The organism is Nodosilinea nodulosa PCC 7104 (assembly GCF_000309385.1).
GTDB lineage: Bacteria > Cyanobacteriota > Cyanobacteriia > Phormidesmidales > Phormidesmidaceae > Nodosilinea > Nodosilinea nodulosa.
The window spans coordinates 1,566,298-1,623,116 of record NZ_JH976537.1; the positions used below are offsets into that span (position 1 = coordinate 1,566,298).

A 56,819-nucleotide genomic window follows, 5' to 3' on the forward strand; every position below is an offset into this window, starting at 1 on the left:
GGAGAATCGCCCCTGCACCGCCGTCCGTACGGCCACCCAGACGGTGGAGGCCGATGCGATCGTGCTCTCGGCGGGCCTGGGGACTCTGCCGCTGACCCAAACCCTCGGTCAGCCCACGCTCCTTGGCCCGGTCCTGGGGCAGGCGCTGCGCATTCATCTAGATTCGCCCCTGGGAACACCGGACTTTCAGCCCGTGGTCAACGGTCACGACATTCACCTGGTGCCCCTGGGCGGCGGCGACTACTGGGTGGGGGCCACGGTCGAGTTTCCGCCCGAAACGTCCCTGGAAGCGGCGCTGGCGATGTCGCCCGAAGCGGAAAGACTGGAGGAGGTGCGGGCGGGCGCGATCGCCTACTGTCCGGCCCTGGCCGAGGGCACCATTACCCAGCGCTGGTTTGGGCTGCGGCCCCGGCCCCAGGGGCAGGCCGCTCCGGTGATTCAGCCTGTGGCGGGCTACAGCAACGTATGGCTGGCCACCGGGCACTACCGCAACGGCGTGTTGCTCGCCCCGGCTACGGCCCTGGCGGTAAAAGATAGTTTGCTGGAATGTGGCTTCGGCGATCGCCGGTAGAGCGCTTTCGGGTAGAGCGTTTTACACTAGCAGGGAACCTCTACATCCCAAACACCGCATGACTCTGGCCACTTCTGCCACCGACTGGGATGCCCTGGCCCAGGCCTTTGGCACCCTAGAAACCATCCGCGACCCCAACCAGCGCGAAAAGCTGTCGAAGGACTACTACTACTTCAGCCCGATTCTGCAAGGGCAGCTGGCGGATCGGGTGGCCGATTTGATTGTGCGCCCTACCAGCGAGGCAGAGGTGTTAGCCGCAGCCAGGGTCTGCGTGGCTGCGCGGGTGCCCGTAACGGTGCGGGGGGCAGGCACCGGCAACTACGGCCAGTGCATTCCCCTAGAGGGCGGTGTGGTGCTGGATTTGAGCAAGATGAACGCCGTCAAGCGGGTCGAGCCGGGGACAGTCTGGGTAGAGCCGGGGGCCAAGCTCGCCGCCATCGATAAAGTCACCCGCGAAACGGGGTGGGAGCTGCGCATGTACCCCTCCACCTATCGCACCGCCACCATCGGTGGATTCATCGGTGGCGGCAGCGGCGGCATTGGCTCAATTACCTACGGGCAGCTGCGCGATCGCGGCAACCTCAACGCCGTGCGCGTGGTCACCTTTGAAGACCATCCCCGCGTGATTGAGCTGCGGGGCGACGCGGTGCAAAAGGTCAACCACGCCTACGGCACCAACGGCATCATCACCGAGCTGGAAATTCCCCTCGGTCCGGCCTATCCCTGGGCCGAGCTAATTGTAGCGTTCAACGACTTTATGACCGCCGCCCGCTTTGGCCAGGCCCTGGGCGATGCCGACGGGCTGATCAAAAAGCTAATCAGCATCCACGCCTGGCCCATCCCCAGCTATTTCACCTCGCTTCAGCCCTACCTGCCCGAGGGCAAAGCCGCCGCCCTGGTGATGGTGGCCGAGCCGTCCTTAGAATTGTTTGGCGAGCTGGTGCAAGAGTTCGGCGGCACCATCACCTACAACAAGTCGGCCCAGGAGGCCAGCAAAGGCGCGCCCTTGGCTGAGTTCACCTGGAACCACACCACCCTCCACGCCCGCAGCGTTGACCCCTCGCTCACCTATCTGCAAACCCTGTTTCCCTACGACCCTGAGCTGGAGCGGGTGCAGCATTTCTATGAGCACTTTGGCGACGAGGTAATCATGCACCTGGAGTACCTGCGCATGGGGGGCAACACGGTGCCAGCGGCGCTGCAAATTGTGCGCTACTCAACCCCCGAGCGGCTGGCGGAGATCATTCGCTACCACGAAGCCAACGGCGCGCTGATCGCCAATCCCCACACCTATCTGCTGGAGGACGGCGGCATGAAAAAAGTAGATGTGGCTCAGGTAAACTTTAAGGCCGAAGTTGACCCCCACGGGCTGCTCAACCCCGGCAAAATGCGCGGCTGGCTAGAGCGAGTTGAGGCGTTGAAGTAGGATTTGCCGTGGCGATCGAACGTTTGTTTAGCGATGAAGACCGGGTTGAGTCGCTCAAGGCGGCGGTGCTGGCAGGAATAACCGCTGGCATGATGGCGGCAGTGCTACTCCTGGCGCATCGATTGCCATCCCTGGGGTTTAGGACGGCCCTAGCCTCGATCGCAGCTGGACTCAGCGGCAGCACCTTTTGGGTCAGCGCGGCGATCGCAGGTCTCTCCGGCGGGCTGTTTGGCATTACCTACCGCTACGCCGTGCGCCAGGACGAGAATTTTCAGCTCAAGGCAGGGGTGGTTTTAGCCTTCAGCCTGGTGCGGGGGCTGGCATTGGTAAATGTGGCGGCGGCGGTAAGCCTGCGGGGCTGGCCGTTTGCGGCGGCGATCGCCGAAAGCCTGCTTCTGTTCGCTGCCGCCGCCGCTGTGCTAGAAGTGGCCCAGCACCAGGGCTGGATAAAGGCCGTGAAGTGACACCAAATCCGAATCGCATAACCCCGATTCCAAACAGGCGGATTGCGTGGGGCAAGCGGTGTTTGTCCAGCCCAACCAAGGCTAACCAAACCGGATTCAGTATGAGATCCTTAGCCCGGATTATCCATCCCTAAAACGCGCTGAGCCAGGGCCAGAGCCTTCGGACGGCTGACTTTGCCCTGGGGCGTTCTAGGGATCGCGCTAGCTAGAATCCACCGCTTGGGGAGTTTGTGGGGGGCGACCCGCGATCGCAGCTGTTCGGGTAATGCTTCTAGAGAAGTTTGGGCATCCATGACCACCAGGGCGCAAAGCTGCTGGCCCCAGCGATCGCACGGCAACCCCACCACGCAGGCGTCGGTGACGCCCGCGATCGCCAGCAGCGCCGCCTCGATCTCTTCGGGAAAGACATTCTCGCCGCCTGTGATCAATTTGGTGCTGCTGCGCCCAACGATATGCAGGTAGCCTGCCCCGTCTAAGTAGCCAATGTCGTCGGTAGCGAGATCATCTTCTGCGGCCTGAAATCCAGCCGGCTGTAGGTATCCCCGCGCCAGGGAGGCTGAGCGAATCACCAGTTGTCCAGGCTGTCCGGCAGGCTGTGGTTGATTCTGATTGTTCAAAATAGACAGCTCAGCGTGGGGGAGGGGCCTGCCGCTGCTGCGGTGTCCGGCTAGAAACTCCTCCGGCAACAATGTCGCCACCTGGGCGGCGGTTTCGGTCATGCCGTAGGTGAGGGCAACGGGAATTTGGGCCGCCTGGGCCTGATCGAGCAGCGATCGCCAGGCCGGAGCGCCCCCCAGCAGCACCGCGCGAAAGCTTTGCAGCCAGGGGATGAATTCCTGATCCAATGTCAATAACGTCTGGAGCTGGGTCGGCACCAGCGAGAGAAACCCGCCGGGGGGCAGGGCCAGCCGTTCACCAGTTTTGAGATCGCCGTAGGATTGCAGCGCCAGCTGCCCGCCGGTCGCCAGCACCCGCAAAGCCTGCATTAACCCGCTGACGTGAAACAGCGGCAGCACGCAGCAGGCGTGGGCCTGCCCAACTCCAAAGTGGGCGCAAAACCCTTCCACAGCGGTCATCAGCGTTTCCCAGGTGTGCACTGCAAACTTGACCTGCCCCGACGATCCTCCGGTGGGAATCAGAATTTGCCCCGGCCCGGCGCCCAACCCCTGACAGCGGTACGCCCCTAAGCCTGGACATATTGCCGTCTCCCAGTCGCCGTTGACCATAGCCTGCACCTGCCGCCGCTCCCGCTGGCCCCAGCCTGGGTTAGCCAAAACTGGGGTGCAGCCTTCCGCCCAGGCGGTCAGGCAGGCGGCCAGAAATTGTAGGGGATCGGATTCAGCGATTAAAACGCCAGCCCTACTCGCGCCGCCAGACTCTCGATAGGCCGCAAAGACGGGAGCCAAATGTTGGCAACGGCCCCAAAAATCCGGGCTGCTGGGGCCAATTAACCAGTCGTCACCCCAGCGATCGCATAAAACGTCCCCTAGAGTCTGTCCCATAGGTCGGCGGCGGTGAGGGTGTCCCAGTCGTCGGCAAAATAGCCCAGGGTGCCAAAGCCCAGGGCAGGGGCTGGAGTTGGCGAACAGCGGCGGGCCAGGGCGATCGCCGCCCGCCGCCCGATCCCGGTCTCAAAGGCAGACGAGAACACCAGCCGGGGATGGTGGGTTTGGCAAAAGGTTTGCAGCCGCTGGGGCGATCCGGCGATCGCAGGCTTGACCACCATCACCCCCCGCCAGCCCCGGTTCCAGCAGTCTTCTAGCTGGGCCAGGGTAGCGACCGACTCATCCAGGGCGATCGCCGTTTGGTATCGCCGTCCCAGCGCCGTCATCGACTCAACCTGAACCGGCGGCAGCGGCTGCTCCAGGTATTCGATCGCAGCCCCAGCAGAACTCGCGTTGATGTCGTCGCAGGCCCTTAACCACTGCTCAGCCTGGCCGATATTCAGGCCGCCGTTGGCATCCAGGCGCAGCTGAGTATGCCTGGGACAGTCTTTAACCAACTGCCATAACCAGCGAATTTCGTCAGCGATCGGATGCACCCCCATTTTCCACTTCAGGGTGCGGTATCCCTGGGCCAGTTGCGCTCGGGCGGTTTCCAGGGCCGAGTTGCCAGCGGGCAAAAGGCCGCACAGATCGGCGTTAGCGAAGCCATCCGAAGGAATCGCCGGCTCCATTCCCACCAGCGAATTTTCGATCTCTAGATGTGCTAGTGCGCACTCCAGCCCAAACTGAGTGGCAGGTAGCGTGCTAGGCACCGTTTCAGCCCGCCATTCCCCACCCTGGGCCTGACAAAAAGCCAGGGCATCCTTCACCGTCTCACGGCCAAACCAGGGAATCGGTGCGACCTCGCCATAGCCCACTCGCCCCAGGCTGTTCCGCAGCCGCACCAGCAGTCCCTCTCGCCAGCGCCAAAGGCCGTGGGCAGTGTGCAGGGGCGTCAAAAATTCTCTCTGGTAGGGCCGAACCGCTAACTCAATCCCCACTCCCCTACTCCATCACAGCCCAACTCCCAGTCAGCCAAAACCGCCAATCCAAAATCCAAAATTCTGCACCCGTCCCCCCAGCAGAGGCATCAAACACTCGCCCAGGTGCTCAGCCAAAAGCCCAGGGCCAGCAGCACGCCGCTCCAGAAGTGAAAGCCAATGGCAAAAAACTTGGCGTTGAAGACCCGCTCGGGCTGGTCGTGAAAACGGGTGACGTGGCGACCGAGCCGCCAGGCCGAAGGCAGGCTGAGAAATACCAAGGCCGTCCAGATAGGGAAAATCCCCAGCAAAAGGCCGATCGCCGCGATCGCAAACACAATCCCGCACACCCAGGGAATCAGCGCCGCCCCTCGCCGGGTGCCCAGGCGCACAATCGGCGATCGCTTGCCCGCCGCCAGGTCATCGTCCACCTGGTGAAAGTGCGAGCAAAACAGCACCAGGGTCGTGGTCAGCCCCACTATGACTCCTACCATCTGGCTCCCCCACGACCAGCTCTGGGTTTGGCTGTAGTAGGCGGCCCCCATGGCCAGCGGCCCAAAGGCAAAAAAGCACAGGAACTCGCCCAGGCCCTGGTAGCCGAGGCGAAAGGGGGGTCCCTGATACATGTAGCCCAGGCCGCAGCAGAGCAGTATCAGCAGCAGCACCGTGGGGTCTTGCTGCAGGAGGGCGATCGCCACAATCCCCGCTATGCCCAACCCCAAACACAAATTGGCCAGGGCCAAAACCAGGCCCCGATTGCGAGTTAGGTTGACAACCGAATGCGCTTTATTGATATCAATGCCTGTGTCTGAGTCAAACACATCATTACTGAGGTTTTCCCAGGCCAAAATAAGCACCGCCGCCACCAAAAACAACGCAAAAATACCGCTGTTAAACTGGCCTGTCTCGGCGTAAGCGATCGCGCTACCCACCACCATGGGCATAATGGCAACGCTATACATGGGGGGCTTTATAGCTGCCAGCCAGAGCTTACGGGCAGCGGGGTCTACCGATTGAGTGGTCATGGCACTGCAATTACTCCAGGCCTAGCATATCGCTTAGCCGGGCGAAGATTACGACCAACCTCTCACCCCAGCTCAACCGTTGCTGCGACATATACGTAGATACCAGTCTAAAAAGTTACGTGATTTTCCATAGCGAATTATGAATAAAGCTTGTGCATATTAAAGCCACAGACATCTGTCTCATTGGACGGGGTCTGGTGCATCCACCCTAAGGAAACCCTAGCCATGTCCAGTCGAGGATTAAATCTGTGCACTCTGTCCGGCAATGTCGCGGCCGATCCAGAAATTCGCCACATTGAGCGCAAAACCGGAGGCAACACCAAAGTCGCCGAAATGACTATTTACGTCGATCGCATCCCCGCCCGCAAAGACAGCGACAGCTTTACCGTCGACATCAGCATCTGGGAAGGCTCCCCCGCCTGGCGCAAGCTCACCCACATTAAGAAAGGCTCGCTAATTATCGCCAGCGGTGCGATCGACGCCTCTCCCTATATCAGCAAAACCGACTCCCAGGCGCGGGCAGGCCTCCAGCTCAAAGCCACCGATATTTTTCTCGACTCTTCCCCCAGGGTCGAGGAGTCCAGACCTGAGGCGCCCAAGGTCGAGCACGCATTTTAACTATTCTGCTGGGCCTAGACCATGGACTGGCGACCATCACCACGGGTCATCCATTGTTTAGGACACCGGTAGATCCAGCATCCACGGAGAGAGCGCCGTGGGTTGAGAGCAAGGATGCGGGTTTCCGCATCCTTTTTCTATTGCTCTTTCCATTGCTCAGCCCCCAGAGGCCTGGCGCTTGCGGTAGCTGAGCAGCCAGCTCACCATCGTGGCCCGCCGCGTCAGGCGAGGGATGAGCTGATCGACGGTGTAGCCTTTGAAACCCAACTCTTCCTTTAGCAGCTGCTTATCAGCCGGAGGAATCGCTCGCGTCAGCTGTACCGTGGCCGGACGACTCTCGATGAAATTGGGCGGTTCTGGATACTTCTCCCGCCAGGCGGCATCCACCGTCGAGGCCTCCCACTGGCCGTCAATTTCACGGTAGCCCAGGCCATGCCACACGAGGCGATTCACCGTGTCATCGTCGAGTTCGTCGTTGAGAATGGCCCAGAGGGTGTCGTCGGTCAAGGGGGTCATTGGCTGGCTGACTGATCTCGCTAATCGTAGAAACTAGCATGCCACGTCCTCGAACCAGTTGGGCTGAGTTGGGTGAGCCCACCCCTGCTTTGGGGGACGCCTGGGGCTTTTGGCACTGGTACCAAGCCTCCCGGAGCCACAAAATTAGGCTGAAAGCAGCCTTTTTCGTGCCCAGATTCCCGGTGCCTCAACCCAATTATCTCCCCTGTGACAGGTGTGCTTCAGGGGTTACTGAGTTTAGTGGAGACTGCCATGTAGATCGTCATGTCGTACGCCCAGAGGACCCCCATCATGCAGCGCCCCCGTAGCCAAACCCAACTGCTGGCAATTACCTTTAAGCTCATCAAGTATTTCCTGCTCGGCGTAGCGGGCTGCACCATTGCCTATCTGGTGGCCTCAGTGCTGGACCTGCCGGTGGTCGCCAGCGCGATCGCGTTTTTCCTAGAGCAGGTTTTGGCCCGCTCGCTGGCCCTGCTGGGCTGCCTGTGGGCGATCGCCGTCATCCAGGAGTCGGCCCGCTCCTAAGATCGGCCTGGTTCTGGCTGAAAACTCCCCTTTTCGCTAGGGTTAAGGAGCATACAGCCATTCTGAGTGACCGAGAGGCCCCACCGTGACCACCGCCCTAGCCACCCCCGACGTCAAAACCTGGCCATGGCAGGGGTTCTCAATTCGCTACCAGCAAATTGGCACCACGGGTGCTCCCGTGCTCTGCATCCACGGCTTTGGAGCCTCCAGCGATCACTGGCGCCAGAACCTGCCCGCCTTTGGTGAACAGCACCGGGCCTACGCGATCGACCTGCTGGGCTTTGGCCTTTCCGACAAGCCCGCTCCAAACCAGCCTCTGCCCTATACCTTCGAAACCTGGGGCCAGCAAATCCTCGACTTTTGCCGCGAGGTGATTGGCCAGCCCGCCTACCTGATAGCCAACTCCATCGGCTGCATTGTCGCCCTGCAAGCGGCGGTGGATGGGCCGGAGTGGGTCAAGGGCGTGGTCATGCTCAACTGCTCCATTCGGCTGCTGCACGAGCGCCGCCGCGCCGACATTCCCTGGCACCAGCGGCTCAGCACCCCCATCGTGCAGAACCTGCTGGGCTATGCTCCGGTCGGTCGCTTCTTTTTCTCCCGCATTGCCCGCCGCAGCGTCATTCGCAACCTGCTGGGCCAGGCCTACCACCGCCCTGAAGCCATTACCGATGAGTTAGTCGAGGCTATCCTGGCGCCAGCCCTCACCCCTGGGGCCGCCGACGTGTTTCTAGCCTTTGTGCGCTACTCCCAAGGGCCCCTGGCCGAGGATCTGCTGCCCCAGATTCGGTGCCCCGTGTGGATAATTTGGGGTCAGGACGACCCCTGGGAACCGGTGGCCATGGGCCGAGACCTGGCCAACTACCCAGCAGTCAAAACCATGGAAGAACTTCCCGGCGTCGGCCACTGCCCCCAGGACGAAGCCCCAGAGCTGGTCAATCCGCTAGTGCTAGGGTGGTTGGGCGAGGCCGAAGCCGCCTGAGGCGACAGTTGCCTCTCTCCGTTAAGCGCGGTCAGGGGTGCAGCGGCCCACCGTTCGCTCTCCCATCTCCGTCTCGCCCACAGCTCTCAGCAACCCCTCATTTCTAAAGTGTCTCTAAAGGTTGCCATTAAACTCAGCCAGCCTTCTTACCATGAAGACAGCCCATAGCTAACCATCACCTCAAGGAACTGTCGCCCTCTCTAGCTGCCGCTACCCTGCCCCTACCAAAGGAACCTCTACGATGGCCGACTACCAACCCGCCGATTCAGGCTTTGCCCTCGATCGCGACTGCAAAACCCTCGCCCGCCACGTGCTCGAACAGCTCCACAGCTTTGGCCCCGAGGCCCAAGACCTCAGCGCCCTGATGAACCGCATCGCCCTGGCCGGCAAGCTAATTGCCCGCCACCTCAGCCGCGCCGGGCTGATGGAATCGGCCCTGGGCTTCACGGGCGAGACCAACGTCCAGGGCGAAGCCGTCAAAAAAATGGACATCTACGCCAACGACGTTTTTATCTCGGTGTTTAAGCAGAGCGGCCTGGTCTGCCGCCTCGCCTCCGAGGAAATGGACAAGCCCTACTACATCCCCGAAAACTGCCCCATCGGGCGCTACACCCTGCTCTACGACCCCATCGACGGCTCCTCCAACGTTGACATCAACCTCAATGTCGGCTCCATCTTCTCTATCCGCCGTCAGCAGGGCGACGACCTCGATCACACCGGGGCTGATCTACTCCAGGACGGCCACCAGCAGCTTGCCGCAGGCTACATTCTCTACGGCCCCAGCACCGTGCTGGTCTACTCCATTGGCCGAGGCGTTCACGCCTTTGTGCTCGACCCCAGCCTGGGCGAGTTTATCCTGGCCACCGAAAACATTCGGGTCCCCTCCCACGGCCCTACCTACAGCGTCAACGAGGGCAACTTCTGGCAGTGGGAAGACTCCATTCGCGACTTCACCCGCTACGTCCACCGCCACGATGGCTACTCGGCCCGCTACACCGGAGCGCTGGTGGCCGACTTTCACCGCATTTTGACCCAGGGGGGCGTCTTTCTCTACCCCGGTACCACGAAAAAGCCCGAGGGCAAGCTGCGGCTGCTGTACGAGACGGCTCCCCTAGGCTTCTTAATCGAGCAGGCGGGCGGCCGAGCCAGCACCGGCACCCAGGAGATTATGGCGGTGGTGCCGGGCGAAATTCACCAGCGCACGCCTTTTATTGTGGGCAGCAGCGAAGACGTTGCCCTGGTTGAATCGTTTATTCAAGACCACAGCCGCCGCCAAGATACCCTGCTGGCCCATCAGGAGAAGTAAGGCAGATGAAGCCTCGGCTAAACGAGATTGTCAAGCCTGAAAATGTAGTCTGAGCCACGTCTGTAGCCTAAATTTAGTTGCCTTTAATACTTTTCACCGGCTGGTTAGTTAAGAGGGTCTATAGTCTCACCAGATTTGTAAAATCTGCTGTCAATATAGATTGCGATTTCTGTTATCCATGACTGTACGCCCACGGGTGCGGATCACCTCGGCCTTGACCCTGCATCATTTTTTTGTCAGAGCTTAGCCCCTAACGTTTACTCTTCTTCTCGCTTATGGTGTCCTTGCTCGAAAATCCACTACGCGCCGGTCTTCAACAGGACCGCATTCCCGAACCTCAAATTCTGGTGATCTTTGGCGCTTCGGGCGACCTCACCCAGCGCAAAATTGTGCCCGCTATCTACCAAATGCGGCGTGAGCGACGGCTGCCCCCAGAGCTTACTATCGTCGGGGTTGCCCGGCGTGAATGGAGTCATGACTTCTTTCGCGAGCACCTGCGAGAAGGGGTCGAAGAATTTGGCAACGGTCTGGGGTTTGAGGCCATTTGGAATGACTTTGCCCGTGGCTTGTTTTATTGTCCTGGTGACATTGACGACCCGGAGTTTTACAAGTCCCTCAAGACCTTCCTGGCGGAGCTAGACGAGCAGCGGGGCACCCAGGGCAACCGGGTGTTTTACCTGTCGGTGGCACCGCGCTTTTTTGGCGAAGCCACCGAGCAATTGGGCGCGGCGGGCATGCTGGATGACCCCGACAAGCAGCGGCTGATCATCGAAAAACCCTTTGGCAAAGATCTCTCCTCAGCGCGGGTGCTCAACCGCGTAGTGCAAAACGTGTGCGACGAGCGCCAAATCTACCGCATTGATCACTATTTGGGCAAAGAAACCGTTCAAAACCTGATGGTGTTTCGCTTTGCCAACGCCATTTTTGAACCCCTGTGGAACCGTCAGTTTGTCGACCACGTGCAGATTACCGTGGCCGAAACCGTAGGCCTAGAGGGACGAGCAGGCTACTATGAAACCGCCGGAGCCCTGCGGGATATGGTGCAAAACCACATCATGCAGCTCTTTGCCCTAACCGCCATGGAGCCCCCCAACTCCCTCGATGCCGACAGCATTCGCAACGAAAAAACTAAGGTGCTGCAGGCGACCCATCTCAGCGAGATCACTGATGGCGATAGCTCTATGCCGGCTGCCGTGCGGGGGCAGTACTCGGCGGGGTGGATGAAGGGTGAGGCGGTGCCGGGCTATCGCGAAGAGGAGGGGGCTAGCCCCGAGTCAACCATGCAGACCTTCTGCGCCCTCAAGCTTGAGATCGACAACTGGCGCTGGAAAGGGGTGCCATTCTACATGCGCACCGGCAAGCGCATGCCCAAGAAGGTCAGCGAGATCTCCATTCACTTTAAGGAAGTGCCCTTCCTGATGTTTCAGTCGGCAGCCCAGCAGGTGAACCGCAACGTGCTGGCCTTGCGGATTCAGCCCGACGAGGGTATTTCGATGCGGTTTGAGGTTAAGACCCCCGGCAACTCCCTGCGGACGCGATCGGTGGATATGGACTTCCGCTACGATGCCGCCTTTGGCCAGGCCAATACCGACGCCTACGCCCGGCTGATCGTGGACTGTATGCTGGCCGATCAAACCCTGTTTACCCGTGGTGACGAGGTGGAAGCCTCCTGGCGACTGCTGACTCCCCTGCTCGAAGCCTGGGACCCCCCGGCTGACCCCAAGACAATTCCCATGTATGAGGCGGGTACCTGGGGACCGCTAGAAGCCGAGTTTTTGTTGAACAAAGACGGGCGGCGCTGGCGACGGCTATAGATTGCGATCGCGCCTGACTGAGCCTGGTTTCTAGGTTCTTACACCCTACTGCCCCCTATCTCACCGCACTATGACTACCACCCCTATCGTTGCCCTACAAAAACCCAAAGACATTTCCCTAGACGATATTGAGTCAGAGCTACAGAGTATCTGGCACCAGCAGGACTCTGGGTCTGCAACCCCGATCGCGACGCGAGCCACCACCTTCACCATGGTGGTCTACGAGCCCGAAGAGGTGCAGCAGATTTTGGCCGCCCTGGGCTACTACACCGGCTTTATCGACAGCAACCACGGCAGTATGACCCGCGAGGCGATTCGCCAGGCCCAAATAGCCTACGATCTGCGGGTGACAGGCCGGGTTGACCCCCCTACCCTGGCCCGTATCCGTCAGGAATACGCCCAGCTTTCGCCCAGCCAAAAGGTTTACCCCAACATTGACCAGCGCGGGTTTAGCCTCAGCGAGTCGATTTCAGCCCACAACCCCTGCCGCATCATCAGCCTGTGCCCCACCTTTGGGGAAGATACCGGGGTGACAGCCCAGGTATCGGTGTACTGCCCGGTGCAGAAAAAAAGCAGCGGCAACCTCGTGTGCTGCGAATACATTAACCTGCGGGGCACCAAGGCCGCCCTGGGGCGAGTCAGCGACCTGATTGCCTCGCTGACTCTGCCAGAGCTGCCCAAATTTGTGTGGTGGAAGGCCACCCCCAGCCCCGAGCAGCTGATTTTTCAAAACCTGGCCAAGTCGAGCAACTGCATTATCGTTGACTCCAGCTTTTTTAGCGATGCCGAGGCCGAGCTGCAAAAGATGCAGGATCTGATCGAGGCCGGCACCTACATTGCCGACCTCAACTGGCACCGGCTGGCCCCCTGGCAGGAGCTAACCGCCGCCGCCTTTGACCCCCCCGAGCGGCGGGAGTCGCTGCTAGACGTAGACCGGATTAGCATCGACTACGAGCAGGGCAACGCGGCCCAGGCGCTGCTCTACCTGGGCTGGTTTGCCAGCCGACTGGGGTGGGAGCCCGTTGACTACGTGGGTGAAGGGGGCATTTACAACATCCAAAAATTTCACTTCAAAGGCCCTAACGGCCTGTCCATTGAGGCGGAGCTAGCGGGCATTCCAGTGGCCGATCTGGGGGAGGTCGTCGGTGACTTAACCGGGCTGCGGATACTGTCTACCGATAAGAGCGCCAACTGCTGCACCATTCTGTGCTCGGAGACCACCGGCTGCATGCGCATGGAAGCTGGCGGCGGTGCCCAGGCCTGTCAGGTAGAGCAGGTGACGGCGCTGTCTGACCAACGGGCCGACTTTATGCTGGGGCAGCAGCTCCAGCGCTGGGGCGAAGACATGCTCTACGAAGAAAGCCTGGCCATGGTCGCCAAGATAATGAACCTTCCGAAATAGCCTTGTCTCTCCAAATTAGCGCCATAGAAACGCTTACCGTAGGCCAAACTGAGCTGCTGCTGCTGCCCGAGCGAGCGGTCTATGCTGTAGGGCTGGGGGCAATTCTGGTCTCGGATGTCCACCTAGGCAAGGCCGAAACCTTTCAGCACCACGGGCTACCGGTATCTAGCCACGCCAACCATGCCGCGCTTCAACGGCTGGAGGCACTGTGCGCCCGCCACAGTCCTGAGTCCATCTGGGTGTTGGGCGATCTGTTCCACAGTCAGGACGGAATGACCGATGGGGTAATCGACAGCTGGTTGGCATTTTTAAGCAGGACGCAGGTGAATGTGCGCCTCATTTTGGGAAATCACGATCGCCGCCTGCAAGACACCCTCAGCCAGCTCTCGGTGGATTGTTTTGTGGAGGCCGTGGAGACGGCGGGCCTGCTGCTGAGCCACGAGCCCAGGCTAGACAGCGATCAGGTGAATATCTGCGGCCATATTCACCCCTGCCTGAGCCTGAGCGCAGGGTGCGATCGCCTGCGTCTGCCCTGCTTCCACTGGCAGGCCCAGCAGCGGCGGCTGACGCTGCCCGCCTTTGGCGAGTTTACCGGCGGCTATGCCATTACCCTGGCGCGGGGTGACGTGGCCTACGCGGTGGCCGACGGGGCCATGGTGGCCTTTAAAAAGTAAGAAAATTTGGGGCTGGGGCCTGCGATCGCGCTTCTCCCCCCGGCAAGTGTGTACCAATCTAAACTCTAGAATCCAAAATCTAACCTCCCTTGAGGTCGGGCGCTATGCTATATCTCGGGTTTTTTGTGGGGAGATCGCCATGCCAAAGGCCAACCGACCGATTACTTTGGGGCTTTGTGCTGCCCTCAGCCTGACGGCAGTTGGCTGCTGGGGCCGCCACAAAGCAGCGCCCCCAAACGAAGACCAACAGCCGCAGGTCACAGAGCCGGAGACTCCAGCCCAGACCCCAGCGTCAACGCCTACCGCCACGCCCACCCCCCAGCCCCCCGAACCCGGGGTAGGCGGCACCGGGCAGGCCGTCAACCCGCCCCAGGCCGCCCAGCTCATTGCCGCTGAGCCGGGGTCAAAGATAAATCTGCGATCGCAGCCCACCACCTCCTCTAGCGCCAAAGGCTACGGCCTGGTGGGCGACCCGGTGATGCTGCTGCGATCGGCCGAGGCGAGCGACGGCACCTGGTACTACGTCAAGTTTGAGCAATCTGGAGCCGAGGGCTGGATTCGCGGCGACTTTATCAACACCGAGGGGCGGGCCACCCCCCTCTCGCCCCAGGCCAGCCAGAGCAACACCTGCGACGGCGTCATGGAAGGCATGGCGGTGACGGCCTTTTACGATGGCAGCGGCTTTCACATGGTGCGCTTTGTGAACTTAGAAACCAAAAACACCTTCGACGCCACCCTCAGCCGCCAGGGCAGCAACAACGCAGGAAAACCCCTGTATCAGGGCACCGCCAGCCCCCCCACGGGCGGCAGCTATCCAGTAGCGCTCACCGACCTCTCGGGGGGCAATCCCGGCAGCGGGTCGCAGGTGGCGCTGGACTATGCGGGGATTGAGGGGAGTGTTGCGTGTAAGTAGGGGAGTGGGGGGGAGATGGGGGGATGGGGAGATGGGGAAGTGGGGGAATGGGGCTGAGCGATTTCTGGCGCAGCTGTTCTATTCGCTGGAGTAGTTACTTAGGGGGAGAGGCACACTGATAAGATTGGAGCGTGAAGTTGCTAAGCAGGAGCGCCCCATGGCCGAAGAACTCAGCGCCGAAGAGCAGCAGGAGCTAGAAACCCTGCGGCAGACCATCGAACAGGCGATCGCCGATGGCGTGCTCACCCAGGCCGAGCGCGATGCCATTACCGCCACCATGCGAGCCGACGGCAAGGTCACCTTTGAGGAACTCGCGCTGGTGCGGCAGTTGGTGAACGACAAAGTCGCCGCCGGAGAGCTAAAAACCGAAAATTAGCTCAGATCCGCTGAATGCTTACCGCCTGCCCCCTCCCCTTACCCCCCGCCACCGATCTTGACTGTTCCCGCAGAGTTACCGACTGCCATAGCTGTGGTGCACGAGTGGCTGGTCAGCCGCGCCGGGTCGGAGAAGGTGGTCGAGCAGCTGCTGGCCGTGTGCCCCCAGACCGATATCTTTAGCCTGGTGGAGTTTTTAGAGCCGACGGCGGCGGCGCTAATTCCTCCCGGCACGCGGGTCCAGACCTCTTTCATTCAAAATTTACCCTGGGCGCGGCGGCACTTTCGCCAGTACCTGCCGCTCATGCCCCTGGCGATCGAGCAGTTTGACCTCTCGGCCTACGACCTGGTGATCTCCAGCAACCATGCGGTGGCCAAAGGGGTGCTGACGCGACCGCACCAGCTCCACGTCAGCTATGTGCACACCCCCATTCGCTACGCCTGGGACTTACAGCAGCAGTATCTTCAGCAGGCGGGGCTGACCAGCGGGGCCAAAGGCGCGCTCACCCGGCTAATTCTGCACTATCTGCGGCTGTGGGATTTAGCGGCGGCCTACCGGGTCGACTGCTTTGTTGCCAACTCCCGCTACGTGGCCCGCCGAATTTGGAAAACCTACCGCCGCCCGGCTACGGTCATCTACCCGCCGGTGGCGATCGATCGCTTTCGCTGGCAGCAGCCCCGCGAAGACTTTTATCTGACCGTATCGCGCTGTGTACCCTACAAGCGGGTTGACCTCACCGTAGAGGCCTTTAACCGCCTGGGTCTACCCCTGGTGGTAATCGGCGACGGGCCAGCCCTCGGGTCACTACAAAAACTGGCGAAATCAAATATAACCTTTTTGCGGAACCCGCCCGACGCTGTGGTGTCAGATTACATGGAGCGCTGTCGCGGGTTTATTTTTCCAGCAGAGGAGGACTTTGGCATTACCGTAGTCGAGGCTCAGGCGGCAGGGGCACCCGTAATCGCCTACGGCAAAGGGGGCTGTGCCGAGACGGTCATTCAGGGCAAAACCGGGGTGCTGTTTGGTCAGCAGACCGTGGCTGATCTCGTGCAGGCGGTGCAGTATTTTGACGGCCATCGCCATCAGTTTGTAGCCGAAACGATTCGTCGTCAGGGGGAAATGTTCTCAGAAACCAGGTTTCAGCGGGAAATGGCTGACTATTTGACGCAGAAGTGGCTGAAATTTAAGCGGGGGGATGAATTAGAGTAGTGTCGGTGTTGCAGGAGTATTGGGGAAATTTATGTTTCCTCTAGAGCGCACGGTTCAGCCCGTGATGGTGTCGCTGAGGATGTCAACCCGATCGCTGCCGATGGTTGGCCTACTTGGCGCGTCCGATTTGCTGGCCCTGTTTCTAGCCGGTACCGCAGGTGTTTACCTCAGGCTGGCGTTTGGAGGACAGTACCTACCCAGCCTATATGGGCATCTATGGCCCATTCTGGGAGTGTTTTTGCTGGCCTATGCAGCGGCGGGGCTATACCCAGCGGTGGGGCTCAGCCCGGTCGACGAACTACGGCGCATCTGTCTATCCACCAGCTTTACCCACATGGTGCTGGGGGCAGGGCTGTTTTTGACTGGCCAGAGCGAAACCTACTCTCGGGGCGTCTTTTTAATGGTCTGGGTGCTCTCCCTGATCATGGTGCTGCTGGGGCGATTGTTGGTCAGGCAGGTGTTTGCCCGCTACCCCTGGTGGGGCTACCAGGTGCTGATTTTGGGGGGCGGGCGCACCGGAGAGCTGGTGATTCAAACGCTGAAAAATCAGCCCAGCTTTGGCCTCAAGCCGGTGGCGGTGCTGGATGACGATCGCGATCGCCGCGACAAAATTTGCGGCGTGCCCGTGCTGGGGCCACTGTCGATCGCCCCCCGCCTGGCCCGCAAGCACGACATCCACTACGCCATTGTGGCAATGCCGGGGGTGCAGCGGGAGAAGCTGCTTCGGGTTTTAGAGCGCCATGGGCACACCTTTCCGCACCTGATGATGATTCCTGACTTGTTTGGGGTGGCTAGCCTGTGGGTAAGCTCCAAAGACCTAGGGGGAATTTTGGGTCTGGAAATTCGCCAGCAGCTGCTGCTGCCGGGGCCGCGCCTGATTAAAGCGCTGCTCGATGTTGGCCTGACTCTGCTGGTGGGGAGTCTACTGCTACCTCTGGTGGGTATTATTGCCGTTTTGGTCAAACTTGACTCGCCAGGGCCTGTTTTCTACGGTCAGCCGCGCCTGGGGCAAAATAGCGTCCCCTTTATCGCCTGGAAGTTTCGCTCGATGGTGCCCAATGCTGACTATGTACTGGAGCGCTACTTTGACGCCAATCCGACCCTGCGATCGCAGTGGGAGCGGGATCATAAGCTCCGCTACGACCCCCGCATTACCCGCATTGGGCGCTTTTTGCGGCGCACCAGCCTCGATGAACTGCCCCAGCTGTGGAACGTGCTGCGGGGTGAAATGAGTCTGGTCGGCCCCCGCCCTATTGTCAAAGAAGAAATCTTTCGCTACGCCGACAAGTACAGCCTATACACTAAGGTGCTGCCGGGCCTGACGGGGCTGTGGCAGGTGTCGGGGCGCAACAACGTGTCCTACGAGGAGCGGGTCAACCTCGACGCCTACTACGTTAGGAACTGGTCGGTGTGGCTGGATATCTACATTCTACTTAGAACCGTTTGGGTGGTTGTAATTGGCGATGGAGCCTACTAGGGGAAAGGGACTTGGGGTCAGCAGCTTAGCCCTAGAGCGCTTGGTGCTAGGCAGTTTAGTGGTGTTGCCCTACGTCGTCTACGGGGCGATCGCGACCCTGGGCAGCTTTTTGATCGTCAGCATTCACCACTGGCATCGCCAGATGTGGCGACTGCTTTACAGCCAGGGCTGGGTCTGGCTGGCCCTGGGGCTAGGCATCGGGGTCGTGCTCTCGGAAGCGCCGGGGGAGTCGGCCCTACAGGTGCTCAATTTCGTTCCGTTTTTTGTGTTTTACGCCGCGATCGCCGTCGCCCTGCCCACCTTTAGCCGTCCACTGCAAACCCTCCACCATTGGGGGCTGGCGACATTGATAGCCACCGTTCCCATCAATCTGGCGGCGGGGGTAGAGTTTTACCTGCGATCGCCCAGCAGCATTAGCCGCTGGGGCGGTCTTCCATGGCTCCAGTGGCTGTACCTCAAAACCGACTACGGCCACCGGGCCAGCGCCGTCTTTGGCCACCCCAACGCCCTCGCCAACTATATGGTGATCGTGTTTGGCCTCGGGTTAGGCCTCTGTGCCCACTATCTCAGCCGCCCCGAACTGCGGGCGAAAAGCCCCTGGGTATGCGGTGCCACAGCCCTGGTGCTGGCGGGTATCTTTTGTTCTGGATCGCGCAGCGGTCTGCTGATTGCGGGCCTGCAATTGCTGTTGTTTGGCGGGCTGATGCGGCCCTTTCGCTACATTTTTTGGGCTGGGCTAGGGGCGATCGCCCTGCTCATTGTCAGCGCGCTGATTTGGGGCGTGGGCGGGCGCAGCCTGCCCGAAGCTTTTACCACCGCTGTCCTGCGGCTGAGCGTCTGGCAGCTAGCCCTCGACATGATTCCGCACCACCCTTGGTTCGGCACCGGCCTGGGCACCTTTAAGCTGCTCTACAACCCGGCTAACTTTCCGGTGGCAGGCGACTTTTTGCCCCACGCCCACAACCTTTGGCTCATGCTGGCTGCCGAAACCGGAGTGCCTGTCGCCCTGGGGTTTACGGCTTTGGTGGGGTGGATTCTGGGGCGCAATGTCTATGCCCTGGCCTCCACCCCAATGTCCCCCGCCACCAGAGCGCTGCTCGGTGGCTATCTGGCTGGCTTTGGGGGCACCACAGCCTTCGCTATCTTCGACCTGGCGTTTTACGATGGCCGGATCAATATCCTAGGCTGGCTAGTGTTGGGCAGCCTTCAAGCCATTACAGGTCTAGCACCGAAATTTGGGACTAAATCAGCTTGACGGCGCGCAGGCCAAAGTACAGTCCCACAGCTGTGCCCACCATGATCGACAAAAACAGCACGTAGGCTACTACACCACCCATAGTCTTTCTCCACAACAGCTACGTATTTATTGAACCACGGTAGGGGAGCGTAGGAGTGGGGGAGTGGGGGAGTGGGGGAGTGGGGGAGTGGGGGAGATGGGAGCAAGTTTTTGCCTTCCCCATCCTCCCAACCTTCCCCACCTTCCCCATCCACCTCACCGCCTTGCTCCTTAACCAGCTAAAGTTTTAAAGCAACCTCCCCATCGCCCTGGCTATATCCATGAAATCTGTCATCCCTGTGTCGCTGCCGAGCAACGCCTACCAGGTGGTGGTTGCCCCGTCGGGTATCGACCATCTGGGCGGCTGGCTGGCGGGGGGCGAGAAACCGCTGGTGAAGCCGGGGCAAAAGCTGCTGCTGGTGTCGAACCCGGCGATTTTTAAGCAGTATGGCGATCGCGCCCTCAGTTCCCTCACCCAGGCGGGCTACGTCGTTGAGACCTGCCTGCTGCCCGCCGGAGAGCGCTACAAAACGCTAAAGTCGATCCAAAAAATCTACGATGCGGCCCTGGCGTTTCACCTGGAGCGCAAGTCGGCCATGGTGGCCCTGGGCGGCGGCGTAATTGGCGATATGACCGGCTTTGCCGCCGCCACCTGGCTGCGGGGGGTGAGCGTAGTGCAGGTGCCCACCTCGCTGCTGGCCATGGTCGATGCTTCCATCGGCGGCAAAACCGGCGTCAACCATCCCCAGGGCAAAAACCTGATCGGGGCCTTCCACCAGCCCCGCCTGGTGATGATCGATCCTCTGGTGCTCAAGACCCTGCCAGCACGGGAGTTTCGTGCTGGCATGGCGGAGGTGATTAAGTACGGGGTGATCTGGGACAGGGACCTGTTTGAGACCCTGGAAGCTGCTCCCCGCCTAGACCAGTACCGCTACCTGGGCGACGGGCTGCTGCACACTGTTCTAACGCGATCGTGCCAGGCCAAGGCCGAGGTGGTGTCTCAGGATGAAAAGGAAGCGGGGCTGCGGGCCATTCTCAACTACGGCCACACCATTGGCCACGCCGTCGAAAGCCTGATGCACTACCGGGGAGTTAACCACGGCGAGGCGGTGGCGATCGGCATGGTTGCCGCCGGGAAAATTGCCACCGTCCTCAATTACTGGACGGCAGCAGAGGAAACCCGACAGCTCAGGCTGCTCGAAAAGGCGGCGCTGCCGACCCAAATACCGCCGCAGCTAGGGGCCGGCGACATTCTTGACCTGCTCCAGGGCGACAAAAAAGTAGAAGACGGCCAGGTGCGCTTTGTCATGCCCAAGGGCCTAGGCGCCGCCCTGGTTACGGGGGACATCACCCGCGACGCTATTTTGGCGGCTTTGTAGGAAGGTAAGCCCCAGGGAGGTAAACCTCAGGGAGGTAAGCCCCGGCGCTAAACCCGATCACATTCTCCGGTGGGGAGTGGACTGGCCTGAAATAGCCAGGCCCACGGCAGCGCTCCTGTCACGGGCGGAGGTGCCCTGGCTATTCATTAAGAAAGATTAATGTATCATCCCAAAGCAGCCTCTTATCAACGCCGAAAACCCCTACTACGACGGAGCTTAAAGCCTTTTGAGGCATCTAAACTGGGAGCTTCAAACCTATGTAGGACTATTAACTATGGCCAAAGGTAATTCGGATTTGGGAGAGCAGGCTCTCAGCAGAGCGGTCGAAATGGGTCTCTCTACCCAGCTTGACTCGGCGGAGAGCCTGGACGCCGAAATTCACACGAACCCGGTCGCCCTAGTGCAGGGAGAGCTGGAGTCAGCGGATATCAAAGGGCAAGGCCTGGTGATCAAAGACGACCTGCGTACCGAAGAATTGACGGTGCAAACCGACGGCATGGCGATCGATCCGATCAAGGCGGCGTTTGGCGACATAGAGCTAACCCGCCCCACCAACGCCACCGTTGCGGCCAAGCTAACCGAAGCTGATATTCAGCGGGCCTGTAACTCTGACTATATTCAGCGAAAGCTGCAAGCGCTGAAGGTCACGCTGGACGATCGCCCGGTGCAGGTGAGTTTTCAGCAGGTTCAGGTCAATCTGCCTGGGGAAGGTCGGGTGGCGATCGCGACCGACCTTCAGATGGACTCGGGGGAGCAGCAGCATGTGGCGTTCAGCGCGGCCCCAGCCGTAGACGCCCAGGGGTATCAGCTGATGCTCAACGACGTTCAGATGGAGGCGAACAACACCTCAGAACCCCTCACCCGCAGCCTCCTCGCGGCGGCTAACGACCTGCTCGACCTGCGCCAGTTTAGCCTCAGCGGTATGACCATTCAAGTCGAGCACATCGACATTCAAAAAGAGCACATGAACCTGAAAGCCAGGACCCGTTTCCAGAGGTTTCCGGGCAGCTAGGCGAGCGGCTGTGCCTGGCATAGCCTTTGGTAAGACACAGACTTCGGTAAGATGGAAGACCAACTCGCCAAGCAGCCGCCATGCAAACCCAAGATCGTTCCCTCGCTGCTCCCAGCACCAGCCTGGCTCACCTCAGCCGCCGCGCCAGCGTCAGCCGCACTACGGGCGAAACCGATGTGCAGGTGAGTCTCGACCTGGACGGCACCGGGCAGTGCGAGGCCAGTACAGGCATTCCCTTTCTCGACCACATGCTGCACCAGATTTCGTCCCACGGGCTGATCGATCTGGAGGTGCGGGCCACAGGCGACATTGAAATTGACGACCACCACACCAACGAAGACGTGGGCATCACCCTGGGGATGGCGCTGCACCAGGCTCTGGGCGATCGCAAGGGCATTACCCGCTTTGGCCACTTCGTTGCGCCTTTGGATGAATCGCTGGTGCAGGTGGCGCTCGATTTTTCGGGGCGGCCTCACCTCAGCTACGGCCTGGAGATTCCGACCCAGCGGGTGGGCACCTACGACACCCAGCTGGTGCGGGAGTTCTTTGTCGCGATCGTCAACCACAGCCAGATGACCCTGCACATTCGCCAGCTCGACGGCATCAACTCCCACCACATTATCGAGGCTACCTTTAAGGCCTTTGCCCGAGCCATGCGTATGGCCACTGAAGTAGATCCCCGCCGGGCGCACCTGATTCCCAGCTCTAAGGGCGTGATTTAGGGTCTGGCGCTCACGCCTCTTTAAAACCTAAAAAAGTAAAAAGAGGCAAAAACAACAAGAGGCGCAGCACGCGCTGCGCCTCTTGACAGAGTTAAGCCAGGGTTTTGTGGATCTAAGCCGCTTCCATCCAGTCATAGATTTGCTCTAGTTGCTCCAGGGTAACCAAACCATACTGCCAAAGGATCATGGGCAATGGCCCAGGATCTTGCTCGCTGTGCTTGAGGGCAACCTGGATAGAGGCTGTCGAAATAGCCAACTCATCCTGCAAAAATTGAATCAGATTGGGTTGAACGCTCACCGTCATAAAGTCTCACCTCCTTAAGGGGCGTATAGGGCGCGAAGATATTGCCCACGATTTTACACAAGGATGCCTCAGTGGCAACATTAATTTCGCCTAAGAATTTCGGCTAAGATAGCCGAACCTTTTATCACACCCACACCGACAGTTTCGCCCCGCCAGTCTTTGGGCAGCCTGCCCTCACCCCAGAACAGGCCTGACGGCAGCGGCGGCGATCGCCTCAGTAGTCATCTTCGGTGATTGCAATAAAAGATACCCGGATTCAAGCGCAGATCTCGGGTTTTGCTTCACGTAATGTTGAAACCCGTAATATTTGATCAAGATATTTGATCAAGATTTGGGGCGCAGCCCTCCCTCGGGCCAGCGCTCGGCCAGGGAAATTGGCCAGCGGCGAGACAGGGGAATCTGCCCAGACTTACAGGGCGGGCTTATCTAGCTGTGGCATGGGGCTAACAATATTAAACAGAGCGGCGTAGTCGTCGTCGGCATAGCCTGCCTGCACCGCCTGGGCGACGATCTGCCGCACGCTCTCGGCCGGCAGAGTAGCCAGCCCAGCGGCTTCGGCAGCGGCCACAAACAGGCCCATATCCTTGAGCAGGTGCTTGGTGGGGAAGTTGGGGTCGGCAAACTGGCGGGTTTGCATCCGGCGCAGCTTTTTGTCGAAGGTGGGGGCGTAGAGGGCACTCTGGCGCACCACCGCCATGAAGGTATCCACATCGATACCGGCGGCCTGCACCAGCCCCAGGCTTTCGGCAAAGGCGGCGGTCAGCGAGCCAATGAGCTGATTCATGGCCAGCTTCAGGGTAGCGGCGCTGCCCACTGGCCCCACGTGGTAGAGGGTGGTGCCCAGGCAGGCCAGCAGCGGCTGCCAGCGCTGATAATCTGCGCTTTCGGCCCCGACCATGATGATCAGCTTGCCGTTTTTGGCTTCGGGAATGCTGCCCAGCACCGGCGCCTCTAGATAGGTGGCCCCGGCCTGGATAACAGCTTGCTCAATTAGCTGACTTTCGGCGGGGGCAATGGTGCCCATTTGAATGATGGCACCCTGGGCCAGGGGCGAGGGGCGATTCCCCCCAGAAGACGCAGTGCGATCGCCCACAGCCATGGCATCGAGGAGCGATCGCACCGCCGCCCCATCGGTCACCATAAAGATGACAGCCTCCACCGCCTGAGCCAGCTCCAGGGGAGTAGAACAGACAACCGCCCCGGCTAGATCCAGGGGCTTGAGTCGCTCTGGGGTGCGGTTATAGACCCACACCCGATGCCCCGACGATAGCAACCTGAGGGCCATAGACGACCCCATTAGCCCAGTGCCAACTACCCCAATTTTCACCCGCTGTACCTCCCTAATGTGCTTCTACCCCACGGCGGCGCTAGCCGATTTCGGTCATGGGTGACGAATCCTGGCGATGGGCAATGGTGCTTCCCGGCCCGCTGCGGTGGGAATGGGCTGGGTGATACCGCCCCCACGCCACTTCAGCTTCAGCCGGGGCACCCATCCATCCGGCCAAAAATTGATGCAGCCAGCACTCTACCCCAGGGCTGTAGAGGCGGTGCTGGCTGAGGTGGTAGGCCCGCCCCTGAGCCCCAGGGTAGCTCAGCTGTTCAGCCCCTGCCGTGGTCCAGTGGTTGACCATGGCGGTGGTAATCTCGGGGTGAAACTGAAGCCCGTAGGCCGATCGCCCATAGCGAAAAGCCTGGTGAGGAAACGTGGACCCGGTGGCCAGCAGGTGGCTGCCCACTGGCAGCGTAAAGCCTTCCTGGTGCCACTGATAGACCATCAGCGGACCGGGCAGCAGAGCCAGCCCTGGCGGGGTCGGCAGAATTGGGTAATAGCCAATTTCGCGCTGCCCTGTGGGGTGAGGCACCACCGCTGCGCCCAGGGCGCGGGCCAGCAGCTGCGCCCCCAGACAAATACCCAGGTAGGGTTTTTCTGAGGCCAGCGCCATGGCAATCCAGTCGAGTTCTAGGCGAATAAAGTCCAGGTGATCGTCGTTGGCGCTCATGGGGCCGCCAAATACGACAACCGCGCTGTGGCCCTGCATCGTGGCGGGCAGCGGCTGTCCCTGGGCGGGGCAGCGCACATCGAGATCAAACCCCAGGGCGCGGAGGCTGTCGCCCACCCGGCCTGGGTTAGAGGTGGGCTGGTGGACAACTACTAAAATAGGCAAACTAATACTCACAGAATCTAGAAAGTCTCCTCTAGTGCAGCTTCGCCAGCACCGATAGCCCCCAGTCGCAGGCCCTGCTGCACAATATGTCCTGTTGCACAATACATTGCGCGCCCTATAGTCGCACTCTATATAACTCTATCGTCTCAGCCCGGAAGCGGCACTGGACCACCTAGAGCTGACGCTCAACCTGCACCATGCGGCGGTAGGAGAGCCAGCCAGCCGCCACCATTGCCCCGGCGAAAATGCCCAGAAACCGCACGTGGGAACCCACTTCCGTCAGGGTGCTTCCCTTCACCACGACCCCAGAGAGGGCTTCAATCATGTGGTAGATGGGGTTGAACTGGGTCAGCCGGGCTAGGGAGTCGGGGAAAAACGCCGTGGGCAAAAAGGTACCCCCCAAAATCATCAGCGGAATACCAAAGGCGGCAATCAGCGCGTTGACGTCTTCGGTGCGGCGGGCCAGCTGGGTGCCCAGCACAAACCCCACCCCCACGTAGGCGGCAATGCTGAGCAGCACGATCAGCAGGTTGGCCAACGGATTGCCGCCGAGGCTGGCTCCGTAGAAGAGGGCGATCGCATAGACCAGCCCCGCCTGCACCAGGCCAATCGCCCCGTAGGCTAGGCAAATCCCCAAAAAATACGACACCCCGCTCAGGGGTGACAGAAACAGTCGCTTCAGCGTCTTTTGCTCCCGCTCAGATACCACCGTGGCAACGCTTCCCCCCAAGCCACTAAAAAACAGCGCTGCTCCCACCAGCGTGGAGGGGGCGGCCTGGGTGTAGGCCTCCGCCAGGGAAATTTGCAGCCGCTCCTGCAAAATCAGGCTGTTCAGCACAAGCAGCAGCACCGGAAAAATCGCCCAAAAGATCAGGCTCCGCCGCCGCCGCCACAGCTCCACCAAAATGCGCTGGGCAACCGCCAGGGTTTCTCGCACGTATTTCATCGGGATGAGTAGACTGTGAAGGCAACTTAATACTACAGTCTTTAACAGGTTTAACGCGGGATCCAGTCTTCTCTGGTCGGGAGACCTGGAAGTCCCTTCCCTGGCTGGAAAGCTGTGTTACCGTAAGGCCCAAGTCGCTCCCCACACATCCTTGGGAATATTTCCAAGGCGAGTTCGACCTAAGCAATGCCTAAAACCTCAGATGAGTCAATCCTTAGAGGGGCTATTTGCCCAAACCCTGGCCCGTCGCAATGTCCTCAAGCTCTTTGGCGTAGGAGGAATTGCGGCCTTACTGAGCTATTCTCGCCTCAGCAAACCCCAGCCTACGGTTTTTCAGCAAGATCGGCTAGAGCTGCCCGCCCGAGTGGGGAAGGGCACTACAGCGGTGGTGATTGGCGGCGGGCTGGCGGGGCTGGCGGCGGCCTACGAACTGAGTCAGCGGGGGGTAGCGGTCACGCTGCTGGAGCGATCGCCCCAGCTGGGCGGCAAAATTGCCAGCTGGCCAATTCAGGTGGGCGACGACACCTTTATGATGGAGCACGGCTTCCACGGCTTTTTTCCGCAGTACTACAACCTGTTTGGCCTGGTCGACGAGCTCAACATTCAGCAGAATTTTAAGTCCCTCGACTACTATTCACTGGTGTACAAAGACGGCTACAACCCCGAAGTATTTCGCCCCAGCAGCTCGGCGTTTCCTTGGAATGTGATCGATCTGGCGGTGTCGTCGTCAAACCGGCTGAAGTGGGGCATTAACCTGACACACATCAAGCATCTCCAGGTCTTTCGGGAAATTACGGGCTTTCGCAACCCGCAGACCTACGATCGCCTCGATCATCTGTCGGTGGCCGAGTGGGTGGCCAACGACTTTCCGCGCGGCCTCTACGACCTCTACTTTTTGCCCTTTGCCAAGTCGAGCCTGAACGCCCCCGACCTGCTCAGCGCCGGGGAACTGATGCAGTTCTTCCACTTTTATTTTTTTGGCAACCCCGAGGGGCTGGCCTTTAACGGCACCTGCCAGGACATGGGGCGATCGCTGGTTGACCCCATGGTGGAGGCCATCCAGGCCAACGGCGGCCAGGTGCTGACCGGCGTCACCGTCAGCCAGGTGGCGTGGGATGAGGGCCAAGTCGCTGGGGTCACTTACCAAAAGGGCAGCGTCGCCACCAGCCCGGTGCCCTTCTGGGTGGAGCGCAACCCCCTGCTGAGTTCGGAGACGATGGAGTACTTTGGAGCCGGGGACAGTGTTTACTCCGTAGCAGCGGGGGCCAAAACCGCCCTGTCGCTGACCTGCACCCACCAGGGCTGTAGCGTGCAGCGCCAGGTCGAGGCGAGCGAGGGCACCGCAGGCGGCTACCTCTGCCCCTGCCACGGAGCCGCCTACGCCAGCAACGGCGAGGTGCTGGCCGGACCAGCGCGGGAGAATCTGGCGGCGTTTAAGGTGCTCCAGCGAGCGGGCGATCGCCTCCAGCTCATCACCGCCAGCGCCGCTACCAGCACGGCCCACGATCTCACCGCCAACTACTACGTGATGGCCGCCGATATTCCCGGCACCAAAGCTCTGTTTGCCCTGTCAGTGGGCGAGGTAGACCCTACCCTGGTGGCCCAGGTCGACCAGCTGCGGGTGGCCGATCCCTTTGCCGTGGGCCGGTTCTGGCTCGATCGCGACTTCGACTGGCAGCACAGCTGGTTTACCTCGCTCTCGGGCTACCGACTCACCGACAGCATTACCCTCTACCACCGCATTCAGGACGACTACATAGCCTGGAGCGATCGCACCGGGGGCAGCGTTGTGGAGCTGCACGCCTACTGCTACAAAGAAAAAGACTTTCCCACCCAGGCCGATATTCTCGACACCTTCGAGGCCGAGCTGTACGACATCGTGCCCGAGCTGAAAGGCGCAACCGTGCTGCACCGACAGCTCGTCAACCAGAAGAACTTTGCCGGATTTCCGCCGGGCAGCTTCGCCAACCGGCCCCAAACCACCACCCCCGCCGCCAACCTGCTGTTTGCGGGCGACTGGGTGCGCATGCCCTTTCCCTGCGGCCTGATGGAGCGGGCGGTGAGCAGCGGGCTGCTGGCGGCCAACGCCATTCTTCAGCGCGAGGGAGTGCAGCGCCGCCCGATTCTCTCGGTCAACCCCGAGGGAGTGCTCAAAATCTAGGGGCGTTCCCGGCATAGGCAAATTGTCTTCAGCGATAGCGCAGGTGTGAGATGGACGGATTGGGTAGAGAAGCAGCGGTCACAACCCTCAAGCAGCTAGATCTGAGGAATAGTCAAGATTCCTCTGCATCCGACGAGGCGGCGGCGCCTAAATTGGCGCCTAAATTATCGTTGCGAGAGCTGGGAATCAACCTCAACCACTGGTACGCAGTGGCTCAGAGCGCCGAACTGAGGGACAAACCCCTTGCAGTGACCCTGTGGCACCAGCCGATTGTGCTGTACCGCGATCGCGCCAGCAATCCCATTGCCCTCGAAGACCGCTGCCCCCACCGCCAGGTCAGGCTCAGCGCAGGCACCGTCGCAGGCGATAACCTGATGTGCGCCTACCACGGCTGGCAGTTTGCCCCCGACGGCGCCTGCGTCCATGTGCCCTACCTGGAGCCCCAGCAAAAGCTGCCCACCTGCACCCTGCGCCGCTACCCGGTTCGGGAGCAGGACGGCTTTATCTGGCTGTTTCCCGGTGACGCCGCCCTGGCCGAGCAGGTAGCCCCCCTGGGGGTGCCCGAGTGGGAGCACCTCAACTTCATCGGCTCGCTGACCACCATCGACGTCCAGGCCCACTACTCGTTCTTAATCGAGAACCTGATGGACATGTACCACGGCCACCTGCACGGCGGTGCCCAGGTGTGGGCCAACCCGGTGCTGGCGGAGCTTGAGGCAGGCGAGGCCCGCGTCCACGCCCGCTACGATGCCGAGAGCTACTACCGCATCGACAAAATCTGGTCGGTTAGCCAGCTGCTGATTCCAGCTTTGCGGCGGCTGCACCCGGAGCCGCTGGATGTCTACTATCACTATCCCCACTGGCGATCGACCCTGGGGAATGACTTCGTGATCTACTGCCTGTTTTGCCCGCTCAGCGAGACCCACACCCGCGCCTACCTGCTCCACTTCACCTCCCTGGAGCGGTTTCCGAAGCTGCACAAAACCCCGCTGGCGGTGCGGCGGTTCGTGAAGCGATCGTTTACGAACTCGGCCAGCTTTTTGCTGCGGCGCCTGGTGCGCGAAGATGTGCTGATGCTAGAGCAAGAGCAGCAGGCCTTTGCAGCGAACCCGACCTATCGGGGGCCGGAGCTAAATCGGGCGCTGACGGCGGTGCAGCAGCTGATTCGGCGGCAGGCGGGGATGGGGGATGGGGAGATGGGGGGATGAGGAGATGGGGAGATGAGGGGATGGGGAGATGAATTCAAAGTGCAAAGTTCAAGATTTTGCACTTTGCACTTTGCACTGGCCGCATGAGGGGATAACGGCCTTACGCCAGTGGCATTCCACCCTACAATGGGCCTGCGATCGCAGTTCACCTCTAGAGGCTCTTTCCCAATGGCTGGCCCCGATATTCTGGCGCTCGATTTTGATGGCGTGGTCTGCGACGGGCTGCGGGAGTATTTTCAAACGGCGTGGAGGGCCTACGGTGAGGTGTTTGAACCGGGGGCGGGGGCACCGCCGGAGGGGCTGGCCGAGCGGTTTTACCCGCTGAGGCCGGTGGTTGAAACGGGCTGGGAGATGCCGCTGGTGCTCTACGGGCTGATGGCAGGGGTGCCGGATGGGGAGATTCTCGATCGCTGGTCTGAGCTAGTTCCGCAGCTGCTGGCGCGGGCGGGGGTGGAGCCGACCGCCCTGGGCCAGGCGGTAGACGGGGTGCGCGATCGCTGGATTGCCCAGGATATGGAGGGCTGGCTCAGCTACCAGCGCTTCTACCCCGGTGTGATCGATCGCTTGCGGCAGATGGTGGCCGACGGCATTGAGCTGGTGATTATTTCTACCAAGGAAGGGCGATTTATTCAGCAATTACTGACCCAGGGAGGGCTAAATCTCCCCGGCGACGGCCCCCTGGGGCCAGCCCCAGGCGATCGGATTTTGGGCAAAGAGGTCAAGCAGCCCAAGTATGAAACCCTGCGGCAGATCCAGGCGGCCTGTGGGGGGCAGAGCATCTGGTTTGTGGAGGACAGGGTTAAGGCCCTACAGGCCGTGCAGCGCCAGCCCGACCTGGGCGATGTGGGGCTGTTTTTGGCCGGCTGGGGCTACAACACAGCGGCCGACCGGGCCATGGCCACCGACGGTATTTACGGGCTGACGCTGCCTCAGTTTTGCGGTCCATTTGCAGCTTGGGGACGCGATCGCCAAGCAATATAACCTGGGTTTCACCGTAAATTTACGTAATCTTGACGGGGTCTGCGATCGCTTAAATTGTTCGTGACGCTACCAAGCAAAATTTTCCGGATTTGTGCGCCAGCGCCAGAATCAGGAATAGACGCTGGGAGCCATGGCTGAAGCTTAGGTTAACGTCGATGGCCCAGCCCCCCGAAGCCGCGCTGTTTGTTTCTGTGTTGCCATGACTGACCTATTTGTTCCCCCGCCAAAAACCGGCTCTCAGTCAACGTTCATACTTCCAGACGAACCCAATTCCCCTGGAGCTGAAGCCGAGGCTGCGCTGACCACCGAGCCTGCCACAGAAGCATCCACCCTGGCCGCCGGGGAGGCGATCGCCCCCCTCAGCCCCCCCATCAGTCCCATAGACGAAGTTTTTTTCTACGGCTATTCCGCTGACGGCCCCCCGACGCTGTACCAGGTCAACCTGACGGAGGGCAGCCGAACCATCGTTACTGAACCCGTAGACCTCTATCCATCCGCGCTCGATGGGCTGTTTACGACAGAAGCCGGCGGTCTGGCTGGACCAGAGGAAGTCAGCTCTGACGCCCCATCGCAGACATTTACCATTATTGATGGCACCAGCGGCAAAAACTTTCTCATCGGCACCGCCGCCGACAACGCTTTATTTGGGTTGGGCAGCGACGATCTGCTGCTGACCGGCCGGGGCAACAACCTGGCCTTTGGCGGTGCTGGCAACGACACCCTGGTGGGCGGGACGGGCAACAACGGCCTATTTGGCGGTGCTGGCAGCGACTCCCTAGAGGGCGGGGCAGGCGACGATCTGCTGGTAGGCGGCCCCGGCAGCGATATTCTCTACGGCGGCGCCGGGGCCAACACCCTGGTTGGCGGCGCCGGGGCCGATGTCTTTCGGCTCAACAGCCCCGGCGCCTACAGCTCGCTGGTGGGGGGCACCCCTGCGCCCGCCGCTCAGCCCGATACTCTTATCGACTTCAACGCCGCCGAGGGGGATGTGCTGGATTTTAGCCAAATTGCCGCCCAGTCTCTCTTTGCTGGTAGCGATCTGCTGCCCTTCGTCAGCTTTGTGCAGGTGGGCAGCGATACCCACGTGCAGATCACCACGCCGCTGGGCCAGGTTTCCACCGAGGCCATTTTGCTGAATGTACAGGCTGATACCCTGACCCCAGACAGCCTCACCTTTACGCCCCCCGACGGGCTGCCCCAGCTCAAGTAGACCGCCCCAGAGCCCCCCTCAAACCTGCCCCACTTTCCGGTAGCATCAAGGCTGGAGCAATGCAGGTAAGCCTATGATTGAGGCCCAGCTACACCCGTTGGCGATCGCCCTGGCCGGAGAGTTTGACAACCGCCAGCAGTCATTGTCCGACCCCACCTGGTACCTGCACCTGCGGCTGTGGCAGCGCCCTCTGCCGCGCCATCTGTTTGGGGAGGGCTACGGTTTTTTTATCGAGCAGGTTAGCGTGGCCTCGGGGAAGCCGCCCTACCGGCAGCGGATTCTGCATCTGACGGCAAAGGACAATGCCCTGTGGGGCCAGTACTACGGCCTGACCGACCCCAGCGCCTACGTCGGCGCGGCCACCCAGCCCGATCGCCTGACCGGCCTCAGCCGCGACGAGTTAGTTAGCCTGCCCACCTGCGGAGTTGCCATTGAGCGCCAGCCCGATGGCCAGACCTACAGCGCCCGCCTGCCGGAGGGCAGTCTGTGCAGCTTTACCATTGGCGGCGCGACCTCCTACGTGCGGCTGGCCTTTGACATTGGCCCCGAGTCGCCCGCTGCCAGCAGCGCGATCGTGTTTCAAATGAACGATCGCGGCATTGACGCTGCAACGGGCAAGGCCACCTGGGGACCCATGATGGGGCCGTTTCGGCTGATTAAGCAAAACGCCTTTGCCCTACCGGCATGAGGCGGCTGTAAACGGGGCTGCTTCCTGATTGCTGTGGGGCTATCGGTGTTACCCTGGAGCGATGCCTGAGGCCTTATGGCTCTGGGCCTGGGGCGATCGCCCCAGCAACTGCCATTTACCGCCCCCGCTGACCCCTTCCCACCGACCCCGCATGGAGCGCGATCTTCTCATTCTGACGGTTTACTTCATCTGCGTGGGCTACGTGGTCTACCAGATGGCGCTGTCCATTGAGGAGGAACTGGAGGACCAGGTTGTGCTGGTGCCCGATGTTGCCAGCCTGGAGAGCAGCCTGCGATCGCAGCTGGTGCGCCAGGGCTTTGCCGAAACCGCCGCCGAGGTCGTGCCGGGGGGCATAGAGCCGTTGGGCAAAGCCGCCGCGCTGCGCCTGGTGGTGCCCGAACCCCGCAGCCTCGCCCCCCCGGAGAACCGCCCCGAGCCGCCGCAGGAGGGGCAAATTGTGGTGCAGGTGCTGCCCCAGGGGCCGTACCCACTCCAGCCGGTCGTGGGACTGACGGTGCAGGTCATCAACCAGAGCCGCGCCCTCCAGGTCACCATCGACTGGGATCGCAGCTCCATCACCCGCATGAACAACGAAATTCGCCGGGTGATTCGCCACACCCCCGGCATGCGCCTCGATCTGGCGTTGCCCCAGGTCACCAGCGTGGTTAACCCCAACCAGTTTCTCAGCACCGTTGTCACCAGCGAAGACTGCTTTAGCCGCAGCGCCGACACCCAGGTGCTCCAGCAGACATCCCCCGCCATCAACATCCCCAAAATGGCCGACCTCAAAGCCCCCCTGCGCAACTACTCCCTCGATCTGGTGATTCAGCTCAAGCCCTTTAGCGATCGCGGCGGTCGGCCTGTCATGCTGCTGCTGCCCTTTCGCTTTGCGATCGAGCCGCTGCCCGCCAAAGCCGCCATTCCCCTGGTGAACTGGATTTTGAAACGCTAGCAGGGCGATCGCCCCTCAACGGCTGGGGTGCTGCTAGGCTGATCTATAACTCCGGCTGGTAAAAGCACCCCTGAGCCTGCCGGAGTGGACTAATCCCAATACCGCCCGCATCCTGCACCGCCATGGCCACCCGCCTCTGGAACTTCCTCACCACCGATAGCCGCAACCTGGTTGCGCTCAACACCGCCAATGGCATGACCGATGCCGCCGATGCCGTGCTAAATCTGGCGGCGGTACTGGCCGAAGAAGGCCCCCGCAGCCCAAGGCTGGCCCCCTTGGTCAACCAGCTCGACTCGCTGCTGGATGCCCTGAACTCGCCCCTGGGAAAGCTCGTAGGCGCAGGTCGGCCCTTTGTCTCCCTGGGCACCGGGCTGCTGAAATTCTACCGAGAGACCACCCAAAAAGAACCCACCCTGGCCCAGTCCGTCGCCTTAATCAGCCAGGCCGCCTACTTGGAAAGCTTTCGAGAATTTGTTAAGCGGCACCCCAAGATCGAGCAGTGGCTAACCGCCAAGGACGCCACCCCCCAGGCCAAAACCATTACCCTACAAGCTAAGGCCCTGGGCGTCTTTGAGCTATCCGATCCGGAAGCCCGCTTCGCCATGCTGCACTTTCACCAGTCGGCCCTGGCCAAAGCCTTTAACGATGTCCTCAGCGCTCGGCTCGTGCAGTTGGGGGCAACCACCGAGCAGGCCAATCGCATGGCCGAAGTGGTGGCCAAAAATACGCATCGGCCCATGGCAACGGCGATCGCCGACGCCGAAAGCTCACTCAATCTCAGGGTGGAGTAGGCCTGATCCGAAATCCGATTTGGAAAACCCCGATTCATAAATCAAGCATCCCGTAGCAGCATGCTGAACCCCTGCAAGTCGGGGGGATTTAGAAGGGTTGGCTACTGTCCCAGCTGAAAGACTACGCCTAAATATTCTCGATAGGCGCACACGCGATCGCCCTTAATCTCAAAGGCGATCGCCGCCTGATTGTCGTAGGGCTGCCCCAGCATTATCCCCCTGGATCGGACTTCATAGACAACGGTTGTGGGGTTGGAGGTAACCTGTTGAACCGTCAGCGTCAGCCCCTCGGGGAACACCTTTGACACCATGGCAAGAAATTCCCCAGCCCGGTCTTTGCCATGGTTAAGCCCTTTGAAGGGGCCAGCTGGAAACCAGAATGTAAAGTCATCGCTGAGACAGTCTAGGAAAGGAGTCCAGGCTCCGCTGTCCAGCCCCTGGGCAAAAGCTTGAAAGGCTTTGTCGGCCACTCGCAGCGTATTGGCATTGGCTTCATACATCTTGGCCCACCCCAAGAAAAAGACCCCGTTGGCCGTCTAAAACCCGACGCTGCGGCACGATTCACCTGGGGCGATCGCGCCGCGTCACCCCTCAAATAGCATCCCAAAAGCGACCAGGGCTAAGGCCGTTGAGGGGATCAAACTGGGCTTTGATCGCTTTCATCATGCCCAAGGCGTTGCCGCTGTAGCCCCACACATCCACGGTTTTTTTAAGAGGTAGAGGTGCTTCAAGCAGCGTCAGATAGCCTCCGGCCACAGCGGCTTTAGAGCGAATCTCCTGCACCGCCGCCGCCGTAGCTGCGGCCAACCGCACCGCACCAATGCCGCTACCGGCGTGAATTCGGGCCAGGCTACCCTCGGGTAGCCCATCCAACCAGCGCACTGCCTGACCAGGCAACACCCCGACCTTGGCCACCACCGCATCCTCCTGGGCTGGGGCTGGGGGGAACAAAGCCTCACCGGCAGCAGCCCAGACCCGTTCATCCTCTACGCCATCAAGGATGGAGGTGGATAGGCCATCCCCCACCATGGCCAAGAGCGATTCCACCTGCTCTTCAACGCCGGGGCGAATCGACTGAAACCGCACCAGTAGGGCAAAGTTTTCCCCGTAGTCGAGGGATGCCGCCAAAGCGGGGGACAGCAGATCCATAGACGCAGGAGTCAATGGGGACAGACGCAGGGCGCTGACGAGGGATTCCACCGGGCCAGCCCCACCGATAATCACCACCGTCTTCGACACATCCTGCTTTGGGTACAGGCGAAAGGTGAGCTGCGAAATTACCCCCAGGGTGCCGTAGGAGCCGGTCATCAGCTTCATCAGGTCGTAGCCTGCGACGTTTTTGACCACCCGCCCGCCGGCCTTGGCCACCTGACCGTCGTAGCGCACAAAAGAGATGCCGATCAGCATATCCCGCAGGCCGCCGTAGCGCTGGCGCAGGGCACCCGTATCCCCCGTCGCCACCATACCGCCCAGGGTTGCCCGATCGGGATAGGCCGGATCGACGGCCAGAAACTGGTTTTGCTGGGCCAGCCGGGGGGCCAAATCCGCCAGCGTTACCCCCGCCTGGGCGGTGAGGGTCATATCCCCTACGGCGTGGTCGATCACCTGGTTGAGCCGGGCGGTGCTGACGATTAAATCCACTCCCTTCCCCAGACCGCCCCAGGCCAGCTTGCTGCCGCTGCCGCAGGGCACCACCCGCCAGCGGTGCTCGTGGGCGCAGGCCATTACCGCCGCCAGTTCGGCCTCGGTGGTGGGGCAAACAACCGCTTCAGGAGTTAGATACTCCGGCAGATCGAGGAACTTGGGAGAGAGGATGCGATCGCCTCCCACCACCGCTCCCAGCACTTCAGCAACGTTGGCCATAGCCTAGTCAATGCTGATGGGGGTGGGGCCGCTGCCGGGGCTGGCCGGGGGCACATTGGTGCGGGCGGTGCGAAACTCGGCGTAGAGGCGATCGCGCCACTCAAAGAAAGTCTTAAATTCGGGCACATCCACCAGCCCCGGCACGCCCTTGCCGCCGATGCCCTCGGGCAATTCCACATACTGCGCGGTGGGGAACTTGAGGTACATGGTGGCCGCCGCTACGGCAAAGTCGGCCAGGGTGGGCGTATCGCCCAGCAGGTAGGGGCTGCCCTGCAGCATCAGCACCAGGGCTTCGAGATCCTGGCGCAGGCCAGCGGTGGCAATTTTAATGTCCTGGGGGCCGAAGCCAACGCCGGTACCGACCAGGTTGAGCACGTCGCCGGGCAGCGCGCCGATCAGGTCGCGCAGGGGGCCGGGGGTAAAGCCGGGCAGCAGGGCGGTGCGAAAGTTGGGGTGCTGCTTGAAGGCCCCGACCATGACGACGCGGGCCTTGGGCACGATCGCCTCGTCGGCCCAGGCCTCCAGCGCCAGACATAGGCCCTTTTGCTTGGGGTCGGTGGGAATCAGCGGGCGATTGGGGTAGGCTTTTTCGAGGTGGAGCGCGATCGCCGTCGAGTCGGGAATCACCAGCTCGCCATCCTTGAGCATGGGCACCTGCCGCTGGCCCGACAGCTGGAACACCTCGACCTGGCCGACGCCGGGGGTGACCTCCACCTTGCGGTAGGGCACCTGCTTGTAGTCGAGAATCAGCCGAATCTTTTCGGCAAAGGTGGAGGCTTCAAACTGGTACAGCTCTAGCATAGGAATCCTTATTGGCCGGGTTTTTCGGGCGGCGGAGTGGGTACGGGTAAACCCGGTAACACTGTATCGCTATTTGCAGGCGCTGCACAGGCGGAATTGGTCGGCGGTTGGGTGGTAACGGTGACGGCTTTAAACCCGGCGGTAGATAGCAGCTGGCTAACGGTGACCTCGGCGCGGCGGTTGGCCTCGGCCAGCAAGTTCTCGCTACAGGCCGCCTCTTCGATTTTGGCCAGGGCCTCTTGCTGAGCTTTTTCTTGCAGCTCGGGGGCGGCATCTGGCCCCAGGCCCAAAAAGCCCCGGCTGTAGTCGTAGACGTTCGATTTGGTCAAATCCAGCTTGCTGTCAAGCACCTTCGGCGGCGGCAGCGTCACCTGAATCGCATTGTCCCCGCTCACCTGCACATTGGCAGCGGTCAGCTCTGCTAAGTCGACCCCGGCCCGCACCTCGCCGTAGGCAATGTAGAGCAGGTTGGTGGAGCCGATTACGTAGCCCGCCAGGGTGCGATCGCTCTTGGTGGGCACCACCGCCTCCATGGCAAAGATCGCCGTGGTCAGCTCGCTGGCCCCCCGCAGTTGCTGAACGACGACCGATCGCACATCCACCTGGGGCTCGCTGGGGGCAGGGGTCAGCATAATGCGCGCCCCTTCCAGAAAGCGATCGCCCGATCGCCACACCCCAATCCCGGCCACCACACCCACCAGCACCGCGCCACCCAGCAGCGCGTTGAATACACCCCGCACCAGGCGAAAGGGGCTACGGCGGGGCTTCTGCGGCATGGGGATGGGCTGGGGCGGGTCAGGCATTCTGGCATCGACATAGCGAGGCGGCAGCGGGTCGGGCAGTTTGCGATCGGGAGGTGCAGGGCGCATAGGGGGAGGCGGATAGGTTAGCAGTTAGATATGTAGGTAAATAAGACAGCGAGAGGCTTGGAATTAATTCAAATGTACTATTTATCTCTCATGGTATCAACCTGCTGTCTCAGTTAAAACAATTACCAGACATTAAGTTTTAGGTTCTCAATCTCCCTGAAATGTGCGTCGCGGCTGACTAAAACTAAGTCATGCTGAAGTGCAAGCGCGGCAACCCAAATATCATTCTCAGGTAGCGGACGCCCCTTGAGCCTTAGCTTATGTTTAACTTTGCCATACTGTTGAGCGGTCTCAAAACTACAATCCAACACGGCGCTACTAGCAGCTAAATCATTGATTCGGGCCAAATTTTCTCGAATGCGTCCCGATTTTCTTGCCCCATAAAATAATTCACCAATTGCAATACTTGGAATGAAAACTTCGTCGGATTGAATGAGATTTTCCTTAACTGCCACGTCATCGGCAAAAAGAGCAATGATGATGTTGGTATCCAACAAATACCTACCACTCATTGAGATCGACCCGGGTGCAGTCTTGCTCTATTGCCTGATTCATTAACTGGAGATCGTCGGTAGGAATTGAGCCCGCAAAGCGCAATAGCTCTTGCCCTGAAGCACCTCGGAGTTCAACCTCAACCAGCGTGCGCACAAACTCAAGCACTTGCATTTGCAAAGGCTGCGGCATGATGCTCAATCGTTCAACTACTTCGTCGATGATTGGAATGCTCATGCTCTGCCCTCCGTTTATAGCTCTTCCCTTTTAAGGTGCCGATTCACCAGCTTCTATCCTAGCCTGGGCTAAGGATTCCGACCCGCTGTTAGCACCTCGTATAGCCCCCAAATCGCCATGGGGCGCATGTAGTGGCAGGCGCGGTAGGTGCCCAGGGCGGTGATCGCTTCCGGGGTGCGAAATTGCAGGCCGTAGCTATAAATTTGCTGGATGACGGATTCGGCGATCGCCATTGCCTCCTCCCGCTTACCCATCTGGGCCAAGAACGCCGCCAGGCCAAAGTTGATGCCCGTCCACACCTCCTGCTGGTGGGTGCTGTCGGGGTCTTCAGGAGAACCGTCGGGAAGAACGCCGTTGGCCGCGCCGATCGCCATACTTAAAGATGCAGCGCTAAAGTTGCCCAGCTGCGCCCCCTCAAACTTCTGCTGGGGCGGGCGTTCCTGGCTCTGCACCACCTGGTTAAATTTCACAAAACAGGCATCGTAAATGGCGTCGAGGGCCGAGAGGGTAAATTCGTCTTCCACCAGATCGGGCAGGTCCAGATGGCGCACCATAAACTGGCCGCAGAGCTGGTCGGCCATCACCACATCGGAGCCGCTGCCCGTGTCGAGGCGGTAGTAGCGCCCGTTCCACAGCTTGGGGTGGTAGGCTTTGAGGCCGTTGTCGAGCCAGCGGCGGTACTGGCTGAGTAAAATCGGGGTGTTGCCGGGGGCCAGGTTATTGGCGGTGAGGATTTCGGCGATCGCGATCGCCGCCTCCATGGCCCCCAGCCACAGCCCGCCGCAGTAGGCGCTAATGCCCTTGAGCTGCCAGTCGTCGAAAGTTTGGTCGGGGGCACCCTCGTTTTCGGGAATGCCGTCGCCGTCGCGATCGAACTGCTTCAGGTATTGCAGGGTGTCGACCACCGCAGGCCAGCAGTCCTTGAGAAATTCCACGTCTGTCGCGCCCGTGAACTGGTAGGCGCGGTAGACCTGGAGCACAAAGTCGCTGCCCAGGTCTTTCCACTGGTTGCAGTCCTGGTAGCTGGTGTAGTTGGTCTGCGCCCAGGGGTGCTCGTTGGGCGCGCCCAGGTCGTGGGGCGTCGCGCCCTTGAGCTTGCGAATGGCGGGGGGATTCTCTAGCCCCATGGTGACGTAGTAGCCGATGATCCGCCTGCGCTCGTCCTGGGCGGGGATGGCGCGGGCAAAGGCGCGCAGCACGGCTTTCTCTAGCTCGGGCCACAGCAGCAGGGTGGCGAAACCGCCGTAGAGGCGCACGTCCAGGCTTTCGTACCAGCGATAGTCGATGCACTCCAGGACCGCAAACTGGCCCACGGGGTCGGCCTCGGTGGCGGCGCTCCACAGGGTACCGCCGCTGGCCAGGTCGTAGAGCTCGTTAAACAGCGCCATTTTGAAGGCGTCGGGCAGGTCGGGCCGCGCCAGAATCGGCTGCTGCCAGGCGGCGATCGCCCGCTGCCAAGTCTTGTACTCGGTCAGGGCATCGAAGGCGATCGCCCGCGCGTTCCGCCCATCTCGCCCATAGAAATCGGTGTAGCGGCGGTAGTTCACCACCCCAGCGGCGAATTCAGTGACGGGCAGATCCCAGGCCAGGGCGACGGGAATCTGGCGGGTTTCGCCGGGTTGCAGAGTGAAGCGCAGGGCGATCGCCCCCCCCATCTGCTCCCCCTCCTCCGCCGGGCTCGTATCCAGCAGGTTCATCAGTCGGCCCAGCTTGGCAAAGGCATCCCACAGATCGCGCCCGTCGCCTGCTGGGTTCCAGCGCAGATCATAGGAGACTTCGACATCTGGATCTTCCAGCGTGGCAACGCACCACTGGCCGTCGCCTTCGGCGGGTTCCCCCTGCCAGGCCCTGTCCATCACCAGCGCCTTGAGGCCACCCTCGTTGATGAACTGGTTAAAATTTCCGGTGCTCTGCCCGATCGCGGGCACGTAGTCGTAGTAGGGGCTGCCGTCGTCGCGCAGCAGCACCTCGGGGGATTTCTGCGTATTGGTGAACCAGCCCACCATGTTCTGCCAGCTGGCCATCAGGCTGAGGGTAATGGGGTGGCGGGTGGGGTTGTGAGCGGTCCACTCAAACAGGGCGACCGGATAGCTGGCTTCCTGGTAGTTGTCGGGCCAGATCGGGGTGAGCTGCTCGCAGGTGATCTGGGCGCGAAAGACATTCTCGTAGCGGTACCAGCTGCGGGGATACAGCGCGTGGTAGCTGCCGGTGGCGCGGGCCTTGGTCGAGGCCGGGTACCACTGCCACGAGGGCAGCCTATCCTCAGGGGGCTGGGTGCCGAGGGCAAAAGCCTGGGTTCTGCCGCCGCCCTGCTCCCACAGGCTGAACTGGCAGCCGGGAAAGCTCTGAAAGACATGCTCGCCGCCGTCGAGGTGCCAGAGGTTGAAGTCGCCGTTGGGCGATCGCCCCACACAGCCCGCCCCAAATCCGCCCAGCGGTGCCCCGTGGTTGGGGCCATCGTCCAGGTTGCTGGCGTAGCGCACGATGTAGTGGTGCTCCCAGGGCTGGCCGAGGGGTCGCTGCCACGCCTGAGAGGGAATCTGGGGAAGGGATGGGGTTTCAGTCATCCCAAAATATTACCGGGCAATCGCCCCCAGCGCCCCCAGCACGACGCCACCTTTACAACCGACAATCCCTTGATTACCGTGGGGGATAGCCCTCTGCCCTTGTGAGAACTCTCCCCTATGCAGTACCGACGCTTTGGTCGCACTGAGCTTCAGATGCCCGTGTTTTCCTGCGGCGGCATGCGGTATCAGCACTCGTGGAAAGACGTGCCCCTGAGCGAGATTTCGCAAAAGAATCAGCAGAACCTGGAGGCCACGATTCGCCGGGCGCTGGAGGTGGGCATTAACCACATTGAAACGGCGCGGGGCTACGGTACCTCTGAGGTGCAGCTGGGGCAAATTTTGCCGGGGCTGCCGCGCGAGCGCATGATCGTGCAAACCAAGGTTTCCCCCACCGCCGACCCCGCCGAGTTTCGCCAGCACCTAACGCAGTCCCTCGACAATCTCAAGCTTGAAACCGTTGACCTGCTCGGCATCCACGGCATCAACACCGCCGAGCTTTTAGACTGGACCCTGCGCCCCGGCGGCTGCATGGAGGTGGCGCGGGAGTTTCAGCGCCAGGGCCGGGTGCGGTTTATCGGCTTTTCGACCCATGCGCCGACGGCGGTGATTCAGCGGGCGATCGCCTCCGATGCGTTCGACTACGTCAACCTGCACTGGTACTACGTCAACCAGGACAACTGGGCGGCGATCGACACCGCCCAGCGCCACGATCTAGGGGTATTCATCATCAGCCCGTCGGATAAGGGGGGCCACCTCTACAACCCGCCCGCCCGCCTCGTAGAGCTGTGCGACCCGCTCAGCCCGATGGTGTTTAACAACCTGTTTTGCCTCAGCCATCCCCAGGTGCACACCCTCAGCATTGGGGCGGCCAGGCCCAGCGACTTCGACGAACACCTCAAGACGCTGCCGCTGCTCGACGATGCTGAACGGCATTTGAAGCCGGTGCGCGATCGCCTGCACCGCCACGCCCAAGCCGTGCTGGGGGAAGACTGGCTGCGCACCTGGCAGCTGGGCCTGCCCGGCCCCGATGACACCCCCGGCCACATCAACATTCCCGCCATTCTACGGCTGCGGAACCTGCTGCTGGCCTTTGATATGGAAGACTACGCCAAGGCCCGATACAACATGCTGGGCAACGCGGGCCACTGGTTCCCCGGCGAAAAGGCCGAACACCTGGACCAGGTGGATCTGTCGGACTGTCTGCGCCGCAGCCCCCACGCCGAGAAAATTCCCCGCCTGCTGGCCGAGGCCCACGCAAAACTGGCCGGTCAGGCCATGGCGCGATTGTCTAACGCCTAGGAAATTGCGCTGGGGGCACAACCCGCCGCAGGATGCACGCTCGAGCGGCCCCGTTCGAGCACCGGGCAAACCCGCCCAGCAGGCCAGGTGATAGGATAGAAAAGCACTTTTGCTCCCCTCAAGCCCCCCTCCGGCCCCCGGCAGGTGTGGACATCGCCCCTTGCAGAGCGGTCCCCCGTTACGATTGACTTAAGTGCAACACCCTACGCTGACCTAGGCTGCCTGAATTCATGCTGAAGAACCTCCTCGGTGACCCCAACGCGCGCAAGCTTAAAAAGTATCGTCCCGACGTGGTCGAGATTAACCTGCTGGAGGAAGAGATTCAGCAGTTCTCCGATGAAGCCCTGGCGGCCAAAACGGTTGAGTTTAAGCAGCGCCTCGACAAAGGCGAAACCCTAGACGATCTGCTGCCCGAAGCCTTTGCGGTGGTGCGCGAGGCCTCCAAGCGGGTGCTGGGCATGCGCCACTTCGACGTACAGCTGATCGGCGGCATGGTGCTCCACGACGGCCAGATTGCCGAAATGAAAACCGGGGAAGGCAAAACCCTGGTGGCCACGCTGCCCTGCTACCTCAACGCGCTGTCGGGCAAAGGCGCCCACGTGGTCACCGTCAACGACTACCTGGCCCGCCGCGACGCCGAGTGGATGGGGCAGATTCACCGCTTTTTGGGCCTCAGCGTCGGCCTGATTCAGCAGGGCATGACCCCCGCCGAGCGCCGCGAGAACTACAGCTGCGACATCACCTACGGCACCAACAGCGAGTTTGGCTTCGACTATCTGCGCGACAACATGGCCACCGCGATCGAAGACGTGGTGCAGCGCCCCTTCAACTACTGCGTCATCGACGAAGTGGACTCGATTTTGGTCGATGAGGCCCGCACGCCGCTGATTATTTCGGGCCAGGTGGAGCGCCCCAGCGAAAAGTACACCCGCGCCGCCGAGGTGGGCCGCGAGCTCAACGCCGACGAGCACTACGAAGTCGACGAAAAGGCCCGCAACGTGCTGCTCACCGACGAAGGCTTCATCATGGCCGAAGAACTGCTGGGCGTGCAGGACTTGTTTGACCCCAAGGATCCCTGGGCCCACTACATCTTCAACGCCATCAAGGCCAAGGAGCTGTTCACCAAAGACGTCAACTACATCGTCCGCAACGACGAAATTGTCATTGTCGATGAATTCACCGGGCGGGTGATGCCCGGTCGCCGCTGGAGCGACGGTCTGCATCAGGCGATCGAAGCTAAGGAGCATGTGGAGATTCAGCCCGAAACCCAGACCCTGGCCAGCATCACCTACCAAAACTTCTTCTTGCTCTACCCCAAGCTGTCGGGCATGACCGGCACCGCCAAGACCGAAGAGGCCGAGTTCGAGCGCATCTACAAGCTCGAAGTCACCATCATTCCCACCAACCGCCCCGCCGCCCGCCGCGATCTCTCCGACGTGGTCTACAAAAACGAAGAGGCCAAATGGAAAGCGGTGGCGGAGGAATGCGCCGAGATGCACGAGGTCGGTCGGCCCGTACTGGTGGGCACCACCAGCGTCGAAAAATCTGAGGTGCTGTCGGCGCTGCTCAGCCAGCGGGGCGTACCCCACAACTTGCTCAACGCCAAGCCCGAGAATGTGGAGCGGGAGTCTGAGATTGTGGCCCAGGCCGGGCGCAGCGGCTCGGTCACCATCGCCACCAACATGGCCGGGCGGGGTACTGACATTATTTTGGGCGGCAACGCCGAGTACATGGCCCGCCTCAAGGTGCGCGAGTACCTGATGCCCCGCATCGTCAAGCCCGAGGATGAGGACGAGTTTTCCATCACCACGGTACCGGGTACCCGAGGCCGCGCCCCGGCCCAGGGCTTTACCCCCGGCAAAAAGGTCAAAACCTGGAAGGCGTCGCCCGACATTTTCCCTATCGAGCTATCGCTGGGCACCATTGAAGCCCTCAAGGCCACCGTCGACTTTGCGGTCAACACCTACGGCGAGCGCAGCCTGAGCGAGCTGCAGGCCGAAGATAGGCTGGCCGTCGCCGCCGAAAAGGCCCCCACCGATGACCCGGTGATTCAAAAGCTGCGCGACGTGTACAACCGCATTCGCGAAGAGTACGAGGCCTTTACCGCCACCGAGCACGATAAGGTGATCGAGCGGGGCGGCCTGCACGTGATTGGCACCGAGCGCCACGAGTCGCGCCGCATCGACAACCAGCTGCGGGGTAGGGCGGGGCGCCAGGGCGACCCCGGCTCCACCAAGTTTTTCCTCAGCCTGCAGGACAACCTGCTGCGGATCTTCGGCGGCGATCGCGTCGCTGGCCTGATGAACGCCTTCCGCGTGGAGGAAGACATGCCGATCGAGTCGGGGATGCTGACGCGATCGCTGGAAGGTGCCCAAAAGAAGGTCGAAACCTACTACTACGACATCCGCAAGCAGGTGTTTGAGTACGACGAGGTGATGAACAACCAGCGCCGCGCCATCTACGCCGAGCGCCGCCGCGTGCTGGAGGGCAACGAGCTAAAAGAAATGGTGATCGGCTACGCCGAGCAGACCATGGACGACATTGTGACCGCCTACATTAACCCCGAGCTGCCCCCCGAGGAGTGGAAGCTGCCGGAGATGGTGGGTAAGGTGAAAGAGTTTGTCTATCTGCTGGCCGACCTCACCCCCGAGCAGCTCGAAGACCTGTCGGTGGGCGAAATTCGCACCTTCCTCCACGAGCAGGCCCGCATCGCCTACGACATCAAAGAGGCCCAGGTCGACCAGATCAAGCCGGGGCTAATGCGCGAGGCCGAGCGCTTCTTCATCCTCCAGCAGATCGACAGCCTCTGGCGCGACCACCTCCAGCAGATGGACGCCCTGCGGGAAACCGTGGGACTGCGCGGCTACGGCCAGAAAGACCCGCTGATCGAGTACAAGAGCGAGGGCTACGAAGTCTTCCTCGACATGATGACCGGCATTCGCCGCAACGTGGTCTATACCCTGTTCCAGTTTCAGCCCCAGCCGCAGACCCAGGTAAAGGCCTCCCAGGAGGTGGGGTAGCCAGGCGGAGTAGACTACGGCACGAGTCGATTGGTTATTGCCGATCGCGAGGGGGCAGGGGAGCTAGGGAGCCAGGGGAGGTAGGGCGGTGGCTTACTTTCCGCCCGGCGGTAGTCGTCAGATCTCCGAGTCCTGAAAGGCCTGAAACTGCCCCTCGTCAATGCGGCCCGTCTGGTACAGGGTCTGGGTAATCTCCGAGATGGAGAGCACCGAGTGAGCCCGATAGCCCTGCTGCCTGAGCCGGTCTTTTACCCCCTGCTCATGGTCTAAAAAGACGACAATATCCTGCACAGCCAGACCGACCGATTGCAGCTTTGCGGCGCCTTCCATGGCGCTTTTGCCGCTGATCAAAATGTCGTCCACCACCACGGCGGTTTCCCCTGGGTTAAAGTTGCCCTCCACCAGGCGGCGGGTGCCGTGGGCTTTGACCTCCTTGCGGGGAAAAATCATCGGGTGGTTGAGCTGTAGGGCCAGCCCCGTAGCCGTGGGCAGCGAGCCGTAGGGAATACCGGCAATGCGATCGAAGGTGAGGTCTTGCAGAATGGCGGCGTAGGCATTGAGCACCTGCTGGAACAGCTGGGGGTTAGAAATAATCGTGCGCAGGTCGATGTAGTAGGGAAAAACGGCTCCCGAGGCCTGAACGAATTCGCCAAACAGAATGCAGCCCACGTCGAAGAGTTGCAGAATCAGGTTTTGCAGGGGATGACTATCGAAGGTGCAGACATTGGGCATCCACAGCTGGCAACTGGCTGACCCCTGGGCCAGGCCCGATCGCACCTGCTGAATCTGCCTTTGCAGCGATCGCACCCTGGCTCCCACATCGTCCTGGCCCAGCCAGTCCTGGGGGATGGGCAGCAGCAGCCCCCGGCCCTCGCCATCGAGTCCGGCGGCGAGCATCTGGGGTAAATCGACCGTCTCCTGCCAGATGCTGCGGGCCAAAATCAGGCGCTCGGGGGCGATCGCCCGCACGCTCGCCAGCACCGCCGGATCGCTCGTCCCCACTTCCAGTCCAAGCTGGGTTGGGGTGCCCCAGGTGCGGGCCTCCTGGGCGATCGCCAGGTAGAGGGGCCGCTCGGCGGACGGATACCCCTGCACAAGGCGGGCGGACGGGTTCGAGGTGCAGCAGGTGACCAGCACCGCCCTGTCTAGATAGACCAGAAACGGGGCCGCCAAATCCTGCCCGCAGTACGGATTCAGGGTAATAGCATCGACCTGCCAGCGGTCAAATACGGTCTGGGCCAGGGCGCTGCTGGTGTTCAGGTCGCCGTGCTTGGCGTCCAAAATCACGGGAATCGTATCTGGGATGGCCTGCAAAATATCGCCCAGCAGGGCAAACCCCGGGGCACCGAGGGCTTCGTAAAACCCCAGGGTGGGCTTGTAGGCGCAGACATGGGTCTGGGTCTGGTCAATCACCCACAGGAGCCAGTCCCGCAGACCCTCCATACGGCCAGACTGGCCATAGCGGGACGGCAGCATCTCGGGGTTGGGGTCAAGGCCGACTACCAGCAGGCTGTCGCTGCGGGCGATCGCGGCGTCTAGTTTTTCAAAAAAGGACATGGCCTACACTGGGTTTAGAACCTGACCTCGTACTCAAAGTTGACCGTTTCTGTGCCGGAGAAATTAGTCGCTCCCCGCACCCGGAGCTGATCGTTAAATCGATAGGACACCCCCAGCTCGGGAGGGTTACCGCTGTTGATAATGCTCAGGGTATCGACGCCAATTTTGTTGCCAATATCGAAGGCGGCCTCAACGCCAATGCCAATGCCAACGGCACTGTCGGCGGCCGTGTCGGTGGTGGGGAAGACGCTGAACGATCGCAGGCCCACGGTATCGGCAATGCGATCGCCAAACCCGGCCAGGGTGCCACCCCCCAGGAATCCGGCCAGCTGGCTAATTGATGCGCCATACAGGTTAGTCACCACGCTGCCGGTCAGCAGGGTCACCAGATCCTCCTGGCTGCGGGGGGGGCGGCTGGTCAGGGTAATCAGCTCGGAAGCCTGCCCCGGCGAGCTGGCATTCTGAAGCTCGCTGGCATAGCCAAAGGCGGTGGCAAACACCGAGACAAACTGCACTTCCCCGGTGGTCAGCCCCTGTGGGTTATTGGCGACTTCGGCGCTGACAAAGGGGGTGGCCACGGCCTGGGTGATTTGGCGATCCTGCAATCGGGCGCGCATGCGCACGTTCAAAAAGGGATCCAGGCCGCGCTCTGGACTAAAGGTGGCGGTGTTAGTTTCCCCAGCAATTAGCCGAAACTGGGTCGAAAAGACGTTGATCCACCCCGAGTTGAGCGTGATCACCCCGTCGGGTTGCAGGTCCGCCAGGGTGCCATCGACCCGAATCTGGCCCGAGGCCGTCAGGTAGTAGAAGGGTGCCCCTGCAATCAGCAGCTGATCGGCCAGGAGCAGGTTTAGATTGTTGAGGCTAACTCGCCCCATGAGCTGGGTGGGCAGACTCTCGGGCTGGGGCTGCGGTGGGTTGAACCCGCCCTGCTGGGCCTGAAAGTTAGTAATGTAGGCAGGTAATGGTTGAGCTGAGGAATTGGCGGCTGCATTGCCCGTGGGCAGTGCCCCCGTCTGGCCCAGCAAACTGTTGGGCGTGATGCGCCCCTGACTCACTTTTAGATCTCCCGAAACCTCAGGGTTCAGCGCCGCGCCGCCGACCAGCACCTGACCATCGAGCTGAGCCGCAATCAGGTTGGAGTAATCGAGCTTGACCTGGTTGAGGGCGATTGTCAGGCCGGTCTGGGGCTGGGCCTCCTGCTTGGCGCTGGCCAGGGCCGCCGCCTGGATCGGCAGCCGACCATTGGCGACGATAGTGCCGCCGCCAAAGGAGGCCTGGAGCTGATTGACCTGCACCTGATCTAGATTGAACAGCACATCGCCCGTGAGATCCGTCACCGTCTGGGCGATCAGGCTGCTGCTCAGCTGGCCATCTCGAAACTGGGCGCGCCCGGCCACAATCGGCTCCGCCAGGGTGCCGCCCACCCGCACCGTAACATCGCCCTGGCCGCCGTCCCAGCGCAGCTGATCGTCTGTGACCAGGTTGAGCACCTGTAGGCTCTCGTCTTTCAGGCTGACCAGCACATCGATCTGGTCGCTGGGGGGCTGCACCGTCATGAACGGCAGCGCGTAGGGCACCTTACCCCGCAGGGCAATTTGGGACGGGTCGGATACCACCGCAGCGCCGTCAAAGCTCAGCACCGCATTGTCGTAGGTGAAGTCCACATTCACGCCGCTGAGCGCCTGCTGGTTGATAGCCGGATTCAGGACGGCCACCTTCCCGGTTATTTGGGGATTGCCGAGGCTGCCCCCGAGTTGGGCGGTGGTGGAAATATCGCCCTCCACATCGGCGGGGAGATCGACAAACAGCGACGCCAGCTCCACCGGAATGCCGCTGGCCGTCAGCTTCCCGCTGAGGTTATCTAAGCTGCCGCTGCCCACAAAGCTGATCTGGGTGTCGGGGGAGCGAAACTCCAGCGGGCTGACCTCAAAGGCTCCCTCCTGGTAGCGGGCGGCGAGCTGAAACTGATTGCAGGCATTGGAACTGACGGGGTTGCCCTCCAGAGGCGTTGAACCGGCTCCGGCACTGGCCGATTCGCAGGGCAGCAGCGTGCCCCAGCTCCAGTTTTGCCCCTGGATATCGGCGGTGGCCTGAAGGGTATCGGCAGAGAAGCCTGTGCCCTGGATCGCGATCGCCCCCGTAAAGGTTCCCCGCAGCTGGTCTAGCGGGGGCAAGGCGATGGCGGTACCGTCGTCCTTGGGTTCGTAGCTGGCCATAAATTCGGCAAAGGCCTGCACCTGAGCCAGGAACGAGGCATCGGGCAGGGAGACCGGAGCGGTGGTCACATCGGCGGCGCTGCTGGTGGCGGTCTCTGGGGGGCCAAAGCCAATGTCGGAAAAGTCTGACCAGTTCAGGGTGGCCAGCAGATCCTCAAAGCTGCCCGCCACAATGTCGAGCTGGCCGCTGTAAGTCAGCTCGGGCGCGCCCAGATCGGCCTGGCCGCTGAGCCGATACTGGCTGTTGGCAAACCGCAGGTCGCCGTCGGTGAGCACCGCCAGGCCGTTGGCGTAGCGGTACTGGCCGGTAAAGCTGTCGGCTACGATGTCGCCCAGAGCCAGGTTGGCAATGGTGGTGGTGCCCTCGACGGTGGGGTTGGCCAGATCGGTCAGGTTGGCCCGCAGGGTGGCGTCCAGGCTGCCGCCCAGGGGGCCAAACCCCGCTGCCGCCGCCGGAGACAGGTTGAGAGCATCGATCGGAACGTTTTGCACGGTGGCGGTGAGCTGGCGGTTGACCACCTGGCCCTCGGCGATGGTTTCCCCCCGGCGCAGGAGGAACTGGCTGGGCAGCAGGTCGCTATCTAGAGTGGCGCTGAGGCGATCGCCGCCGCCGCGCAGATCGACCTGCCCTCCCTCGGCCAGGGCCAAATTCAGCGGCCCCACCAGGCGCGGCTCGAAGGCAAAGTCATTGATGGCCAGGTTGTCGAGCTGGGTGTCGCCCCGCAGCCGCAGATTGGCCAGGGGGCCAGTGAGCTGGCCGTCGAAGCTGGCCAGCCCGGCCAGAGTGACATTGGATCGGGCGGTTTCTGGAATAAACGGGGCTAGCCGCCGCAGATCGTAGGCGCTGAGCTGAACCTTGAGATCGACGGTATCGATGGGCGGGGTCGCCCCCAGGTCGGTGGCGATAAACCCGCTGGCCCTGACCCCAGGGGCGTTGAAGCGCTCCACCTGCACCCCGTTGCCCGCCCAGCGAAAGGCAGTGGTCCAGTCGCCGCGCTCCAGCAGGGAGGGGGAATTGGGGGCGATCGCCACTTCGGCATCGGCCAGGGTGGCGGTGCCGCTGGCCTGAATCGCCGCCAGATCGAGGTTTCGCAGGCTGCCAGAGGCAGTCACCGTGGCGTTTAGGAGACCCCGCGCCTGGTCGGTAAACCGCTCGATCGGCACATCGGCGGTGGTGATGTCCGCCGACCAGGTGCCCCGGTCAAAGCGGGCCAGGGCGGTGGCGTTGACGGTGCCCTGCTCGACCTGAAACTGGGTCTGGTCGACCACCAGGGTGCTGTTGCGGTAGGCGGCCCGCCCGCGGCCGGGATAGGTGGACTCGGGCAGCTGAAACGTCACCAGCGCCTGGGGATCGGCCAGGGTACCCTGCCCCCGGCCCGTGACCTGGACAGGCCCAATCACCGCCTGGTTGGGCAGCGTGACGCCATAGAGGGCGGCTAGGGCATCGCCGGGCAGATCGGCCTGCACATCGAGGTCAAAACTGGGGTTTTTGAGGTTGGCCAGATCGACCTGGCCCTGGCCCGTGATGAACCCACCCTCGGCGGGGACAATTCGCAGGGCCTGGAGGGTGATCTGCTTCGGGGTGGCGACAAAGCTGGCGGATAGAGCATCTACGGCCACCCGGTCGGCCTGCACCGCGCCCACATTCTCGATACGGCCCCGGAGCTGGGGTGCGTCGAGGGGGCCAGAGACTGCCCCATCGAACTGAAAGACTCCGGCGGCCTGCACCGGCAGATCTACTTTCAGCAGGTCGGTGAGCTGAGCTACGCTGACGGCGGGGATCTGCGCCGTCAGGTCGTAGCCGCTGTGCTGGTCTACGCTGCCCGCCGCCGTCAGGGCAATATCCCCCACCCGCAGGCCGGTGTCTTCGATCAGGACGCGATCGCCCTGAAACCGCAGCGTTGCGTTGAGGTCACGAATCGGCTCAGGGAGCTGGCTCACCACGACTTCGCCGTTTCTGAGTCGGGCCGTGCCTCGGGCCGAGACGGGCTGATCTTCATTCTGCAAGCGCACTTCGGCGACGAGGTTGCTGTCGAGCGTGCCACCCTTCAGCCCGAGGCCCAGCTCTGGCGGCAGCAGCAGGTTGGCGCCGATGGTCGGCACATCGGTGGTTTGCACCCTGACATTGAGCGATCGCTGATCGAGTCGCCCCCGTCCAGCGGCATTGAACTGGCCCTCGCCCAGGTTGCCCGCCACTTCAAACGACCACTCTTCCACCTCGGGATCGTCGAGGGCAGACAGGTAGAGCCGACCGTTGACGCCATCTAAAAGCACCGGGTCAGCCACCGCGATCGCATTGGGCCGAGCCACCTGGCTAACCACCGATACGCTGGCGTTTTCCACCTTGACCTCGCCCAGCTTGAAGGTGATGAAACCGGGCTCTTTCTTCTCCTGTTTGGGCAGGGTGAGATCGATCCACTGGCCGTCGGCGGCCTGCACCACGGCAACGTCTGGATTGATCAGCGTCAGGGAGGGGCGCAGCGTGCGGTGAAAGACCAGGTCGGGCCAGCTGATCGTGACATCGATCGCCTCCACGGTGGCTTCGGTCTGCACCGCAGCGGTGGGCGGCAGGCTGGAGGGGCCAATGCGAAAGCCGTTGAAGGTAAACCGCTCCAGATCGCCAACGTCAACCGGGCGCTCCAGCGTATCTTCCAGGGCGACTTCAATGCGGGGAATCACCTGCTGGTTGACCAAGGCGCGGCCCCAAATGGCCGCAGCAACTCCGCCCGCTAACATCACGCCCCCCACTCCAGCGCCGACCTTAAGGGCCAGGGGAATCGCCGCGCGGGGAGCATTTTCCCGGTCGGGGTCAGGAGGCCGGTGATTGGGGTTGGTCATGCTCTTGCCAGGATAGGTACGCCCGGAGTAGTGCTGGCCTGCCTGTGCCCCAGGCCCCGCGCTTACCAGGGCAGGTCACGGGCGTAGACATCGATTAGGAGAACCTTACAAATAATCGGGTATCCAGGCAAGGGGGACAACCTATTCCGCAGGGATTAAGGCGGCCAGCCTCTCAATGCCGCTGGCGATCGCCTCCTTATCCAGCTCGGTATAGCTAAAGATAAACTCGTGACCGGGGCTAGGGCCTTGGTACTGAGGGCTGGCGGCGATCAGGCCCACGCCCACCTGGGCAGCTTTGGCGATCAGATCAGCATCGGGGATAGTGGTGTCAAACCTCACCATCACGTGCAGCCCGGCGTTTTCGCCCAGAATTGTGATGCGATGCCTAAAGTGCTCGGTCAGGGCTGCTACTAAAGCCTGCCGCCGCCGATCGTAGAGCGATCGCATGCGGCGAATATGTCGTTCTAGATGACCTTCAGCAATAAAGTCAGCGAGAACAGCCTGCTCTAAGCCTGGCACCTGGCGATCGCTCAGCCACTTGGCCCGCCGAAATATCGGCACCAGATCTGGCGGTAGCACCATATAGCCCACCCGCAGGGATGGAAACAGCACCTTCGAAAAGGTGCCCACATACAGCACCGACTGTCCCTTTCCCAACCCCTGTAAGGCCGGAATGGGGCGACCCGCGTAGCGGTATTCGCTGTCGTAGTCATCCTCAAAAATGAGGCTGCCGGTCTGCTGCGCCCAGGCCAGCAGGGCCAGCCGTCGGGGCAGCGACAGCACCACTCCGGTGGGAAACTGGTGAGATGGAGTGACGTAGACCAGGCGAATGGGGTCTTTTGTCTGAGCCAGCGCCTCTATATTCAGACCTGCCTCATCCACGGGCATAGGGTGCAGGACTGCCCCCTGGCTGGTAAAAACGCGGCGGGCGCTGAGATAGCTGGGTTCTTCGAGGGCAACAGTATCGCCATCGGACAGCAGCAGGCGCGTGGTCAGATCGAGAGCCTGCTGGGTGCCGTTGGTGATCAAAATGTGGTCAGGCTGGCACTGCACGGCGCGGGCCTGGCCCAGGTAGGTGGCGATCGCATCTCGCAGCGGCCAGTACCCCATGGGGTCGGTGGCGTAGTCAAGCCAGTCGCCCCGGCGGCAGTAGCGCGATAGCAACTGCCGCCAGATCTCCAGCGGAAACTGATCCAGCGCCGGACGACCGTAGCGAAAGCTGATCGGTGCAGCGGGTTCGGGCGTGGGGCTATCGGCAAAATCCCTCAGGCGGCAGCCGTAGGTCGATAGCGCGACAGGGGGTGGCGAAGGGGCTGGGCCAACATCTAGATCGGGAGCGCGCAGCAAGTCTTCGGGGAGTTGGTCACACACATAGGTGCCCGCCCCCACCGCCGTTTGCAGATAGCCCTCGCTCAGCAATTGGTCATAGCTTTGAGTGACCGTGGCGCGGGAGACACCCAGGCTACTGGCCAGCGATCGGGTAGAGGGCAGCCGCTGCCTGGGGTTTAACCGTCCGGTGAGAATAGCCTGCCGCAGCGCCTCGTAGATCTGCTGGTAGTAGGGAGATGGGCTTTGGGAATCGAGGGCGAGGGCGAAGTCCATGGGATGGGGGGAATGGGGGGATGGGGGGATGGGGGGATGGGGGGATGGGGGGATGGGGGGAGTGGGGGGATGGGGGGATGAGGAGGGTGGGGAGAGAAAGTGGCCTGGTTGAATTTAGGGAAATTGGCTCTTGTGAATGGCCAATACTCTGCCTATGCTAAGCCTGATTGGACCTTTCGTTGAACCTGGATGGCGGCCATGGCGGCTCTATCGTCTATTACCTTTCGGGCTAGCCCGCCCGCAGAGGATGCGGTGATTGCTCAGCATTTTTATGCTATGTGGCGCGATCTGGGCATTCCCCCGGACAGTATCCAGCCCAACTGGCGGGATATTGCTCTGGAATTTATTACCACGGCGCGCCAAACCCTCGATTACCAGGCCTTTGTGGCTGAGGTGGAGGGGGCAATCGTCGGTTCAGCGGGGGGACAGCGCTACGGCGGTCTGTACCCGCTGATTCTGTCTCCCCAAAATCGGCAGTATGGCTACATCTGGGGCGTGTATGTGGAACCGGCCTACCGGAAACAGGGCATTGCCACCCGGCTCACCCAGCTGGTAGTAGAGCATCTGAAGAACGTGGGCTGCACCAGGGCAGTGCTGAATGCGGCCCCCCAGGCGCGATCGCTCTACGCCGCCCTGGGCTTTTGCCCCGGCAACCTGATGGAGCTAGATTTGACCGTCGATTCAACCGGGGAGAAGCAATAAATGTCCCTTGAACTTGCCCTCGCATCGCCTCAGCTGGCCGACTACCTGCGCCCCTCCGCAGTGGTCGATTGTGACCATTCAGCGGTTGCCGCTCAGGCTCAATCCCTGGTGGAAGAGGCGACATCTACCGTTGATCAAGCCCGAATTTTGTACGAATGGGTGCGAGATGCGATCGCCTACACCTGCGACATCGGGGCCGCATCTGTTCCCTGCGCGGCCTCTGAGGTGCTGCAGGCGGGCCACGGATTTTGCTTCGCCAAGGCCCACCTGCTGGCTGCCCTGCTGTGCAGCTGCGGCATCCCCACCGGATTTTGCTATCAGCGGCTGGTGTGGGATGACGCCCAGCCCGATCGCCACATTCTGCACGGCCTAAATGCCGTTTACCGGAAAGATTTAGGCCGCTGGATTCGGCTCGACGCGCGGGGCAACAAACCCGGCGTGCAGGCCGAGTTTGGCAGCGATCGCCCCTCTGGCACAGCCTCTGTCCACCGCGAACAGCTCGCCTACCCCATTCGCCCTCGCTACGGCGAAATCGACTACCCCACCATCTACGCCCAGCCCCACCCCACCGTCGTGACGGCACTGCAAACCCACCCCACCGCCACCGCCCTCATCGCTCACCTACCCACCACCCTCTAGGAGCCCCTCCCCATGTCCACCCCCCCATCTTCCCCATCCTCCCCCTCTTCCCCCATCCTCCCCCTCTCCCCCCATCGCCCTCCCTACCCCCCACCCCCCGCACCCAGGTCAAACGCCTCCCCCAGCGGTCCAGCTACGATCGCCAGCAGGTCTACGACATTCTCGATGAAGGCTTAGTCTGTCACCTGGGCTTCGGGGTCAAGGGTCAGCCGTTTGTGATTCCCACCGCCTACGGACGCCTAAACGACCAGCTCTACATCCACGGCTCCCCCGCCAGCCGCCTGCTGACCTCCCTGGAGCAGGGGATTCAAGTCTGCCTCACCGTCACCCTACTGGACGGTCTGGTGCTGGCCCGCTCCGCCTTTCACCACTCGATGAACTACCGCTCGGTGGTGCTGTTTGGCACCGCCACCCGCGTTGACGATACCGACGAAAAAATGGCCGCGCTGAAGGCGTTTACCAACCACGTTGTCCCTGGCCGCTGGGACGACGTGCGCCCCCCCAATCGCCAGGAGTTGGCGGGTACCCTGGTGCTGGCCCTGCCGATCGCCGAAGCCTCGGCCAAGGTGCGCAGCGGGCCGCCCAACGACGCGGCAGAAGACTACGCCCTGCCCATCTGGGCCGGAGAAATTCCTCTGAACCTAGCCGCTGCGGCCCCGCTCACCGATCCAAAGTGCTCACCAGACCTGGCGGTGCCCGATTACGTCACGACTTATCGCCGCGAAAATTTAGTACTCGAAGGCTGAAATATCTCCTCCGTTTTGGCCCGTTTGGCTCCCTAGCTCCCCTGCTCCCTGGCTTGCAGGAATAGTCTCTAAACCTCCGCCTCGGAGTACTGGTCGCCAGCTCCGACTACTCAGGGAAGTTAACCACGGTGAGAAACAGCGGAAATTCCCGCTGCCGGGGCGAAGGCTGGGGCAGCAGCGCCGATCGCCAGTTGCCCTCAAAACTGTAGAACTGCTCTACTTCCTCCAGGGGAATCTGTCCAGCGACCTCGAAGCGATCGAAGGTGTAGGGCAGCCCGTCCGAGGCCAGCGTTGGCCCAGCCATCAGGTGAAAGTGCAGGTGCGGCGCTGAGGTGTTGCCGGTGTTGCCCAGCCGCCCTAAGACCTGGCCTTTGCGGACGCGATCGCCCGTCTTGACCTGCACCGACCCCGGCTGGAGGTGCGCGTACAGGGCATAGGCCCCGTCCCCCAGGTCGAGAATGACGTTGTTGCCCAGCACGTTGGTGAGGTCGATGGTGCTGGGGGCAGGCAGGGTGGGGGGCACCTGGTCGGGCAGGTCGTCGCGGGTTTGCACTACGGTGCCGTCGGCCACGGCGAGCAGCTCGGCTCCATAGGACGGGTAGCTGCGGACATCGGCCAGATCGCCCACGGCGATGCGACCCTGGCGATCGAGCTGCATCCAGTCGATGGCAAAGCGCTGGGCAAAATGTATCGCTCCGGCGGTGGGTAGCCCCGTGCTGCGGTGGCCCACATCGGGGGAGCAGCAGCCGTTGATCGCCACCCAGCCTGCCCCCTTAAGTGGCGGACCCAGCACTTGCTCGGCAGAGGCGATCGCGATCGGAGCCGCTGCATAGCTCAGGGGCGATGCCTCTCGCCGGGCCGGACCAGCCGTACCCAAAATATCCAGCCGGTGAATCAGGCGATCGGGCACCGCATCGCGGCTGCTAAAGCTCTGATCGAGCAGCACCAAACGGCTCTCGCTGGGGCCAAGCTCAGCCGTGGGAACGCGAAAACTACCAGGTGCCCGCAACCGCGACAGCAAGTCGTCATCGGCCACAGAGGCTAAAGGTTCGCCCGAGACCTCAGCCACAATATCAACCCCGTTGAGGGTGGCGGCATAGGCACTGGTGTTCGTCAGCACCAGCTCGTAGACAATGTGGTATTGGCCATCTACCCCAAGCACGGCCTGGGTCGTCGGAGTCAGCGCCGAAGCTACCACGGGAGTCCACTGGGCTGGTGCCGATGTGGGCTGAGCCTCAGCAGGCAGATGGGTCAGCCAGCCCAGCATCACCGTTGCCACTAGAGCCAGCAAACCAGCCCCAAGTTTGTAGCGCCTACCCTTACCGTTAGCCATTGCCGTCCCGTGCCTTCACCTCACTGGCACCATAGATCGTCTAAGCCTCACGTGCCGTTAAGAATGGTAAGCCTCAGCCAATGCCACATTTCTAGGGCTGATCTGTAGCCACAGGCCAAAACCCACACTGCTGAGTTGGGCTCAAATCTCAGCAAATCGGCAAAGACAAAACTCGCAAAAAAACCCTGGGGGAGTTAATCCCAGGGTTTTGAGCTTGATGACGATAACTATGGCTGTGCAAAAGAACTTGCCCTAGTAGGCAAGGCCCATGCTGCGAGTGGTTTCGGCACCCAGGTAAACCCGAATGCTCAAGAAGTCGGTGGGGCAAGCCGTTTCGCAACGCTTGCAGCCAACACAGTCTTCGGTGCGGGGGGAAGAGGCAATTTGCCCGGCCTTGCAGCCATCCCAGGGCACCATTTCGAGCACGTCGGTGGGGCAGGCGCGCACACACTGGGTGCAGCCAATGCAGGTATCGTAGATT

The 56,819-nt window shown here is 61.5% G+C and carries 51 protein-coding genes (2 of these 51 only partly in view); 30 read left to right on the forward strand and 21 right to left on the reverse strand.

Going from position 1 to position 56,819, the window contains the following annotated elements; genetic code table 11:
• The 3 genes in view from LEPTO7104_RS0107025 to LEPTO7104_RS0107035 are tightly spaced (at most 58 nt apart) and all read left to right on the forward strand, a layout consistent with a single transcriptional unit that may run on beyond the window.
• On the forward strand, positions 1-571 hold the 3' portion of the coding sequence (locus LEPTO7104_RS0107025) for an NAD(P)/FAD-dependent oxidoreductase (protein WP_017297847.1). Its footprint begins 563 nt before the window's first position; 571 of the gene's 1,134 nt are visible here — the last part of the coding sequence; its start codon lies beyond the left edge, outside the window; the stop codon is at positions 569-571.
• Between the two features lie 58 nt (positions 572-629).
• The gene (locus tag LEPTO7104_RS0107030) at positions 630-1,997 is read left to right on the forward strand and encodes an FAD-binding oxidoreductase (RefSeq protein WP_017297848.1); all 1,368 of its coding nucleotides are present in this window, start codon (positions 630-632) and stop codon (positions 1,995-1,997) included.
• A gap of 8 nt (positions 1,998-2,005) precedes the next feature.
• Positions 2,006-2,461 (forward strand): hypothetical protein, encoded by a 456-nt coding sequence (locus tag LEPTO7104_RS0107035; RefSeq protein WP_155523546.1) that lies wholly within the window; start codon positions 2,006-2,008, stop codon positions 2,459-2,461.
• Positions 2,462-2,571: 110 nt separating this feature from the next.
• On the opposite strand, the gene LEPTO7104_RS33060 is transcribed toward LEPTO7104_RS0107035, so the two are convergent.
• The 3 genes from LEPTO7104_RS33060 to menA form a co-directional block, all read right to left on the reverse strand.
• The gene (locus LEPTO7104_RS33060; protein ID WP_017297850.1) at positions 2,572-3,963 is read right to left on the reverse strand and encodes an AMP-binding protein; all 1,392 of its coding nucleotides are present in this window, start codon (positions 3,961-3,963) and stop codon (positions 2,572-2,574) included.
• Positions 3,948-4,946, reverse strand: coding sequence for an o-succinylbenzoate synthase (locus LEPTO7104_RS0107045; RefSeq protein WP_017297851.1), 999 nt, complete (start codon positions 4,944-4,946; stop codon positions 3,948-3,950). The genes LEPTO7104_RS33060 and LEPTO7104_RS0107045 overlap by 16 nt, the downstream gene beginning before the upstream one ends.
• Before the next feature lie 89 nt (positions 4,947-5,035).
• A complete protein-coding gene (gene menA, locus LEPTO7104_RS0107050; protein ID WP_026072455.1) occupies positions 5,036-5,950 on the reverse strand; it encodes a 2-carboxy-1,4-naphthoquinone phytyltransferase in 915 nt (304 codons plus the stop codon).
• A 225-nt stretch (positions 5,951-6,175) separates the two neighbouring features.
• On the opposite strand from menA, the gene LEPTO7104_RS0107055 reads away from it, so the two are divergent.
• Positions 6,176-6,568 (forward strand): single-stranded DNA-binding protein, encoded by a 393-nt coding sequence (locus LEPTO7104_RS0107055; RefSeq protein ID WP_017297853.1) that lies wholly within the window; start codon positions 6,176-6,178, stop codon positions 6,566-6,568.
• A 156-nt stretch (positions 6,569-6,724) separates the two neighbouring features.
• Here LEPTO7104_RS0107055 and LEPTO7104_RS0107060 read toward each other — a convergent pair whose 3' ends face one another.
• Positions 6,725-7,084 carry a DUF1823 family protein gene (locus tag LEPTO7104_RS0107060; protein WP_017297854.1) on the reverse strand — a complete coding sequence of 120 codons (360 nt, stop codon included), beginning with the start codon at positions 7,082-7,084 and terminating at the stop codon, positions 6,725-6,727.
• A 291-nt stretch (positions 7,085-7,375) separates the two neighbouring features.
• Here LEPTO7104_RS0107060 and LEPTO7104_RS0107065 point away from each other — a divergent pair, with 291 nt between their 5' ends.
• The 11 genes from LEPTO7104_RS0107065 to LEPTO7104_RS0107115 all read left to right on the forward strand — a co-directional run bounded on the left by LEPTO7104_RS0107065 (position 7,376) and on the right by LEPTO7104_RS0107115 (position 19,014).
• Positions 7,376-7,609, forward strand: coding sequence for a hypothetical protein (locus LEPTO7104_RS0107065; RefSeq protein ID WP_155523547.1), 234 nt, complete (start codon positions 7,376-7,378; stop codon positions 7,607-7,609).
• A gap of 85 nt (positions 7,610-7,694) precedes the next feature.
• Complete coding sequence (locus LEPTO7104_RS0107070) at positions 7,695-8,588, forward strand: alpha/beta fold hydrolase (RefSeq protein WP_017297856.1); 894 nt, start codon at positions 7,695-7,697, stop codon at positions 8,586-8,588.
• 241 nt (positions 8,589-8,829) lie between these two features.
• Positions 8,830-9,894 carry a class 1 fructose-bisphosphatase gene (gene fbp / locus LEPTO7104_RS0107075; protein WP_017297857.1) on the forward strand — a complete coding sequence of 355 codons (1,065 nt, stop codon included), beginning with the start codon at positions 8,830-8,832 and terminating at the stop codon, positions 9,892-9,894.
• 275 nt (positions 9,895-10,169) lie between these two features.
• Complete coding sequence (zwf, locus tag LEPTO7104_RS0107080; protein ID WP_017297858.1) at positions 10,170-11,708, forward strand: glucose-6-phosphate dehydrogenase; 1,539 nt, start codon at positions 10,170-10,172, stop codon at positions 11,706-11,708.
• 70 nt (positions 11,709-11,778) lie between these two features.
• Positions 11,779-13,110 carry a glucose-6-phosphate dehydrogenase assembly protein OpcA gene (gene opcA, locus LEPTO7104_RS0107085; protein ID WP_017297859.1) on the forward strand — a complete coding sequence of 444 codons (1,332 nt, stop codon included), beginning with the start codon at positions 11,779-11,781 and terminating at the stop codon, positions 13,108-13,110.
• Between the two features lie 2 nt (positions 13,111-13,112).
• Complete coding sequence (gene pdeM / locus LEPTO7104_RS0107090; RefSeq protein ID WP_017297860.1) at positions 13,113-13,784, forward strand: ligase-associated DNA damage response endonuclease PdeM; 672 nt, start codon at positions 13,113-13,115, stop codon at positions 13,782-13,784.
• A gap of 139 nt (positions 13,785-13,923) precedes the next feature.
• Positions 13,924-14,697 (forward strand): SH3 domain-containing protein, encoded by a 774-nt coding sequence (locus LEPTO7104_RS39925; protein WP_017297861.1) that lies wholly within the window; start codon positions 13,924-13,926, stop codon positions 14,695-14,697.
• Positions 14,698-14,854: 157 nt separating this feature from the next.
• Positions 14,855-15,073, forward strand: coding sequence for a hypothetical protein (locus LEPTO7104_RS0107100; protein WP_017297862.1), 219 nt, complete (start codon positions 14,855-14,857; stop codon positions 15,071-15,073).
• A gap of 57 nt (positions 15,074-15,130) precedes the next feature.
• Positions 15,131-16,282 (forward strand): glycosyltransferase, encoded by a 1,152-nt coding sequence (locus LEPTO7104_RS0107105; protein ID WP_026072457.1) that lies wholly within the window; start codon positions 15,131-15,133, stop codon positions 16,280-16,282.
• 31 nt (positions 16,283-16,313) lie between these two features.
• Positions 16,314-17,759: an undecaprenyl-phosphate galactose phosphotransferase WbaP gene (wbaP, locus tag LEPTO7104_RS0107110; protein WP_017297864.1), complete on the forward strand. Its 1,446-nt coding sequence runs from the start codon at positions 16,314-16,316 to the stop codon at positions 17,757-17,759.
• Positions 17,760-17,802: 43 nt separating this feature from the next.
• Positions 17,803-19,014: an O-antigen ligase family protein gene (locus LEPTO7104_RS0107115; RefSeq protein ID WP_196358091.1), complete on the forward strand. Its 1,212-nt coding sequence runs from the start codon at positions 17,803-17,805 to the stop codon at positions 19,012-19,014.
• On the opposite strand, the gene petL is transcribed toward LEPTO7104_RS0107115, so the two are convergent.
• Positions 19,001-19,096: a cytochrome b6-f complex subunit PetL gene (gene petL, locus LEPTO7104_RS0107120; RefSeq protein ID WP_017297866.1), complete on the reverse strand. Its 96-nt coding sequence runs from the start codon at positions 19,094-19,096 to the stop codon at positions 19,001-19,003. The two genes, LEPTO7104_RS0107115 and petL, sit on opposite strands and share 14 nt — an antisense overlap.
• 220 nt (positions 19,097-19,316) lie before the next feature.
• Here petL and aroB point away from each other — a divergent pair, with 220 nt between their 5' ends.
• From aroB to hisB, 3 genes are all read left to right on the forward strand, one after another.
• Positions 19,317-20,414 (forward strand): 3-dehydroquinate synthase, encoded by a 1,098-nt coding sequence (aroB, locus tag LEPTO7104_RS0107125; RefSeq protein ID WP_017297867.1) that lies wholly within the window; start codon positions 19,317-19,319, stop codon positions 20,412-20,414.
• Positions 20,415-20,688: 274 nt separating this feature from the next.
• On the forward strand, positions 20,689-21,426 hold the full coding sequence (locus LEPTO7104_RS0107130) for an LmeA family phospholipid-binding protein (RefSeq protein ID WP_017297868.1): 738 nt from the start codon (positions 20,689-20,691) through the stop codon (positions 21,424-21,426).
• A gap of 80 nt (positions 21,427-21,506) precedes the next feature.
• A complete protein-coding gene (gene hisB, locus LEPTO7104_RS0107135) occupies positions 21,507-22,148 on the forward strand; it encodes an imidazoleglycerol-phosphate dehydratase HisB (RefSeq protein WP_017297869.1) in 642 nt (213 codons plus the stop codon).
• Positions 22,149-22,260: 112 nt separating this feature from the next.
• On the opposite strand, the gene LEPTO7104_RS0107140 is transcribed toward hisB, so the two are convergent.
• From LEPTO7104_RS0107140 to LEPTO7104_RS0107155, 4 genes are all read right to left on the reverse strand, one after another.
• Positions 22,261-22,452, reverse strand: coding sequence for a DUF2949 domain-containing protein (locus LEPTO7104_RS0107140; protein WP_017297870.1), 192 nt, complete (start codon positions 22,450-22,452; stop codon positions 22,261-22,263).
• A gap of 409 nt (positions 22,453-22,861) precedes the next feature.
• Positions 22,862-23,779, reverse strand: coding sequence for an NAD(P)-dependent oxidoreductase (locus LEPTO7104_RS0107145; RefSeq protein ID WP_040695311.1), 918 nt, complete (start codon positions 23,777-23,779; stop codon positions 22,862-22,864).
• Positions 23,780-23,819: 40 nt separating this feature from the next.
• Complete coding sequence (locus tag LEPTO7104_RS0107150; RefSeq protein ID WP_225886942.1) at positions 23,820-24,629, reverse strand: glutamine amidotransferase-related protein; 810 nt, start codon at positions 24,627-24,629, stop codon at positions 23,820-23,822.
• Between the two features lie 160 nt (positions 24,630-24,789).
• Positions 24,790-25,563 (reverse strand): ABC transporter permease, encoded by a 774-nt coding sequence (locus LEPTO7104_RS0107155; protein ID WP_017297873.1) that lies wholly within the window; start codon positions 25,561-25,563, stop codon positions 24,790-24,792.
• Positions 25,564-25,765: 202 nt separating this feature from the next.
• On the opposite strand from LEPTO7104_RS0107155, the gene LEPTO7104_RS0107160 reads away from it, so the two are divergent.
• From LEPTO7104_RS0107160 to LEPTO7104_RS0107190, 7 genes are all read left to right on the forward strand, one after another.
• The gene (locus tag LEPTO7104_RS0107160; RefSeq protein WP_017297874.1) at positions 25,766-27,724 is read left to right on the forward strand and encodes an FAD-dependent oxidoreductase; all 1,959 of its coding nucleotides are present in this window, start codon (positions 25,766-25,768) and stop codon (positions 27,722-27,724) included.
• A gap of 170 nt (positions 27,725-27,894) precedes the next feature.
• The gene (locus LEPTO7104_RS0107165) at positions 27,895-28,932 is read left to right on the forward strand and encodes an aromatic ring-hydroxylating dioxygenase subunit alpha (RefSeq protein ID WP_017297875.1); all 1,038 of its coding nucleotides are present in this window, start codon (positions 27,895-27,897) and stop codon (positions 28,930-28,932) included.
• A gap of 168 nt (positions 28,933-29,100) precedes the next feature.
• Positions 29,101-29,913 carry an HAD family hydrolase gene (locus LEPTO7104_RS0107170; RefSeq protein ID WP_017297876.1) on the forward strand — a complete coding sequence of 271 codons (813 nt, stop codon included), beginning with the start codon at positions 29,101-29,103 and terminating at the stop codon, positions 29,911-29,913.
• Positions 29,914-30,112: 199 nt separating this feature from the next.
• Positions 30,113-31,123 (forward strand): type I secretion C-terminal target domain-containing protein, encoded by a 1,011-nt coding sequence (locus tag LEPTO7104_RS36795; RefSeq protein ID WP_017297877.1) that lies wholly within the window; start codon positions 30,113-30,115, stop codon positions 31,121-31,123.
• 73 nt (positions 31,124-31,196) lie between these two features.
• A complete protein-coding gene (locus LEPTO7104_RS0107180) occupies positions 31,197-31,811 on the forward strand; it encodes a chromophore lyase CpcT/CpeT (RefSeq protein WP_017297878.1) in 615 nt (204 codons plus the stop codon).
• 61 nt (positions 31,812-31,872) lie between these two features.
• On the forward strand, positions 31,873-32,763 hold the full coding sequence (locus LEPTO7104_RS0107185; RefSeq protein ID WP_017297879.1) for a hypothetical protein: 891 nt from the start codon (positions 31,873-31,875) through the stop codon (positions 32,761-32,763).
• Positions 32,764-32,885: 122 nt separating this feature from the next.
• Entirely contained in the window at positions 32,886-33,554 is a 669-nt protein-coding gene (locus LEPTO7104_RS0107190; protein WP_017297880.1) for a hypothetical protein, read from the forward strand.
• 101 nt (positions 33,555-33,655) lie between these two features.
• Here LEPTO7104_RS0107190 and LEPTO7104_RS0107195 read toward each other — a convergent pair whose 3' ends face one another.
• From LEPTO7104_RS0107195 to LEPTO7104_RS0107225, 7 genes are all read right to left on the reverse strand, one after another.
• The gene (locus tag LEPTO7104_RS0107195; RefSeq protein ID WP_017297881.1) at positions 33,656-34,054 is read right to left on the reverse strand and encodes a nuclear transport factor 2 family protein; all 399 of its coding nucleotides are present in this window, start codon (positions 34,052-34,054) and stop codon (positions 33,656-33,658) included.
• A gap of 91 nt (positions 34,055-34,145) precedes the next feature.
• Positions 34,146-35,417, reverse strand: a complete 1,272-nt coding sequence (locus tag LEPTO7104_RS0107200) for an FAD-binding oxidoreductase (RefSeq protein WP_017297882.1) — start codon at positions 35,415-35,417, stop codon at positions 34,146-34,148.
• 3 nt (positions 35,418-35,420) lie between these two features.
• Positions 35,421-36,218, reverse strand: a complete 798-nt coding sequence (locus LEPTO7104_RS0107205) for a glutathione S-transferase family protein (RefSeq protein ID WP_017297883.1) — start codon at positions 36,216-36,218, stop codon at positions 35,421-35,423.
• A gap of 8 nt (positions 36,219-36,226) precedes the next feature.
• Positions 36,227-37,087: a DUF4230 domain-containing protein gene (locus LEPTO7104_RS33075; RefSeq protein WP_017297884.1), complete on the reverse strand. Its 861-nt coding sequence runs from the start codon at positions 37,085-37,087 to the stop codon at positions 36,227-36,229.
• A gap of 122 nt (positions 37,088-37,209) precedes the next feature.
• Positions 37,210-37,599, reverse strand: coding sequence for a type II toxin-antitoxin system VapC family toxin (locus LEPTO7104_RS0107215; RefSeq protein WP_017297885.1), 390 nt, complete (start codon positions 37,597-37,599; stop codon positions 37,210-37,212).
• Positions 37,589-37,816 carry a hypothetical protein gene (locus LEPTO7104_RS0107220; RefSeq protein ID WP_017297886.1) on the reverse strand — a complete coding sequence of 76 codons (228 nt, stop codon included), beginning with the start codon at positions 37,814-37,816 and terminating at the stop codon, positions 37,589-37,591. The genes LEPTO7104_RS0107215 and LEPTO7104_RS0107220 overlap by 11 nt, the downstream gene beginning before the upstream one ends.
• Positions 37,817-37,884: 68 nt before the next feature.
• Positions 37,885-40,383 (reverse strand): GH116 family glycosyl hydrolase, encoded by a 2,499-nt coding sequence (locus tag LEPTO7104_RS0107225; RefSeq protein ID WP_017297887.1) that lies wholly within the window; start codon positions 40,381-40,383, stop codon positions 37,885-37,887.
• 117 nt (positions 40,384-40,500) lie between these two features.
• On the opposite strand from LEPTO7104_RS0107225, the gene LEPTO7104_RS0107230 reads away from it, so the two are divergent.
• Positions 40,501-41,682 carry an aldo/keto reductase gene (locus tag LEPTO7104_RS0107230; RefSeq protein ID WP_017297888.1) on the forward strand — a complete coding sequence of 394 codons (1,182 nt, stop codon included), beginning with the start codon at positions 40,501-40,503 and terminating at the stop codon, positions 41,680-41,682.
• A gap of 230 nt (positions 41,683-41,912) precedes the next feature.
• Complete coding sequence (gene secA / locus LEPTO7104_RS0107235) at positions 41,913-44,702, forward strand: preprotein translocase subunit SecA (RefSeq protein ID WP_017297889.1); 2,790 nt, start codon at positions 41,913-41,915, stop codon at positions 44,700-44,702.
• Positions 44,703-44,819: 117 nt separating this feature from the next.
• On the opposite strand, the gene LEPTO7104_RS0107240 is transcribed toward secA, so the two are convergent.
• From LEPTO7104_RS0107240 to pdxR, 3 genes are all read right to left on the reverse strand, one after another.
• Entirely contained in the window at positions 44,820-46,259 is a 1,440-nt protein-coding gene (locus LEPTO7104_RS0107240) for a bifunctional orotidine-5'-phosphate decarboxylase/orotate phosphoribosyltransferase (RefSeq protein WP_017297890.1), read from the reverse strand.
• 14 nt (positions 46,260-46,273) lie between these two features.
• A complete protein-coding gene (locus tag LEPTO7104_RS0107245; RefSeq protein WP_017297891.1) occupies positions 46,274-51,316 on the reverse strand; it encodes a translocation/assembly module TamB domain-containing protein in 5,043 nt (1,680 codons plus the stop codon).
• A 141-nt stretch (positions 51,317-51,457) separates the two neighbouring features.
• Positions 51,458-52,918 carry a MocR-like pyridoxine biosynthesis transcription factor PdxR gene (gene pdxR, locus LEPTO7104_RS0107250; RefSeq protein ID WP_017297892.1) on the reverse strand — a complete coding sequence of 487 codons (1,461 nt, stop codon included), beginning with the start codon at positions 52,916-52,918 and terminating at the stop codon, positions 51,458-51,460.
• Between the two features lie 189 nt (positions 52,919-53,107).
• Between pdxR and LEPTO7104_RS0107260 the strand changes: the two genes are divergently transcribed.
• From LEPTO7104_RS0107260 to LEPTO7104_RS33080, 3 genes are read left to right on the forward strand one after another with little or no spacing between them, the layout of a single operon-like run.
• The gene (locus tag LEPTO7104_RS0107260; RefSeq protein WP_017297894.1) at positions 53,108-53,620 is read left to right on the forward strand and encodes a GNAT family N-acetyltransferase; all 513 of its coding nucleotides are present in this window, start codon (positions 53,108-53,110) and stop codon (positions 53,618-53,620) included.
• Complete coding sequence (locus LEPTO7104_RS0107265) at positions 53,621-54,259, forward strand: transglutaminase-like domain-containing protein (RefSeq protein ID WP_017297895.1); 639 nt, start codon at positions 53,621-53,623, stop codon at positions 54,257-54,259.
• Between the two features lie 35 nt (positions 54,260-54,294).
• Positions 54,295-55,005, forward strand: a complete 711-nt coding sequence (locus LEPTO7104_RS33080; protein WP_051158480.1) for a pyridoxamine 5'-phosphate oxidase family protein — start codon at positions 54,295-54,297, stop codon at positions 55,003-55,005.
• A gap of 106 nt (positions 55,006-55,111) precedes the next feature.
• Here LEPTO7104_RS33080 and LEPTO7104_RS33085 read toward each other — a convergent pair whose 3' ends face one another.
• Together LEPTO7104_RS33085 and psaC are read right to left on the reverse strand one after the other, a co-directional pair.
• On the reverse strand, positions 55,112-56,338 hold the full coding sequence (locus LEPTO7104_RS33085) for a M23 family metallopeptidase (protein WP_155523548.1): 1,227 nt from the start codon (positions 56,336-56,338) through the stop codon (positions 55,112-55,114).
• Positions 56,339-56,590: 252 nt separating this feature from the next.
• On the reverse strand, positions 56,591-56,819 hold the 3' portion of the coding sequence (psaC, locus tag LEPTO7104_RS0107280) for a photosystem I iron-sulfur center protein PsaC (protein WP_006515950.1). The gene runs 17 nt beyond the window's last position; only the last 229 of its 246 coding nucleotides appear in the window; the start codon falls outside the window, past its right edge; its stop codon occupies positions 56,591-56,593.

Bases quoted from the DNA above. Each gene is read 5' to 3' on its own strand.
- LEPTO7104_RS0107030 (WP_017297848.1), top strand. From the start codon at position 630: ATGACTCTGGCCACTTCTGCCACCGACTGGGATGCCCTGGCCCAGGCC.
- LEPTO7104_RS33060 (WP_017297850.1), bottom strand. From the start codon at position 3,963: ATGGGACAGACTCTAGGGGACGTTTTATGCGATCGCTGGGGTGACGAC.
- menA (WP_026072455.1), bottom strand. From the start codon at position 5,950: ATGACCACTCAATCGGTAGACCCCGCTGCCCGTAAGCTCTGGCTGGCA.
- LEPTO7104_RS0107055 (WP_017297853.1), top strand. From the start codon at position 6,176: ATGTCCAGTCGAGGATTAAATCTGTGCACTCTGTCCGGCAATGTCGCG.
- LEPTO7104_RS0107060 (WP_017297854.1), bottom strand. From the start codon at position 7,084: ATGACCCCCTTGACCGACGACACCCTCTGGGCCATTCTCAACGACGAA.
- LEPTO7104_RS0107065 (WP_155523547.1), top strand. From the start codon at position 7,376: ATGCAGCGCCCCCGTAGCCAAACCCAACTGCTGGCAATTACCTTTAAG.
- fbp (WP_017297857.1), top strand. From the start codon at position 8,830: ATGGCCGACTACCAACCCGCCGATTCAGGCTTTGCCCTCGATCGCGAC.
- zwf (WP_017297858.1), top strand. From the start codon at position 10,170: ATGGTGTCCTTGCTCGAAAATCCACTACGCGCCGGTCTTCAACAGGAC.
- opcA (WP_017297859.1), top strand. From the start codon at position 11,779: ATGACTACCACCCCTATCGTTGCCCTACAAAAACCCAAAGACATTTCC.
- LEPTO7104_RS39925 (WP_017297861.1), top strand. From the start codon at position 13,924: ATGCCAAAGGCCAACCGACCGATTACTTTGGGGCTTTGTGCTGCCCTC.
- LEPTO7104_RS0107100 (WP_017297862.1), top strand. From the start codon at position 14,855: ATGGCCGAAGAACTCAGCGCCGAAGAGCAGCAGGAGCTAGAAACCCTG.
- wbaP (WP_017297864.1), top strand. From the start codon at position 16,314: ATGTTTCCTCTAGAGCGCACGGTTCAGCCCGTGATGGTGTCGCTGAGG.
- petL (WP_017297866.1), bottom strand. From the start codon at position 19,096: ATGGGTGGTGTAGTAGCCTACGTGCTGTTTTTGTCGATCATGGTGGGC.
- aroB (WP_017297867.1), top strand. From the start codon at position 19,317: ATGAAATCTGTCATCCCTGTGTCGCTGCCGAGCAACGCCTACCAGGTG.
- LEPTO7104_RS0107130 (WP_017297868.1), top strand. From the start codon at position 20,689: ATGGCCAAAGGTAATTCGGATTTGGGAGAGCAGGCTCTCAGCAGAGCG.
- hisB (WP_017297869.1), top strand. From the start codon at position 21,507: ATGCAAACCCAAGATCGTTCCCTCGCTGCTCCCAGCACCAGCCTGGCT.
- LEPTO7104_RS0107140 (WP_017297870.1), bottom strand. From the start codon at position 22,452: ATGACGGTGAGCGTTCAACCCAATCTGATTCAATTTTTGCAGGATGAG.
- LEPTO7104_RS0107155 (WP_017297873.1), bottom strand. From the start codon at position 25,563: ATGAAATACGTGCGAGAAACCCTGGCGGTTGCCCAGCGCATTTTGGTG.
- LEPTO7104_RS0107160 (WP_017297874.1), top strand. From the start codon at position 25,766: ATGAGTCAATCCTTAGAGGGGCTATTTGCCCAAACCCTGGCCCGTCGC.
- LEPTO7104_RS0107170 (WP_017297876.1), top strand. From the start codon at position 29,101: ATGGCTGGCCCCGATATTCTGGCGCTCGATTTTGATGGCGTGGTCTGC.
- LEPTO7104_RS36795 (WP_017297877.1), top strand. From the start codon at position 30,113: ATGACTGACCTATTTGTTCCCCCGCCAAAAACCGGCTCTCAGTCAACG.
- LEPTO7104_RS0107180 (WP_017297878.1), top strand. From the start codon at position 31,197: ATGATTGAGGCCCAGCTACACCCGTTGGCGATCGCCCTGGCCGGAGAG.
- LEPTO7104_RS0107185 (WP_017297879.1), top strand. From the start codon at position 31,873: ATGCCTGAGGCCTTATGGCTCTGGGCCTGGGGCGATCGCCCCAGCAAC.
- LEPTO7104_RS0107190 (WP_017297880.1), top strand. From the start codon at position 32,886: ATGGCCACCCGCCTCTGGAACTTCCTCACCACCGATAGCCGCAACCTG.
- LEPTO7104_RS0107195 (WP_017297881.1), bottom strand. From the start codon at position 34,054: ATGTATGAAGCCAATGCCAATACGCTGCGAGTGGCCGACAAAGCCTTT.
- LEPTO7104_RS0107200 (WP_017297882.1), bottom strand. From the start codon at position 35,417: ATGGCCAACGTTGCTGAAGTGCTGGGAGCGGTGGTGGGAGGCGATCGC.
- LEPTO7104_RS0107205 (WP_017297883.1), bottom strand. From the start codon at position 36,218: ATGCTAGAGCTGTACCAGTTTGAAGCCTCCACCTTTGCCGAAAAGATT.
- LEPTO7104_RS33075 (WP_017297884.1), bottom strand. From the start codon at position 37,087: ATGCGCCCTGCACCTCCCGATCGCAAACTGCCCGACCCGCTGCCGCCT.
- LEPTO7104_RS0107215 (WP_017297885.1), bottom strand. From the start codon at position 37,599: ATGAGTGGTAGGTATTTGTTGGATACCAACATCATCATTGCTCTTTTT.
- LEPTO7104_RS0107220 (WP_017297886.1), bottom strand. From the start codon at position 37,816: ATGAGCATTCCAATCATCGACGAAGTAGTTGAACGATTGAGCATCATG.
- LEPTO7104_RS0107225 (WP_017297887.1), bottom strand. From the start codon at position 40,383: ATGACTGAAACCCCATCCCTTCCCCAGATTCCCTCTCAGGCGTGGCAG.
- LEPTO7104_RS0107230 (WP_017297888.1), top strand. From the start codon at position 40,501: ATGCAGTACCGACGCTTTGGTCGCACTGAGCTTCAGATGCCCGTGTTT.
- secA (WP_017297889.1), top strand. From the start codon at position 41,913: ATGCTGAAGAACCTCCTCGGTGACCCCAACGCGCGCAAGCTTAAAAAG.
- LEPTO7104_RS0107240 (WP_017297890.1), bottom strand. From the start codon at position 46,259: ATGTCCTTTTTTGAAAAACTAGACGCCGCGATCGCCCGCAGCGACAGC.
- LEPTO7104_RS0107245 (WP_017297891.1), bottom strand. From the start codon at position 51,316: ATGACCAACCCCAATCACCGGCCTCCTGACCCCGACCGGGAAAATGCT.
- pdxR (WP_017297892.1), bottom strand. From the start codon at position 52,918: ATGGACTTCGCCCTCGCCCTCGATTCCCAAAGCCCATCTCCCTACTAC.
- LEPTO7104_RS0107260 (WP_017297894.1), top strand. From the start codon at position 53,108: ATGGCGGCCATGGCGGCTCTATCGTCTATTACCTTTCGGGCTAGCCCG.
- LEPTO7104_RS0107265 (WP_017297895.1), top strand. From the start codon at position 53,621: ATGTCCCTTGAACTTGCCCTCGCATCGCCTCAGCTGGCCGACTACCTG.
- LEPTO7104_RS33085 (WP_155523548.1), bottom strand. From the start codon at position 56,338: ATGGCTAACGGTAAGGGTAGGCGCTACAAACTTGGGGCTGGTTTGCTG.